Annotated in this window: 51 protein-coding genes, 3 tRNA genes and 1 pseudogene (2 of these 55 running past the window's edge); 19 read left to right on the forward strand and 36 right to left on the reverse strand. The window is 43.7% G+C overall.

The window, feature by feature from the left end:
- From EYO12_02260 to EYO12_02280, 5 genes and pseudogenes are all read left to right on the forward strand, one after another.
- A pseudogene (locus EYO12_02260) lies at window positions 1-534 on the forward strand (hypothetical protein) (it extends 777 nt beyond the left edge of the window).
- Between the two features lie 7 nt (window positions 535-541).
- Window positions 542-2308: a hypothetical protein gene (locus EYO12_02265; GenBank protein HIA91920.1), complete on the forward strand. Its 1767-nt coding sequence runs from the start codon at window positions 542-544 to the stop codon at window positions 2306-2308.
- A gap of 563 nt (window positions 2309-2871) precedes the next feature.
- Complete coding sequence (locus EYO12_02270) at window positions 2872-3306, forward strand: hypothetical protein (protein ID HIA91921.1); 435 nt, start codon at window positions 2872-2874, stop codon at window positions 3304-3306.
- A 163-nt stretch (window positions 3307-3469) separates the two neighbouring features.
- Window positions 3470-3724, forward strand: coding sequence for a rhodanese-like domain-containing protein (locus tag EYO12_02275; protein ID HIA91922.1), 255 nt, complete (start codon window positions 3470-3472; stop codon window positions 3722-3724).
- Complete coding sequence (locus EYO12_02280; GenBank protein ID HIA91923.1) at window positions 3699-4760, forward strand: class A beta-lactamase-related serine hydrolase; 1062 nt, start codon at window positions 3699-3701, stop codon at window positions 4758-4760. The genes EYO12_02275 and EYO12_02280 overlap by 26 nt, the downstream gene beginning before the upstream one ends.
- Before the next feature lie 196 nt (window positions 4761-4956).
- Here the strand turns inward: EYO12_02280 and EYO12_02285 are convergent.
- From EYO12_02285 to EYO12_02300, 4 genes are all read right to left on the reverse strand, one after another.
- A tRNA-Phe gene (locus EYO12_02285) sits at window positions 4957-5032 on the reverse strand.
- Window positions 5033-5426: 394 nt separating this feature from the next.
- Window positions 5427-5795, reverse strand: a complete 369-nt coding sequence (locus EYO12_02290; GenBank protein ID HIA91924.1) for a hypothetical protein — start codon at window positions 5793-5795, stop codon at window positions 5427-5429.
- Between the two features lie 19 nt (window positions 5796-5814).
- Window positions 5815-6234 carry a hypothetical protein gene (locus tag EYO12_02295; protein HIA91925.1) on the reverse strand — a complete coding sequence of 140 codons (420 nt, stop codon included), beginning with the start codon at window positions 6232-6234 and terminating at the stop codon, window positions 5815-5817.
- A 5-nt stretch (window positions 6235-6239) separates the two neighbouring features.
- Window positions 6240-6995: a slipin family protein gene (locus tag EYO12_02300; protein HIA91926.1), complete on the reverse strand. Its 756-nt coding sequence runs from the start codon at window positions 6993-6995 to the stop codon at window positions 6240-6242.
- 218 nt (window positions 6996-7213) lie between these two features.
- Between EYO12_02300 and EYO12_02305 the strand changes: the two genes are divergently transcribed.
- From EYO12_02305 to EYO12_02340, 8 genes are all read left to right on the forward strand, one after another.
- A tRNA-Val gene (locus EYO12_02305) sits at window positions 7214-7290 on the forward strand.
- Window positions 7291-7515: 225 nt separating this feature from the next.
- Window positions 7516-8214 carry a GGDEF domain-containing protein gene (locus EYO12_02310; protein ID HIA91927.1) on the forward strand — a complete coding sequence of 233 codons (699 nt, stop codon included), beginning with the start codon at window positions 7516-7518 and terminating at the stop codon, window positions 8212-8214.
- A gap of 458 nt (window positions 8215-8672) precedes the next feature.
- Complete coding sequence (locus EYO12_02315) at window positions 8673-9185, forward strand: hypothetical protein (GenBank protein ID HIA91928.1); 513 nt, start codon at window positions 8673-8675, stop codon at window positions 9183-9185.
- A 64-nt stretch (window positions 9186-9249) separates the two neighbouring features.
- Window positions 9250-10452, forward strand: a complete 1203-nt coding sequence (locus tag EYO12_02320; protein ID HIA91929.1) for an MFS transporter — start codon at window positions 9250-9252, stop codon at window positions 10450-10452.
- Window positions 10453-10705: 253 nt separating this feature from the next.
- Window positions 10706-13252, forward strand: a complete 2547-nt coding sequence (locus EYO12_02325) for a hypothetical protein (protein HIA91930.1) — start codon at window positions 10706-10708, stop codon at window positions 13250-13252.
- Window positions 13245-14162 (forward strand): hypothetical protein, encoded by a 918-nt coding sequence (locus tag EYO12_02330; protein HIA91931.1) that lies wholly within the window; start codon window positions 13245-13247, stop codon window positions 14160-14162. Before EYO12_02325 ends, EYO12_02330 begins: the two co-directional genes overlap by 8 nt.
- Before the next feature lie 8 nt (window positions 14163-14170).
- Window positions 14171-14662: a hypothetical protein gene (locus EYO12_02335; GenBank protein HIA91932.1), complete on the forward strand. Its 492-nt coding sequence runs from the start codon at window positions 14171-14173 to the stop codon at window positions 14660-14662.
- Between the two features lie 229 nt (window positions 14663-14891).
- Window positions 14892-16475 carry a hypothetical protein gene (locus tag EYO12_02340; GenBank protein ID HIA91933.1) on the forward strand — a complete coding sequence of 528 codons (1584 nt, stop codon included), beginning with the start codon at window positions 14892-14894 and terminating at the stop codon, window positions 16473-16475.
- On the opposite strand, the gene EYO12_02345 is transcribed toward EYO12_02340, so the two are convergent.
- The 10 genes from EYO12_02345 to EYO12_02390 form a co-directional block, all read right to left on the reverse strand.
- Window positions 16454-16540, reverse strand: a tRNA-Leu gene (locus tag EYO12_02345). The genes EYO12_02340 and EYO12_02345 overlap by 22 nt on opposite strands.
- A gap of 143 nt (window positions 16541-16683) precedes the next feature.
- The gene (locus EYO12_02350; protein ID HIA91934.1) at window positions 16684-17994 is read right to left on the reverse strand and encodes an inositol-3-phosphate synthase; all 1311 of its coding nucleotides are present in this window, start codon (window positions 17992-17994) and stop codon (window positions 16684-16686) included.
- A 66-nt stretch (window positions 17995-18060) separates the two neighbouring features.
- Complete coding sequence (locus EYO12_02355; GenBank protein ID HIA91935.1) at window positions 18061-19692, reverse strand: FAD-binding oxidoreductase; 1632 nt, start codon at window positions 19690-19692, stop codon at window positions 18061-18063.
- An 84-nt stretch (window positions 19693-19776) separates the two neighbouring features.
- Entirely contained in the window at window positions 19777-21528 is a 1752-nt protein-coding gene (locus EYO12_02360) for a peptide ABC transporter substrate-binding protein (protein ID HIA91936.1), read from the reverse strand.
- The gene (gene secG / locus EYO12_02365; GenBank protein HIA91937.1) at window positions 21528-21746 is read right to left on the reverse strand and encodes a preprotein translocase subunit SecG; all 219 of its coding nucleotides are present in this window, start codon (window positions 21744-21746) and stop codon (window positions 21528-21530) included. The genes EYO12_02360 and secG overlap by 1 nt, the downstream gene beginning before the upstream one ends.
- Window positions 21747-21755: 9 nt before the next feature.
- On the reverse strand, window positions 21756-22154 hold the full coding sequence (locus tag EYO12_02370; protein HIA91938.1) for a phage holin family protein: 399 nt from the start codon (window positions 22152-22154) through the stop codon (window positions 21756-21758).
- Between the two features lie 5 nt (window positions 22155-22159).
- Complete coding sequence (locus EYO12_02375) at window positions 22160-23356, reverse strand: aminopeptidase P family protein (GenBank protein HIA91939.1); 1197 nt, start codon at window positions 23354-23356, stop codon at window positions 22160-22162.
- A 20-nt stretch (window positions 23357-23376) separates the two neighbouring features.
- Complete coding sequence (locus EYO12_02380; GenBank protein HIA91940.1) at window positions 23377-24063, reverse strand: hypothetical protein; 687 nt, start codon at window positions 24061-24063, stop codon at window positions 23377-23379.
- Window positions 24064-24096: 33 nt separating this feature from the next.
- Entirely contained in the window at window positions 24097-25545 is a 1449-nt protein-coding gene (locus EYO12_02385) for an excinuclease ABC subunit UvrC (protein HIA91941.1), read from the reverse strand.
- A gap of 18 nt (window positions 25546-25563) precedes the next feature.
- Window positions 25564-26487: a rhodanese domain-containing protein gene (locus tag EYO12_02390; GenBank protein HIA91942.1), complete on the reverse strand. Its 924-nt coding sequence runs from the start codon at window positions 26485-26487 to the stop codon at window positions 25564-25566.
- Between the two features lie 223 nt (window positions 26488-26710).
- Here EYO12_02390 and EYO12_02395 point away from each other — a divergent pair, with 223 nt between their 5' ends.
- Both EYO12_02395 and EYO12_02400 read left to right on the forward strand, forming a co-directional pair.
- Window positions 26711-27220 carry a hypothetical protein gene (locus tag EYO12_02395; GenBank protein ID HIA91943.1) on the forward strand — a complete coding sequence of 170 codons (510 nt, stop codon included), beginning with the start codon at window positions 26711-26713 and terminating at the stop codon, window positions 27218-27220.
- Window positions 27221-27251: 31 nt separating this feature from the next.
- On the forward strand, window positions 27252-27851 hold the full coding sequence (locus EYO12_02400) for a DedA family protein (protein HIA91944.1): 600 nt from the start codon (window positions 27252-27254) through the stop codon (window positions 27849-27851).
- Here EYO12_02400 and EYO12_02405 read toward each other — a convergent pair.
- The 4 genes from EYO12_02405 to EYO12_02420 form a co-directional block, all read right to left on the reverse strand.
- Window positions 27819-28166, reverse strand: coding sequence for a hypothetical protein (locus EYO12_02405; GenBank protein HIA91945.1), 348 nt, complete (start codon window positions 28164-28166; stop codon window positions 27819-27821). The two genes, EYO12_02400 and EYO12_02405, sit on opposite strands and share 33 nt — an antisense overlap.
- Before the next feature lie 196 nt (window positions 28167-28362).
- Entirely contained in the window at window positions 28363-28620 is a 258-nt protein-coding gene (locus EYO12_02410) for a hypothetical protein (GenBank protein ID HIA91946.1), read from the reverse strand.
- A gap of 349 nt (window positions 28621-28969) precedes the next feature.
- Complete coding sequence (uvrA, locus tag EYO12_02415; GenBank protein HIA91947.1) at window positions 28970-31780, reverse strand: excinuclease ABC subunit UvrA; 2811 nt, start codon at window positions 31778-31780, stop codon at window positions 28970-28972.
- A gap of 44 nt (window positions 31781-31824) precedes the next feature.
- Complete coding sequence (locus EYO12_02420) at window positions 31825-32118, reverse strand: hypothetical protein (GenBank protein ID HIA91948.1); 294 nt, start codon at window positions 32116-32118, stop codon at window positions 31825-31827.
- Window positions 32119-32181: 63 nt separating this feature from the next.
- On the opposite strand from EYO12_02420, the gene EYO12_02425 reads away from it, so the two are divergent.
- Window positions 32182-32997, forward strand: a complete 816-nt coding sequence (locus tag EYO12_02425) for an ACT domain-containing protein (protein HIA91949.1) — start codon at window positions 32182-32184, stop codon at window positions 32995-32997.
- Window positions 32998-33720: 723 nt separating this feature from the next.
- Here the strand turns inward: EYO12_02425 and EYO12_02430 are convergent.
- The 8 genes from EYO12_02430 to sbcB form a co-directional block, all read right to left on the reverse strand.
- The gene (locus tag EYO12_02430; GenBank protein HIA91950.1) at window positions 33721-34323 is read right to left on the reverse strand and encodes a hypothetical protein; all 603 of its coding nucleotides are present in this window, start codon (window positions 34321-34323) and stop codon (window positions 33721-33723) included.
- Window positions 34324-36813 (reverse strand): phenylalanine--tRNA ligase subunit beta, encoded by a 2490-nt coding sequence (pheT, locus tag EYO12_02435; protein ID HIA91951.1) that lies wholly within the window; start codon window positions 36811-36813, stop codon window positions 34324-34326.
- A complete protein-coding gene (locus EYO12_02440) occupies window positions 36810-37313 on the reverse strand; it encodes an NUDIX domain-containing protein (GenBank protein HIA91952.1) in 504 nt (167 codons plus the stop codon). Before EYO12_02440 ends, pheT begins: the two co-directional genes overlap by 4 nt.
- The gene (locus tag EYO12_02445; protein ID HIA91953.1) at window positions 37310-37630 is read right to left on the reverse strand and encodes a nucleotide pyrophosphohydrolase; all 321 of its coding nucleotides are present in this window, start codon (window positions 37628-37630) and stop codon (window positions 37310-37312) included. The genes EYO12_02440 and EYO12_02445 overlap by 4 nt, the downstream gene beginning before the upstream one ends.
- Complete coding sequence (locus tag EYO12_02450; protein HIA91954.1) at window positions 37627-38151, reverse strand: alpha/beta hydrolase; 525 nt, start codon at window positions 38149-38151, stop codon at window positions 37627-37629. Before EYO12_02450 ends, EYO12_02445 begins: the two co-directional genes overlap by 4 nt.
- Window positions 38152-38208: 57 nt before the next feature.
- Window positions 38209-39234 carry a phenylalanine--tRNA ligase subunit alpha gene (gene pheS / locus EYO12_02455; protein ID HIA91955.1) on the reverse strand — a complete coding sequence of 342 codons (1026 nt, stop codon included), beginning with the start codon at window positions 39232-39234 and terminating at the stop codon, window positions 38209-38211.
- A gap of 247 nt (window positions 39235-39481) precedes the next feature.
- A complete protein-coding gene (locus EYO12_02460; GenBank protein ID HIA91956.1) occupies window positions 39482-40906 on the reverse strand; it encodes a deoxyribodipyrimidine photolyase in 1425 nt (474 codons plus the stop codon).
- Between the two features lie 4 nt (window positions 40907-40910).
- A complete protein-coding gene (sbcB, locus tag EYO12_02465; GenBank protein ID HIA91957.1) occupies window positions 40911-42323 on the reverse strand; it encodes an exodeoxyribonuclease I in 1413 nt (470 codons plus the stop codon).
- Window positions 42324-42398: 75 nt separating this feature from the next.
- Here sbcB and EYO12_02470 point away from each other — a divergent pair, with 75 nt between their 5' ends.
- Together EYO12_02470 and EYO12_02475 are read left to right on the forward strand one after the other, a co-directional pair.
- Window positions 42399-42860: a hypothetical protein gene (locus EYO12_02470; GenBank protein HIA91958.1), complete on the forward strand. Its 462-nt coding sequence runs from the start codon at window positions 42399-42401 to the stop codon at window positions 42858-42860.
- Between the two features lie 37 nt (window positions 42861-42897).
- On the forward strand, window positions 42898-43284 hold the full coding sequence (locus tag EYO12_02475) for a hypothetical protein (protein HIA91959.1): 387 nt from the start codon (window positions 42898-42900) through the stop codon (window positions 43282-43284).
- Here EYO12_02475 and obgE read toward each other — a convergent pair.
- The 6 genes from obgE to EYO12_02505 all read right to left on the reverse strand — a co-directional run bounded on the left by obgE (window position 43281) and on the right by EYO12_02505 (window position 51018).
- The gene (gene obgE, locus EYO12_02480) at window positions 43281-44540 is read right to left on the reverse strand and encodes a GTPase ObgE (GenBank protein ID HIA91960.1); all 1260 of its coding nucleotides are present in this window, start codon (window positions 44538-44540) and stop codon (window positions 43281-43283) included. The genes EYO12_02475 and obgE overlap by 4 nt on opposite strands.
- A 315-nt stretch (window positions 44541-44855) precedes the next feature.
- Window positions 44856-45896: a LysM peptidoglycan-binding domain-containing protein gene (locus EYO12_02485; protein HIA91961.1), complete on the reverse strand. Its 1041-nt coding sequence runs from the start codon at window positions 45894-45896 to the stop codon at window positions 44856-44858.
- A gap of 572 nt (window positions 45897-46468) precedes the next feature.
- Window positions 46469-47551: an endolytic transglycosylase MltG gene (mltG, locus tag EYO12_02490; GenBank protein ID HIA91962.1), complete on the reverse strand. Its 1083-nt coding sequence runs from the start codon at window positions 47549-47551 to the stop codon at window positions 46469-46471.
- 9 nt (window positions 47552-47560) lie between these two features.
- Window positions 47561-47935: a Holliday junction resolvase RuvX gene (gene ruvX, locus EYO12_02495; protein HIA91963.1), complete on the reverse strand. Its 375-nt coding sequence runs from the start codon at window positions 47933-47935 to the stop codon at window positions 47561-47563.
- Window positions 47932-49749 carry a hypothetical protein gene (locus EYO12_02500; protein ID HIA91964.1) on the reverse strand — a complete coding sequence of 606 codons (1818 nt, stop codon included), beginning with the start codon at window positions 49747-49749 and terminating at the stop codon, window positions 47932-47934. Before EYO12_02500 ends, ruvX begins: the two co-directional genes overlap by 4 nt.
- Entirely contained in the window at window positions 49750-51018 is a 1269-nt protein-coding gene (locus EYO12_02505; protein HIA91965.1) for a hypothetical protein, read from the reverse strand.
- Between the two features lie 108 nt (window positions 51019-51126).
- Here EYO12_02505 and EYO12_02510 point away from each other — a divergent pair, with 108 nt between their 5' ends.
- Window positions 51127-53736 (forward strand): hypothetical protein, encoded by a 2610-nt coding sequence (locus EYO12_02510; protein ID HIA91966.1) that lies wholly within the window; start codon window positions 51127-51129, stop codon window positions 53734-53736.
- Here EYO12_02510 and EYO12_02515 read toward each other — a convergent pair.
- The 4 genes in view from EYO12_02515 to EYO12_02530 are tightly spaced (at most 53 nt apart) and all read right to left on the reverse strand, a layout consistent with a single transcriptional unit that may run on beyond the window.
- Window positions 53723-54151 (reverse strand): hypothetical protein, encoded by a 429-nt coding sequence (locus EYO12_02515; GenBank protein HIA91967.1) that lies wholly within the window; start codon window positions 54149-54151, stop codon window positions 53723-53725. The genes EYO12_02510 and EYO12_02515 overlap by 14 nt on opposite strands.
- Window positions 54148-56028 (reverse strand): alanine--tRNA ligase, encoded by a 1881-nt coding sequence (locus EYO12_02520; GenBank protein ID HIA91968.1) that lies wholly within the window; start codon window positions 56026-56028, stop codon window positions 54148-54150. The genes EYO12_02515 and EYO12_02520 overlap by 4 nt, the downstream gene beginning before the upstream one ends.
- Window positions 56029-56081: 53 nt before the next feature.
- On the reverse strand, window positions 56082-57266 hold the full coding sequence (locus tag EYO12_02525; protein ID HIA91969.1) for a PQQ-dependent sugar dehydrogenase: 1185 nt from the start codon (window positions 57264-57266) through the stop codon (window positions 56082-56084).
- A gap of 21 nt (window positions 57267-57287) precedes the next feature.
- Window positions 57288-57671, reverse strand: the 3' portion of a protein-coding gene (locus EYO12_02530) for a tRNA-specific 2-thiouridylase (GenBank protein HIA91970.1). The gene runs 867 nt beyond the window's last position; only the last 384 of its 1251 coding nucleotides appear in the window; its start codon lies off the right edge, out of view; its stop codon occupies window positions 57288-57290.

The raw sequence follows: 57671 nt of genomic DNA on the forward strand, positions 1-57671 counted from the left end.
CTTACGCTGCCGTCCCCAAAGCGCATAGCAAGTGCACTTGCTGCATTAGTCCTTGCCGTCACGGGGGCGACACTTGCGTATAACGTTGTCTTCAACTTGCAGGGTCAGGCACCAGCCGGAATTTCTGCACCAGCAGAAGTTGCGCAACCTGAGCTACAATTCACGGACCAGCAAGCCGTCTACCAAGACTTCGGTCCATGGCAAATGAGCCAAATAGTCGCTGGTAGCGAGCAGTCTAGCAATGCAGAAACGCTTGCATGGCTTCACGGTGACGGTTCTATCGAAAGCAGCACGTGGTCTATGCCACAAGATGCTGCCTGGAACCGCACAACGGCTCCTTTTGTTACTAGCCTTTCCAGTTTTGGAGAGGTTGTTCAACTCGAGGTAAACGCAGACGAGACCTATGTGGTCTTTGTTGGGCAGCCCTTCATTCTTGATGGGTTTAGTGAGAGTGTTTTTATGATCGACGGCCACGGCGACATGCTACGGCTGGATACTCAAACCGCAATGGACCTTCGGGTTCAGGAAGGCTAGGTAAAAAATGCTTTGGTTAATTGGTGCAGGCATTGCACTTGCGATCAGTCTGATCGTAGGTATGCTCGACAGCGTCCTGGGAGACAACGACCACCCCGAGTGGCACGTACCCGGATTCTTCGTCAACTGGTTGATCGTCGGTGGAATCCTCTACTGGCTAAATCCGCCGTTGACAGGAATCCTTGGAGGACTATGGTGGTTAATGTTCCCTCTCATCGTCGTTGCGGCGATCAGCTTCGGGGGTTCCTACCACGATTACGGCTCTAACGACTCCAACCCGGGCGGATATTTAGCTGCTGGGCTTGTCGTCCTGATCATGATATGGGGTGGATTGGCAGCGGTTAATCACCCGTGGACGCAGGAAGGTGCAGACGAGCTGGTTGAACTTATCGACGTACAAAACGCCGAAGTTGACGAGTATCCTGCAACCGACCCAACCCACGTGGTGTTGGTGAATGCCGACATCGCTACGTTCAAGGCAAATCAGTCGATGGCTAGTGGCCCGCAAGTAGCAGGCCGCAACCTCGAAACAGTACTTGCTCCAGGCGAGCCGGTTCTGCAGCAGGTTAACGGCCACCTCTACTGGATTGTAGAGCTACAGTTCACTGGCTTCCGCACTGCCAGCCAGATCGATCACACGATCCCTGGCTACATTGTCGTGGATGCCGAGGACCCCAACGCAGCTGTCCAGTTTAGGGATGAGTTCGAGATGACCTTCGTTCCCTACACTCCGCAGTTCCTTTCTTCACAAAGAATCGAACGGCAGCTGTTTACTAATGGGTATGCCACATATAACCTCGACGACCTCACCATTGAGGTTGACGACGAGTGGAACCCATACTACACCTTGGCTATCAGCCGCCCGCTTCACAGCGGTACCGGGAAGGGAAACCGGCCGGTTGGCTTCTTGGTGATCGACCCGCAGGATGGTGACGTCACCCGGTACGATCTGGACGAGGTCCCCGAGTGGGTTGATCGTGTCTACAGTAGCGAGACAGTTTCCGAACTTCTCGGTTACTGGGGCGCCTGGGCTAATGCCCCTCGCCAGCTTATTGAAACACCAAGTAATCGCTTTGACGTCTCTGGAGAGCCCGGCCTGGTGTACACCCAAGATGGGCGAGCTGTATGGCAGGTTCTTATGACCAGTCAAAACAGCGATACCAGCGCCAGCTCTGTCATTCTTGTGGATGCCCGCACTGGTGAAGCCACCAAGTACACCACCAGCAGCGGCATTACCATCGAAGAGAACGTCATCGACGTAATGCGTGCCACCGACAACAACAGGCAACGCCACAATCCGGTTAACCCGCAGCTGTACTCCATCTACGGAGAGCTCAGCTGGGTAGCGAGTTTCGTTCCTTCCACCGAGGAAGGCAACAGCAACGACTCGTTCGCCGCCGTGGCGATCATGCCCGCTACACGAGCCGACACGGCTAGTGTGGTGTATTCAACCTCCTATCGAGAAGCTTTGTCTGAGTACCGTCAGGTCCTGGCAAGCAATTTCTCTAGTGACGACCCTAACACCGAAGCTACATCTGTGGCTGCTGAAGGCACTGTTGAAGCAATTGCTTCTTCGGTTGTCGAAGGCAACACGCTGTACTACATACGGCTAGCAGATGACGAGCGCACATTTATTGGGCCGGTTGGCGAAAGCCTAGACCTGCCCTTTGTCGCAGTTGGCGACGAAGTTCGCATCCGCTTCTTCGACGTTGGCTCACCCTTCGGCGAGGTCGACATCTCGAGTTTCGACATCCTAGTCGAGGCTTCAAGGTAGCAACAACTAAAACGGCACGAGGCCGGTAAAAACTCACTTGGCGCCGAGGGGATTGACCTCTCGAGCACTTGTGCTGAACCGTATGGTTCGCGCCAAGTCCACCGACTCAGCAATCGCAGTTCCTAACGGAACACCAAAAGCGATAGCTGAGTCATAAACCTTAGGTCAAACATTGTTTGGGTTGAGGTTTAGTATTGGGAACGCGAAGAATATTTTGCTGTAATTTTAAGACACACGAAACTTTTTGATATGTTTTAGTATTATATAAACAATATAAAACTTATTTAAAACACTATTTAGAAAATCTTTTTACAATTGACAATTTATATATATTATTATATATTTTTAAAGTAATTACACGACAGTGTGGTTAAGCAGTAAAGTGAGCGTAGACAGCTCGCTTTTTATTTTGACAGGTATTGTTCGTGTGATCTGGTTTAAGTTTAAGGGGTCTTAGATTTTAACCAGATCGCACACCATAGTGCTTTTTGGTAGGTTAATAACCTTGGGAGTAGGTCCCTAGACACAAGATATGGCAACTACTGAATACGAGAGGGATATTCATGGACACGTCAGACTGCATGGGTGACTGCATCGACTGCCCCTTCGCCGAGCCGACAGACGCCGTCATCGACCAGATCTTGGTCGAACTCGACGTTCTCGAAGCTGACATCAAGAGCCTCGAGTCACTTTCGGCGAGCCTCGCGCCCGCCGCCATCGCCTCGCCCACCTGGGCCTGGTACATCGTTGACCTGAACCGCTCCATCCAGAACTCCGTCAACCGCTATGACGAACTCGTCGGTCTGCTCCACTACTACATGAACGTCATGTTGGTCGGTGAGATCTCCGTGGTCGTCGTGCTCGAACCGGTCGATGAGACAACCGAAGCGGTTGCGCCCAACAACAACCCGACCGGCCAAGCGGAAACCTCTCCGATCGATTTCGACAAGTACGTCGCGGAGTCCATCGAGAACTCCTGGAGCTTCATCCCAAGCTAAGTGCCGGCGGCTCGGGCAACTCACGTGCATCGTGCACACGCCCGAGCCGCCGCTCCCTTTTTAATCCATCCACAAAAGCACCCATAAACAATACCTGTCTTCTCAATCCTAGAAACTATCCTGAGTGCTGCAACTATTAGCTTTAAATTGATACACTAAGAGTGTGCAAATCATAGACGTCCGCGAACCAGAAGAATTTAACATGAGCCATGTAGAGGGCTCGATTAACCTGCCCTTAAGTAGAATTATGGCTGACCCAAGCGTGGTTACCGACTTACCAAAAGACGAAACACTCGTTATATATTGCAATTCTGGCAACCGGTCTGGCCAAGCCCAGCAAATACTTAACTCGTACGGGATAATCAACGTAGAAAACGGAATCAACCAGGACTATGTCGAATCTCACTACACAAATTAAAAATGTTTTAGACGACACGATTGCTCAACATATAACCCCCGGCGCTGTTGTTGGGGTTTTTAAAAACGGTCAAAAAACCATAATTCCAGCTGGAAGTTTTACTTATGAGCCGGATTCACCAAGTGTTACCAATAAAACTATTTATGACGTAGCCTCTATAACCAAATCGGTAGCAGCAGGCTTGCTTGCCCTAAAGGCTATTGAAGAACAAAAAATCAGCCCAAACACAAAGCTTACGAGCGTATTGCCAGATTTTACTGGTACGCATCACGATGAAGTTACTGTCCACCACCTACTTACATACACTGTAATATCCGATATACAAACATCTACAGCTGAGCTATCAAAGCAAGGTGGCGAGGCTTTAATTGAGACTTTAAAAAAGACCGCGCTGAAGTCCCCGCCTGGCACAGAGTTTGCCTATATAAATACACCAGTAATTATGCTAACCCTGTTGCTAGAAACAGTTTACGAGAGTAATTTTTATGACTTAGTTCAGCAAAAAATTTTTAAGCCTTTGCATATGAACAGCTCGACGTTTTTTACTTCAAAACTCAGCGACGAGCACATTCCACCAACAGAGAATGTTGACGGACAAAATATTCATAAAATTGTCCATGACGAAAGCGCCCGCGCTATGCAACAAGACGGATACCAGACTGGTCATGCTGGCATGTTTTCAACTGTAGATGATCTACTTAATGTATGTGAAATGATTGTCAACAACGGCACATTTAATAACTCACAATTCCTCCAGCCCGAACTGATTAAAAAAATGACGACAAACCAGCTTGATGCTATTGGCAGACGCAGTGGCTTAGGCTGGGAAATGGACGACTCGTTTTTTAGAGGCTTGTACAAAAATCCAAACATTATTGGCAAAACTGGCTTTACTGGCTGCTCGATTACGATCAATCCAACCAATCAATCCAGCTTGGTAATTCTAAGCAATGCAAAATATCCAGACAGATCAACTACAAGAGATCAAATTATTAAATTTAGACTAAAACTGCTCAAGACCTGTGGCGTAATTTAAACGCCACCCTGTATTGTGGCTCCGCCCAGACATCGGTCTCGTTCCTCGACCTCCTCCGCTCAAAATGCGCTCGAAGCTAAGAGGTAGCTTCTGTGCGCTTTTGCGCTTCGCCGACTGGCACTTCGTCCTTTCCATTTCGAGTCTTTTGAGTAGTACTCAATCCAAATAAAAAACTGCCAAAAGGCAGTTCTTTATTTGGTGGCTCCGCCCAGACTCGAACTGGGGACACAGGGCTCTTCAAGCCCCTGCTCTACCAACTGAGCTACAGAGCCGATCGGTAGATATCTAGAATAACAGTTTTTTAAGTTTTGTTGTTGAAATGAAGAGCAGCCTGCTCTGTCACCTGTTCTGCTTCGCAGCCAGTCGACCCCGCCTCAACTTGGGCGATAATTCGCACCAGGTTTCCGGCCTTGCAAAATGCATTAGAGCATTTCTCACAACTGAGCTACAGAGCCGCGTCGAAATTACTATCGACTTACATATTAAAATAAGTTTTAATATTTTCCGTCTACCGAAATTTCTCCTCGTTTCGATTCTCAAACAGTCATCTGCATAATAACCTTAGATGAATTCCTTGATTTTAGAATCCATAAAATCACAAAGAAACACTGTTGAATCTAGGGGTTGATTATACAGCACTCTACCATATTTAAAAAAGGTAGTTTTTTATATTCTCCCCTTACGTATATCTTCTAGAAACTCAGCTCTAGATCGGCTTATACCATCTGTTTCTGTGCGTACTTCTGGTTCACCACTTGGTTGTCGTGGCTGTTTTTTCGCATATGTACTACGTGACCTAGGTCGTCGAATATAAGAAGCGTCATGTATTGTAGGCTCTGAGTCTGCATGACTCACTCTGGTAGGTTGGCCAGATTGCCGTGGTTGTTGAACTGGAAAAATCTCTGCACTACCTACAAAATTACCAAGACCGTCCAATGGAATACCTTGCTTAATTGCAATCTCTCCCATGTCAGGATTTATAGGCTCTGAAGGCGATTGCTCTGGGTTTGCTGGTGATGGTGTAAATTCGGACATATTGCTTATACTCCTGTTATTAATTGATTGATTCTAGTTTACGAGGTACTACAAAATAAATACATAGCGCTGATAAAACAGCTGCACCGAGTACATAGTATCGAGAAAAGTCACTAATAATGTATGCAACAAACGCAAACATTGTAATCGCTTCGAACATAGCCATTGGAACCGGAAGCGTTGAAGCGTATTTGTTTGGATCTGCTCGAAGGTTAGCTACGTATTTCATGCCAACAGAAAAAACCGCAATTGCTAGCAGGCCAATCACTCCTAGTAGTATTGGGTCATTGCCTGTGCTTGTTGCGGGATCACTTGCGGTAGATTCAACTAGCGCAAGGATATAGGTAAGTCCAAAAAACATAAAACACGCAGCTATCATGGCCAAACGAACTGGCATGGTTTTTCTTACTGACTCTTCTAAAGATTCTTGGTGATTCATATCAACTATTTACGCTGCGTATATTGTTTGATTGTTTCAAATAGGTCAGCAGGTAGGACAAACATTGTTTTTTGTGATGCTTCTGGAGCTATTTTTTCGATTGTCTCTAAAGTTCGAATATTCATTGCACCAGGTGCTTTGTTAAGCATTGCTGCTGCTTCTGCTAATGTTTGGGCAGCTTGTTTTTCACCTTGAGCGTTAATGATAACGGCCCGTCGCTCACGCTCGGCCTCAGCTTGTTTAGCCATAGATCGTTTCATGTTTTGTGGTAATTCAATATTTTGAATCTTGATGGTGTCGACATCAATCCCCCATTTGTCGGTTTCGACATCGACCTGCTTTTTTATTTCGTTCCCAAGACGTTCGCGTTCACTCAATAGAGTGTCGAGCTCCTCGTTACCAACCACGTCACGCATAACTGCTTGAGCATACAGCGTAGTTGCAGCGCGGAAATTTTGGATTTCTAGGACAGCTCGTTTTTCGTCCTTGACTCTAAAAAACACCACAGCATCTACACCAATGGTGACGTTGTCCTTGGTTATAACTTCTTGACGAGGCACATCAACGGTGGCAATACGCATGTCAACTTTTATCATTCGGTCAATGCCATATGGCAAAATAAATCGCAGTCCAGGGCCTTTAATACCGTTTAATTTACCAAAGCGCAAAACCACACCTTGTTCATACTGGTCGACAACTCGTAACCCAGAAACAACCGCAATCACCAATAAAACTGCTACAAACACCACAAATCCTCCCATAAATACTCCTTATACTCTTGATTATTATAGATCAAAACCCTTATAATTTGCGAGCGTACTTCTCTTTGTTTAGGAGTGTGCAAAAATTTTAAACCAAGATTGTCGTTTGATAATTATTGTGCAGCAATCTGTTTGAAATTTTTAGAAGGAAAAAATTTGTGTAAGGAATGAAGATTTAAAACTTGTTTTAAATCAAAGCATAAACACAAATTTTTGACGGGCGGTTAGCTCAGTTGGCTAGAGCACCTCGTTTACACCGAGGGGGTCATAGGTTCGAGTCCTATACCGCCCACCAAACTACTTAAGCATTAATTGATGATTGAGTAGTTGGGTGAATATAGTTACTTGAACCTATTCATAGGTGAGACATCCTGGGAGCATGTTGCAAGGCAACTTTCTGATACGAACTTGTTCGTAATCATGAAATTGCGGGGCTGCTGGAAGTAGCCGAGTCCTATACCGCCCACCAAAAAAAGTAATATATATTATTAAACCAACCGAGTGAGGAGTTGGTTTTTTTATGTCATTAGAAAATTTACCGCAACAATCAGAAGAAGAGCAATGGTTAGTTCGAGCAATCTCTGACTCTATTATAATTGCAAGTTTAGAAACGGCACATATAGCACAATACAAGCTGTTCCAAGATCAATTAGAGCTGATTAAAGCCCAAACCTCAGAGATCGCTGCTCTCGAACGCTTAACGATTAAACTTCTGCTCGAAAAACAAGAACTTGAAAAAGCAATGACATACGATAAGCTAACAGGTTTATTACGAGAAGAAAGCATAGAGCGAGAGGTTTTTCCTCAGGTAGACCGAAAATTGAAAGATAGTGCTTTGTACCATTTAGTATATGCAGATGTCGACGATTTTAGTGCAGTCAATAATATCGAAGGGCACGACCGTGGCGATGAAGCTTTGGCGCTTATTGCTGAAAAAATGAAAGAATCGACAAAGTCTGGGATTGACTTCCTTATTCGATCAAATGATGCAGGCGATGAATTTATTCTAATAATAGAAGGTGATTTGAAAACAGCCAAGCAGGTTGGAAAAAGAATTAATTTAACCCTAGCTGAAGAAGAGCACTTTGCCGGAACTCCACTTAGTTTGTCAGTCGGTTGTGCGCCTTTGCGCGGCACTACCCCAGAGCTTTATAGCGCGTCAAAAATTTTGGCAGAAACAAGAATGCGAATCGCAAAAGAAATCAAAAAAGACACTTAATCATGATTTGTTAGTCTTACATTCTTTGAAGGACAGGCGGTAGTTAGTTTGGCGTGCGAGAGAGGACTTGGCTACTTTCAGCAGCCCCGAACTTTCACTCCTGAAAGCATAGCTTTCAGAGGAAAGTTTCCTTGCGACATGCTCCCAGCATGTCGCACCTCCACGGAGGTTCAAGACTATGCGTACCATACCAAACTAAAAACAGCCCTTCGGGCTATCTTTAGTTTGGTGCAACAAACGCACAAACGTTTGAACTTATTAACAGAATAGCAGAGTGGCTCTATAAAAACCCAGATGAAAGTATCTTTAAGCTTCCGAAACTAACCCTATCAGAGAAACAAAATCAGAGGCTTCAACAGGTGTATGCGTACTAGAATAATACTAACCAGTAGCTATTTGAACAGTACCAAGCAATAAGATAGCTTGATAATAAAATTATAAAAACTACAATAAGCTATATGGACTATAAGCAACAAAGTAACCAAGGCTGTTTAGTAGTAGACTTGATGTACCTATTTGAGATCACACCTACTCGAGATAAAGAAAAAGCTATATTGAGTGAGGGGCTCTTTAAACTTAGAGAAAACTATACGTTAGGCTGTTTGATGGCATTTCTTAAAGAGTATCCTGAGAATAAAATTAAAATCTACGTTGATAACAATTACTATCTAGAAGTGTTGAATGGGTGGGTTAATCACTCTCAAATTGAAATGCTTCACAAAAAGAATGACGCTAAACTGCTAAGTGAACTAGAGCCTCCTTTCATAGTGTATGTCGATAACAATATTACTGATGGCTGGACACACCTCCCTCACTTTATGATGATTACACGCAGTACTGATAAGTTTTTTGATGTCTTTGACCCTTGGACGGGAGCCACGTCAAAAATGTCTAAACAGAAGATACTCGAGGGCATCGAGTTGCTAAGAAGCCACGTAAAAGTTTGTCCATTCGTTATAACCAGGGGCTAGGCAAAGTTAATCCGCTTAAAGAATGGTCTATTATATCTAATACCTTACAGATATAATTGCAGTAATGACAAACGAGCATAAACTGCTATCAAGGCGGTATCTTACATACAAATTTCTAACAAGCCTTTGGTTTGTTGGTGCTGTTTGGCTATATTTTTACAGAATTTTCATAACTGACCAACAAGTTGGCGTTCTAGACGGAATGGCTTTTGCGATTGGTTTATTAGCTGAAGTGCCGTCTGGTGCATTAGCAGATAAGTTTGGTAGAGATAGGATCGTTAAACTGGGTCAGGTTCTAGCAGGTAGCGGTTTACTAATCCAAGCTACGGGTAGTAGTTTTATGCCCTTTTTTGTTGGTCAGGCAATAATGATGATTGGTGTTGCTTTTGTGTCTGGAGCTGACGAGGCTTTGTTCTTTGAGAGGTTGAAGTTCAGCAGAAAGTCTGTGGACTGGAGAAAGCTAGTTACAAGAGGCTCGCAAGTTGCCTTAATGGCTACCCTACTGGCTACAGTTGTAGGTGGATTACTCCACACTATAAACCCTCGTCTACCGTGGTATTTGAACGGATTAGCTTTCATCGTTTCGATAGGGGCTATTTGGTCAGTCAAAGACACTAGGCCTAGAGCTAAGCGTGAGAAGTTTATGCCTGAGCTAAAAAGCTACTTTGTAGATATAAAAATGGGCTTCGCTGAGTTTAGTAGACCAAAGCTACGTCTTTACGTTCCTTATATACTTGCAGTACAAGGGCTATTTTATACAACTGGCTACGGTTTACTAAGGCTTATTCTGTTAGATCGGTTTACTTTCTCTCCATTCTGGGGATCCGTTGCTATAGCTAGCAGTAGCTTAATTACAGTAGGGCTTCTAGCTTATATGCACAAAAATGCCGAGGATCTAAGCGAGCGTAACGTACTTGTAATAATTGGCTTAATCGCTTCATCGAGCCTATTGCTGTCTTTGGCAAACATCGGTTTATTCGGTTATATAGTCATTCTTGCTCTATATGCTGGTGAACACGTTCTGCAACCGTTCCTTAGCGAAGTGTTAAATCATCGAGCATCTGACGACAGAAGAGCTACAGTGCTATCCGTTGCTTCATTCCTGAAGTCATTGCCATATGTGTTACTTGCTCCAATAATTGGCTACCTTAGCTCTAACGATAAAATAGAGTACTTCTTCATTGCTTGGGCTGGAATAATTTTCTTCGCAGTGTTGCTGTATATCAGCCAGAAGAAGCAAGATACACACATTAGCCTAACTGACTGACCACCCCCCTATGCTTTTGGCCTGACTTTTCGAAAAGTCCGTAAACGCACCCATCAGCTAAAAACACGTCTACTTCAATTTTTGGTTTGATTTGGAATATACCCAACAAAAACGGGATTTTCTAAAACAGGGGTAGCGTTAAAAATTTACACCCAACAAATCTAATAGCTTAACAGAGGAAAAATTGTTGGGTAGAAACTGTTAGTTATTTGCTAGTTTATATAGTCTCAACACATCGGTATAATAAAGTTAGATGAGACGCAAGTTAATTAGTAAGAGCTACCTTTTCTCCCGCCTAGGCACTTCTAGGTATTTTTGGCGTGCTCGGCATAAAATTGCAAAAATTAACTTTAGACGGTTACGGACTAGTCTTGTGCTCAAAAATACCACCGCTACTGCAAAGACAGAAGTTCAGTATTGGCAAGCGATGTCCAAAGGCTCTACTGCTCCAATAGTGTTGGCGGTCGTGGTCGCACTTGCTTTGTATGCTCTTGAGCGAAATATCGCCGTCATAGCAGACCTAGGTTTGATACAAAACACCTTTATTGGCAGGTACTTAAGTCGAGGCCTCGATCAAAACACATATGTGCAATTGCTAACTGCTATCGCAAGCGTAACGGGCGTATTCTTGGGTTTATACTTTACTGCCGTCAGTACCGTGATCTCTAACACATACTCTTCTGTTTCAGGGAATGTAAGAGAGCTTCTTCTCAAGGATAAGATTGGGAATAATTACGTTAAGTTGGTGTCATTCTTGACTGCGCTATCAGTCATTCTTTTGTCGGTTAGTGTAGCTGGAGTTGCACCCCTTCATATAGCGGTTCCGCTATTGGCAGTCGTTTCGTGTTTAGCCATTTTTGCTTTTGTTAATCTCGGTAAGCGTGCTTTTTTCTTATCTGACCCAACTCTTTTCTTCAACACGTTGTCGAGCGAACTACTTAAGTGGGTAAGGCAGGCAACTCATCGCGGTCATCACTGGAGAAATTCTAATTTTCAAGAGCATTATCGTAGACAGGCTCTAAAATCTGTTACGACTGTGGCGACGCTCGCCGAAATATCTAGCGAAAAGCCTGAGTTGCAAGGTCAGGCACATCCAGAACTGTTAAGAAAAATGCTATTACTTGTAAATGTCTACCAAGAAGAAAAGCTTTCTATACCCTCTACGAGTAACTGGTTCAGCAAAAAGGCTCAACATAAGCAATGGTATCTGACAGAAAGTACTGAACTCGAGAGTGCTACGCAGACATACACGTCCCTAAAACCAAACGAAATGCCAGACACCACTTGGCTAGAGGACGCTATGCTAGATGTCATATTCAAGGCAAATAAGGCAGATTTAGAGCAAGGTAACTATCAAGCTCTTTATAATAAAATACTAAGTTTGGATGATTTTTTTAAGGAAACTAGCAATAAATGGCTTAGCGAGAGCGGTATCGAATGGCAGACAAAGCTTTCTAAAGATATAGTCAGTCAGTTGGCTAGCGATGCTGAGATTGATGAGCAACAGGAGCAGTACTCTCTTGCTGTTGCCGACATAGTAGCAAGCCTACCAATGTCTTTGGAGCTTGGGTTTGCGAAAGCTGTGGGTGAACTTAACGCGGATAAACTACGCACAGATCTACTCAATACGAACTGGCTTAAAAACAGCTCACCTTATGGCTTTAAATTACCACCAAACACAATTAAGACACTAGAGAAGATGCACGAGGGATTTGTATTTGAGAAGCTAGCTAATGCTTCACACAGAACCCAGAATTGGTACGTTACCGAATTAATACTCCACGACCTTGATATGGCACTCTATGGCCAATGGCAGGCACTTATATCGATGCTCGAGACTTGGTACAAAGACGCTGGGGTAGCTTTAAGCAAAGCTAAGAAATATAAGCACTCTGCAATTATATACAGTAGAGCTATTGAACAAGCCTGGAAACTCGATAGTCACATCGAAACATTAAAGGAGCTTTCAAAGAAACTGGGCGAAGATAGCAAAATTAACTTTGAAAAAAACGCTGAATGGAATTGGGAAAAAGAGCACGACAGGGTTACCAAGTTCAGGGATATGGCTATAGAGGGTCAATCAAAACTCATACCCAAATTGTGGAACACAGAGAAACCAGACCCTGAAATGCCTGATTTATTTGGGGGTGCAGTTCACTTCACAGGAGAAGCTTGTTACCGTTCGCTGGAGGCAGGCGATGCTGAGAAGTTCAAGGCACTGTTCCGAACCTACTTCTTTGGGATAATAGGTATATTTGATAGCGTGAGACCTCAAGTTCTCGACTGGGAGCAGGCGTCGGCAATATCTTGGATGTCTGAGCCAATTCTAGATTTATTTGATATTAGTGGCTATGCATATGTATTTGCGGAATACCACGATATGCCCGAGATATGGAACGAATGTAAAACTGTATGGGACACATACATAGAGGAACTTCCTGCTCAACTACCTATATATGCAACTATCTCCAAATATCATCAAACCCCAAGAATGATGATTACGCCTCGTGCAACGCTCCGAAGTAGGTGGCAGATTGCTTTAGGAAAGCTACTCAGCGACCTGCATAAGCAGACAAATTCTTCTGGCTACTACTCTCAACCACGAGTTGAACATTCTAGTGAACTGATAAGAAATATAGCCCCCTTGAGCGACAGTGTACCCTCTATGTTCGTGGATGCTATAGATATATTTACCGTAAAGTATCTTATTACATTACAAGCTAGTAACGAATTAGATTTCGGTATGATCGAAGATAAGATATCAAACATTAACGGTAGTGAAGAGGTGGATAATGAGTAGACTATCTCGACGATATTTTCCAAGAAAGAGACGCCCAAAGGATGAGCCAGCACATTATGCATTTATGTTCATACGAGATATACATACGGGGATAATGCCCTTTCGAACTGGTAGGGAGTACCCCTTTACAGTTAAATTAAAGCGAGTAAACGAAAGCTTAGAGGTACAATTAAAGGACTTTTTAAGTATCGGTAAAGGTACAGGCTGGTCGATAACAGAAGAGTTAAGCAATATAGTTGGAACACTTTCTCATTACTTAGTGGCTCTTGGTGAAATCTATATAGAAATTGTGCAAGATGATGAAGGCGACAAGAAGAGCTTGGCAGGGAAACAACTCGTCATCTTGCCCAGAGGTAGGGTTTTAAGAGTATATAAGTATTACATTCAAGTTGTGCCTATTGAAAGCTGGAAGCGTGGTGAGAAAAAGTTTCATCTTATACCTTCTAAGAACATTTGGCACCTCAAGTTGCCTAAAAAGCTAGGCTCTCCAAGCAGACACCGTAGAACCCTAAAGAAACTTAATCTACTATCCAATACGACGCCGGCATTTGTATTTGAAGACGGAAAACTAGGAGGGTCGGTATATTATGATTTCGCTAAGCATCGTTTCAATAGCGAAGTAGCTGTTGAGAACGTTACTTCAGAATGGGGCAGTATATGGAGCTTGGGGCAGATTAAGGGCACTACAGAGTACTACTATATCGTTAACAGGCTCAGGTCGTGTCGTTCGCAAGCCCTACTTCGCGAACATATTATTTCTGAAATCAATAGACTGATTTCAAGAATTGGCGTCAAGAACTCTATTCAGGTTAAAGGCTTAGCAATTTCTTCAGATATAAGCGAAGCTATATCTAAACTCGAGAAGGGTGAAATTGGCTTTCAAGAGGCAATGAAAGCTACTAAGAGCTAAAATATCGTATGAGTACTCACAAAATATCCAAAAAAGGGCTAGAAAGGCTGAAAGAGGAGTTTCCAGAAGGCTTTGACCCAGAAAGGAGTTACGGCATTATTCCAAAGCAACCGAGACCAGAAGACACAGTTTATTGGCTCGATTACGATCCAGACAAACGCTATTTGAAGCTCAATAGTTTTGTAATACAGTCCTTTCAAATGGGTAGCAATGCCGACACTTACTTCACTAAGCTGTTTGCCAAAAAAGGCTGGATTAAGAAAGTTACTGTAAAAAAGCCTGCTAGGGCTGGTGTACTAGTAAACAATATCAAGATGCCCCTTAAGCTACGTAATGCTATCTTCGATTTCGGAGCCAAAGGAACAATACTTGAAGTCCATACTGTTATTAGACGTGAGCGAGCTAGAAACTTCAGTGTCATAGACAAAGAAGTGCAGGATTATTTGGTCAAATGCCGAGATAAGCACTACTCCCTGGTAGACGCTGGAAAACGAAAATAAACTACACAGGATTTGCGACGATGGCTAGTTTTCTTGAGAGGATCGGCGTATGGAAACGCCATCAACGCAAAAGAAAGATAAGCAATCGGACACTCTGATTGAGTTTGTCGAGTTGTTGGCTAAAATTGAAACTACTCCCGAGAAAATAAAGAAAAATAGCGATAAGATGACCGTGGGTACGCAAGTTATCACTTACTGACCATCTACAACTACGCTAAAATGGTGTTATATGGCGAGCTTATTAGGAGATACAGACTTTACTAAATTTAGGTATGTTTTGTATGCTCGCAAGTCTACTGAAGATGAGGGCAGTCAAATGCGTTCAATCAAAGATCAGATTAAAGTATGTAAAGAGTACGCTGAACGTAATAATCTAAACGTAGTCGCCATCATTAAAGAAGACAAGTCGGCGAAAGTAGCAAACAAGCGGTCAGGCTTTAACGAGGTTGTAAGCGAGCTAGAGACTAAGGACGGTAAATATGACGCCATACTCTCCTACGCACCAGATAGACTGGCTCGCAATATGCTCGAAGGTGGACTGCTAATAAACCTGGTAGATGATGAAAAAATAAAAGACCTCAAGTTTCCAACACACCACTTCACAAACGACCCATCGGGGAAGCTAACGCTAGGAATTATGTTCTCTATCTCTAAGCACTTCTCTGACGCCCTCTCAAGAGGCGTTAAGCGAGGTAATCAAGGCAACCTAGAAGAAGGTATCTCTGCTGGTGTAGCTAGGTGGGGTTACGACAGAGACGCCAACGGGCACGATAGACCCAACGAGATGTTCGATCTGATCAAAGAGGGCTGGGAAATGCGAGCTAGCGGAGAGACGATTGCTAGCGTAGTCAAATTCTGGAAGAGAAATAACGTTCATAGAATGACGAAAATAAACCGCAAGAACAAAGTATCTAAAAGAAAAGAAATGACTTACAGTACCGCAACGAAGCTGTTTAAGAGCCCTTTTTACTACGGAATACTGGTGCAGTCAGAGCAAGAAGTAGACTTACGGCTCTTACCTATCAACTTTGAGCCAATGATAAGTGAGGAGTTATACAATCAAGTTCAATCGCTAAGTGAAAACAGATCAAAACTTAAACCAAAGACCAGTAAAAAAGGTATATTTTACCCTTTCAGAAATATGGTTTTTTGTGGTGTTTGTAGGGGCGATATACCGATGCGACCTGGCAAAAATAAAAGCTCAAGCGGTAGTTACGGCTTAACCTATCGTTGCGACAATAAGCCTTGCGATAGAAAAGTAAAATCTGTTAGAGCTAAGTACATTCTAGATGACTTATATAAGGTACTCGATACACTGAAATTCACTGAAAAAGAATACAACCAGTACAGTAAGCGTATGGAGGAATTTACTGCTGAAAAGATTGTTGAACTACGAACTGAAAAGCGAAGTCTAACTGGTAGAAAATCAAACCTCGAAAGTAGTTTCAAAACTAAGTCTCGGCAACTAGCAGAGCTTGGCAAAAGTTCGCCAGCTTTCACAACCTTAGAGACAGACTTAGAAGTGATGCAAGATGAACTGCTTGACCTAGAAGATGAAATAGCAAAGATTGAAGCAAAGCTAGTAAATCCGACCAAAATCAAGATGACCAAAGATAAGTTTTTGAACCTAGCAAATACTGCTTCTGACAAGATGAGAGCGGGCACTCCGCTAGAAAAAGACGTACTGGCACGAATAATGCTTTTGAACTTCACTATAGACGACGAAAGGGCGCCTTCCTACCTCTGGAAAGAGCCCTTTGATAGCTTATTAAAAGCTAAGAATATTCGTTCTGGTGCGCGAGAGAGGACTTGAACCTCCACGGGATTACTCCCACTACCCCCTCAAGGTAGCGCGTCTACCAATTCCGCCACTCGCGCATATAGACACTATCGAATAGTTTAGAACAGATATTAAATATAGGCTAGTTACTCCAAATATATTCATAAACCAGAATTTAAATATACCCCGACCTACAACCATCCAACGCATCTACAGGAACCAGTGATCTGTATGATTACCTTTACAACTGCTCTTCTATTTCTTCTACATGAGTGATGGCATCGTCACCCATAAGACGGCGGAGCGTGTTTTTAAGCATGGTGTGCTGAATAAACAGGTCGTGTTCAGACGGGGAGCCGTCACTTGTTTGTGGGCCCTTGAAATAAAAGCTCAGCCAATCTTGTACTCCACCTAACCCAGCTCGGGCAGCAAGGTCTGTAAACAAAACAAGATCAAGGACAATTGGTGCAGCCAAAATTGAGTCTCTGCACAAAAAGTTGACTTTAATCTGCATTGGATACCCCATCCATCCAAAGATATCGATATTATCCCAGCCTTCTTTTTCGTCGCCGCGTGGTGGGTAATAGTTAATTCGAACTTTGTGGTAATAGTCTTTATACAGTTCTGGGTATACATCTGGCTGTAGCACGGTGTCGAGCACCCCAGCTTTGGTAACCTCTTTGGACTTAAAGTTTTCTGGGCTGTCTAAAACTTCACCATCGCGGTTGCCTAAAATGTTAGTCGAAAACCAACCATTCAAGCCCAGCATGCGAGCCTTTAGCCCTGGTGCAATAATCGTTTTTATTAAAGTTTGACCTGTTTTAAAGTCGCGACCAGCAATTGGAATATTACTACTTTGTGCAAGATTCGAAAGTGCTGGTACATTTACAGTGTTATGTGGAGCGCCGTTAATATATGGCACGCCTTCTTTTAAAGCAGCGTAAGCGTACAGCTGAGATGGTGACAAATCGTCGGAATCGTCAGCTATCGCCTTCTCGAACTGCTCAATGTCCTCGTGCACTAAACTTGGCTCGCTGTGAGCCTCGGTTGAGCCACACCATATCATCACTAAACGCTCACAGTTATTTTCAGTTTTAAACGATTTAATTTCTTGCCGTAATTCTGCGACTTTGTCAGCCAGCGACCCAGTTTTTATATTTGGGCCTTCAATGTTTTTTATAAATTTGCTTGAAAACACCGCTTTCATAGGCTTTATTGCAGAAAGATCATCTTTAACTTGCTCTAAATGGTGCGGGCTTAATACGCCGGCGTTAACAGCTGCTTCGTACATGTTTTCTTCGAAAATATCCCAACCACCAAAAACAAGGTCTTCCATATTTGCCAATGGTACATAGTCTTTTATTTTTGGAAACGACCGGTCATTGCCAGACCCTACCCGTATGGTTTGCATTTGTGACACCGAACCAAATGGTTGAGCTTGGTCTTTTCGCGCTGCGAAAACCCCAGCCATAAATGTTGTTGCCACCGCTCCCATGCCTGGCATTAAAATACCCAATTTACCTTGTGCAGGCTTAATATCTTTAGATTGCATGAATCTCCCTCCAGGCAGTTTGCTGCCTTCTCGTATTTAAGCTGATTTATGTCTAATTATAGCAGCTTAGCGATGCGAGCGTGGCAGGTGGTCTGAAAGGTGTTCCATAGAATATTCTTTACGCAAAATTGGTACGAGATCTTTTTTACTAACACCAATTTTTACACCTGGGTTAAGAATTCCGTAGGGGTCAAAAATCTTTTTTACTTTTGCAAATACATCATACATTTTTTCACCGTAAAGCTCTTTCAGGTACGGTGCACGCAAACGACCGTCGTTGTGCTCTCCAGCGGTGGATCCGCCCATACTCATTACTAATCCGTAATAATCGTCCATTAACCTAAATACTTTTTGTCGATCAGCGGTTTTGGTTAAGTCTAGGAATGGCTGCATGTGAATATTGCTATTTCCGGCATGACCCCATAGTGCAACGTCAAGGCCGTATTTTTCGTACAAGGCATAGACTTTTGGAATAAATTCGGTCAGTTTTTCTTGCGGCACAACACCGTCTTCTATAATTGGCAGAGCTTTTGCGTTTCCTTTGGTGTGCCACATCACAGCAGCAGCTGACCGCCGTAGTTTCCAAAGCATTTCTTGCTCATGCGGGTCTTCGGTAACCTGAAACTCAAGAGCGATTCCCTCAAGTATTTTTTTAGCTTTCTTAGTTAGCCGTTTGCGCTTACTTTCATTGTTGTCGTCAAATTCAATTAATAAAACAATCTTCGGGAATGGCTTCTCGACCAAACCTTCAAGTTGCTTAGAGTTATGCTCATCAACAAGTTCTAGCAGGAATTTATCTACAAACTCTAACGCAGCTGGGCCTAATGGCAGCAATTGGGCAACAGCTTGCCCAGCAGATTCCAGACTGTCGAAATGTGCCGCAATCAACGTATTCTGCGCGGTATAAGCTTCGGTGCGAAGTGTAATCTCGGTCACCACACCAAGCGTACCTTGAGATCCAACAATAAGCGGAGTTAAATCAAACGAGCCATCTTTGCGTTTGACATCTGTTAAGTCGTAGCCCGTAGAATTTTTACTAACATTTCGTTTGCTGTCGTGAATCAATTCCCAGTTATCCATGATCAGCGAGTCAAGCTGACGATATATTTCTGACTCAAAGCTGGTACCACCCATTTTTTTATTAAGTTCACGTTTTGTGATTCGTCGTGTGTCGATTACCTCACCATTGGCAAGTACCACCTGGCACGTTTTCACAAAGTTTTTAGTAGCACCATATTTTAGGGTCATTTCACCAGCGGCATTGTTAGCAACGGCGCCGCCAATAGTTGAAAATTCGATACTTGACGGATATGGCGGCATAAACCGACCGTGGCTTTTAAGTACTTTCTGCATGGCTGCATAGTTTTCGCCTGGCTGTACAATAATAGATTCGCGGTCGAGTTGAATAATTTTGTTCATGTGGGCAGGAAAGACCATCATTATGCCGTCGCCTAGCGCTCCACCAGCCTGGTCAGTACCACGACCACGGGCAGTTATGGGTAGCACTTTGCCTTTTTCGGCCAGCTGCCAACTAAAACGAACAGTCTTGCGTACATCTGTTGTATTGAGTGGATAGACCACCATTTTTGGCGTAACTTCAAACACAGAACCATCTGTCGAAAAGTAGTCTCTAACTTTTTTAGAAACTATTACGTCTCCGCTAATGTGTTGTTGCAAATATTCAGCTAGCTTGCTCATGTCGCAGACAGGCTCCTTGTTGTTTTTTTACGCTTATGTTTCTTCTTAGACCATGGTACCAAAAAGCTGGTATTTTATACAGCGTTATTCGACTTGGCTGATTGATTCTGTCCGAACATACCACTCGTGAATATTAGTAAAGCGGTCAGCAGTCCGCGATAAAACGTCCCAACTATAGCCTTTTATCCGATCAGTTTGCTGATAGTCATAGAGTGATTGGTGCAGGGCTACAGCTGGGCTTAGATCTCGCCACTGTTCAAGAAATGCTTCGTATTTAGCAATACGTAAGTTTCTGTCTGTTCGAGTTCGGCCAGCTTCTAATGCCGAATCGATAATAGAATTTTCTAATCGCGAAAAGTTTAAACCGCCTAAACCTGCCTGTGAACTGTGCCAGAACACAAAGTTGTCTAGATCGAGACCATTTTGAATTGTAGCTAATACAACTTGGTAATTTTTAGACGCTACACTTCTGCTTTGGAAATCAGCCACGCTTACAAACTCCGCATATACATCGATTCCTTCAGGCTGCCAGCTCTTTTGCAAGCCTTCAACTATCAGCCGATTTTCGAGTGTATCGGCAGCTAAAATTGTTAACGATAACACCTGCCCGTCTTTTATACGAAGCCCTTCGTCAGAACGGACAAAACCAGCAGCATCAAGTTGCTGACGGCCTTTTTCAGCATTATGAGGTAGCTGCACATGACTAGGATTATCAACCGCTAACTGTTGCGGTAAGAACGGATTGTTAATTAACGGCGCCTGAAACGTTTGAGCGGTGTATATTTGCGATTTATCAACAAGCTGCGTTAGTGCTTGCCGCACAGCTTTAGTTTTTAAAATGTCGTTTTTAGTGTTAAAAAACAAATACGATCCAGCTGCCAGCTTGGTTGGCGTTGCGGCGGTGTCAGTTGCGGTGCTCGAAATATTGTCTTGTTTACCGAAGCCATCAACTAAGCCTTTGTCGAACGCGTTTTGGGCAGTTGCCGAATCTTCAAATAACTCGATCTCAATAGTTCTAATGTAGGGTTCTCCGCGATAATAATTTTCATTTCTGGTTAATGTGATAAGCCCAGAGTCGCCGTCGATTTTTGCCACCTCGTAAGCACCGGTACCAACAGGATTAATAGAAAACTCACTGGACCGAATACTTGCCGGATCAACCGCATGTAACTTGTGCTCAGGCAGAATTAACTGCCTCAGAAGGTGCGGGAATGGAGCGAATGAATTAGGCAGCTTAAAAATGACGCTATTTGGGTCTGGCGTTTCGACAATAACACCCTCCCAGGTGTCGGAAAAAATCGACCCCACCTGTTTATTTTGCAGCAGATCAACGGTAAAGCGAACGTCTGACGAGTCAAACTGCTCACCGTCATGCCACACCACATCGTCGCGTAACTGTAATGTAAATTCATCGGCAGCTTCGTTGGCAATAATTTTAGTAGCTAGCGATGGGCTTAAATTACCGGCTGCGTCGTAGACCAAAAGACTATCAAACACAATACCGGCAATATCGGCATTTGCTCCGTCCAGCGCGAATAACGGATTAAGGTTGTTTACCTTGCCGACAACTGCCTCACGGTAAACACCTCCTTGGGTCGGTATTTGTTTTAACGACGTCTGCCGAGACTGACTAATTTGGACAAGACTTGCTGCTATTAGCGCCGTGCAGAGCACTAACCAACCAGTTGCAAATCGCCGGATTTTTCTGAACTTTTTCCACCGCTTAACAACTGTTTTATCAATATTTTCAAGCGAATCAACCCATGACTTAGCCGGAAGCTTTTTTAGTCTTCGTATAAATCGCTTTGTCTTAAATTTGATATATGGTCTAAACATTAGCCAAGAATAAGATTAAGCAAGATGCTTAAACTAAATGCCACCGCTAGAACAATTGTTATTTGGTGAATCGTTTTGTCCACGCCGCGTCGCTCAGTATGAATTTCGTTGCTGCCACCAAAGCCGGCGCCTAGACTCGCCCCTCGTCCTTGTACCAAAATAAATACTGTCATTAGTACACCAGAAATAACTGTTACCGCACGTAAAATATCTTCCATTTATACTCCCTATTTAACTTCGAGCTTTGAGCTTGCAAAGAACATGCTCAAACCATAGTTAACTATCCATACAATTATAGCAGTCATTATGGCTGCTCCGAAGGTTTTTACTTCGAAGCTGTCATATAACGCAGACGTTAAGTAAACCATAAAACCATTAATTATCAGCATAAAAAAGCCGAGACTAAGAATTACTGCAGGTAACGTCAGCAGCACTAGCACTGGTCGAATGACGGCATTAACAGCGGTGAATATTAAAGCTGCAACCGCAATGACTACTAAACTATTTTGGTAATCAATGTTTTCACTTAAACGCGCAGCAATCCATAATCCGAGTGCGTTAAACCCCAGCCGTACTACTAATTTCGGGGCTGAACCTTTTGAAAACGTGACCGTTTTATTTTCCATCACTGCTATTCTAGCACCTCTGTTAATTTAATGCAGCCTTGTTTTGTTATTAAATAGGCATCTTCTAAACGAACCGCAACACCCCACTCCGCTACATACAGACCAGGCTCCGCCATAAACACCATGTTTTCTTTTAATGGCTGCGAATAATCACCAGCATCGTGTACGTCTAAGCCTAAAAAGTGGCCAAAGCCGTGCGGACAATATTCATAGGTATCTTTGAGCTCGGCCGAATCATCAAGCAGCTTAAGAATTTTTAACGCTTTTAGTAGTTCCTGTCGAAACGCTTTTGCTATCTCCATCGGAGTGGTGCCCGGCTTAAGATAACTAATAATGAACTTTTGTAATTCAGCCACAAGTTGCTTAACGTGCTGGTACTCTTCGCTCATGGTGCCAAATTCCAACATTCTAGTAACATCGGCGGAATAATAGTCCTGCTCTGCTCCAACATCTACTAGAACAGCAGTATTCTTAGCGATAGTCTGGTTATTGGCAGTGTAGTGAAGCATGAATGCGTTGTTGCCTCCGGCTACAATTGGGTCATAACCATGCGTAAATTGGTGACGGATAAATTCTGCCGTTATATACGCTTCAACATCTTGTTCAGACTTAAAGTTTGCAATGTGCTCCATTGAGCTTTCAAGCGTAGCCTCGGTAAAAGCTGTTACGGTTGCTAGTTGTTTTATTTCTGGCTCTGTTTTGATTACGCGAAGTTCGTCGAGTATAGGCGTAGCGTCATTAATTTTTTTTACACCATAGCGTTTCAAGGCTCGCTTGAACTTGCTGTGGGCAGGGTTAAGCGCGTGGGTAAAAAATGAATCTTTTCTGTTTTGAGGCATCAATACTTCAGTGGTGTTGCCAAGTATGTTTTTTATAATTGCAGCCTTTTGGGTCAGATAATGGACATGTTGTATTCCGCTTTTTTGCTGAGCCTCTGTAATACTCAGGCCGCCATCAAGCCACGTGGTGTGAGCCTTCGTAACCTGTGGTATAAACAAATGTTCTTGGCCGCCGCTATCGATTACCAAAATACAGTTTGGCTCATTGATACCTGTTAGGTACCAAAAATTACTGTCCTGTCGAAATGGGTAGTTTGTGTCTTTAGTTTTTTGGATAACTGTGTGAGCAGTACTGGCAAATACTGATCCATGGAGTTTTTGAATAAGCCTACGACGGTTATTTATATGAAATTCTGGCAACATGGCCTTTAGTGTACGTTCTTTTACTGCTTACGCTCAACAAAAGGTGCAATTTCGTGCGCTTTAGACAGTAGTTTTTTTCTTGGCAGCGACTTAGCAGCATCGCGCGAAATAAAACTCACAGCAGTCGTTGCGACTGTCAAAACAGCTGCCCCACAGCGTTTAATTCTTTCTTTTACTTTAGCTTTTGCGGACAAATCTTCATTGCTATGCGCAAAAACCTTGGGTGATTCAAAAGACAGTGCAGTTAATGCTATGCGGCTTGCTGCAATACTAGCTTTTAACCTGTCGCCGTATGTTGCTTCTGCGAACGACTCTGTTACCCACAAGTGACCTTCTGTTTGATCCGGCTTTACTGAATTTCGTGACATCCGCGCCAAAAAGAACTCAACTTTAGAGCGACGTATTAACCCCAACGCCTTTTTAGACAATACTTCCTCTTCAAAACTTTCGTTAGAGGCTAGTGCTTGGGTTAAATTAATTTTCCCTGCAACATGATCATGCGCAGCTCTGCTTCGATGTAAAGAATCCCAGCTAAAAACTCCCAAAGTCTGCGCAAAATCAGTCGTAGTGTTTGCTTCGTCAATAATAGCCATCGCTTCTGTAATGTCGCCATTTTCGGCATACGTAAACTGAGCAGTATCTCTCAATAATCGAGCTTCCTCTAAAGGATTCTTTTCGTAGTGATGTGGATTCTCATAGTCGGTCATATTTTATATATTCTACAATTAATTTGAGATGATTCAAATTTTCTTATCTGAACGTTTCTGTCCGCCAATATACATTTTTAGAACTTCAGCCTTTTTAGCACCAATAGTTTTAGCTAGCTCAAAATCACGAGCTTGCATTACGCCGCGAATACTTCCGAAGGTACGTATAAGTTTTTTTCGCGTCGCAGGGCCAATACCAGGAATATCTTCAAGCAAACTGGCGGTGTTTTTTTTACGCTTAAGTGTAGTGTGGTAGCTGACAGCAAATCTATGCGATTCGTCTCGTACACGCATCAGTAGTTTTGTAACATGGCTGTCTTTTCCTAGATTGACTACTTTCATCGATCCATCTTCTTGAGGAACAATTATTTCCTCGTGTCGCTTGGCTAAGCCAATAATTGGTATTTCAAAGCCCCTCGACTTCATAGCCTCTAGCGCAGAGCTTACCTGCCCCTTGCCACCATCAATCAAAATTAAATCTGGCTTTGGCCATTGTTCTATATTTTTACCACTAAACCTGCGAGATATGACTTCGCTCATGTGCCCAAAGTCGTTATTGCCAGGTAGGCGCATTTTGAATTTACGGTACTGCCCTTTATCGCTTACGCCGTTTGTGAACACCACCATGCTTGCAACGTTATTGGTTCCACTTTGGTGAGATATGTCATACCCCTCAATTCGCCGTGGTGCACCCTTTAGACTTAGTAGCTCTTGCAACCCGTTGAGTGCTTGGTCTTTACTGATATCAAACAGTTCTTTGTCGCTAAATATTACCTGTTTTTTGAGGTTTTTTAGTGCCCGCACTTGGTCTCGTAACCGTGCGGCCTTTTCAAACTGTTTGTTTTTGGCAGCTTGCTCCATTTGAACTTTTAAAGACTTTTCAAGCTTTATGCGGTCGCCCTTCAAATACATCTTTAAATTGCGTAAATTTGCCTTGTAATCTTTTAGAGTCGTTTTACCAACTTCTAAGCCAGGGCTTAAACTCAGATGATAATCAAGGCTAGCTCGTTTTTTATCATTTGGCACTTTGTAGTCAAAAGGGAAAATCCGACGCAAGTATTTTAAAGCTGGCCGTGCTCCACCACCAATATACGGGCCAAAATACTCTGCCCCATCATCCATTGGCCGCCGCACCACACTGACTGTTGGATGTTTAGACTTAAAATCGATCCGTACATATTGATTGCTTTTGTCATCGCGCAAATCAATATTGTATTTGGGCATGTAGCGCTTGATCATTTCGGCCTCTAAAAACAACGCCTCGATCTCGCTTTCCACCGTGATCCACTCTAAATCGGCGATGTCTTGGACTAACAGATCAGTTTTAACATCGCGGGCTCTCGACTTTTGAAAATACTGTCGTACCCGATTGCGTAAATTAATAGCCTTACCTACATAAATAACTTTTTTATCTAGATCTTTATAAAAATACACACCTGGCTGGCGCGGTAAATCTTGTAACTTGTCTTGCAGATTTTTCATTCTGCCTCTAAGTATAGGTTATTTCTTTACTGGCGCTTTTACGCAGTCAATACACAATGGCTGTTTTTGCAGACAATCCTTACATTTAAGCACCAGACTATTGCAGAGTTTGTTGCTGCAGTTGGTATGCTCGCTGGTTGGTTCGCTACAGTCACTGCACTCCCCAATGTCTTTAGACTTCTCAGAAAACTCCAGTTTCATGCGCTTATCAAACACGAAGCATTTCCCGTCCCAATACCCTTGGTCGCCAAATTCTTCTCCGTATTTAACAATACCGCCGTCAAGATGGTACACCTCTTTAAAGCCTTTGTGTTTCATATACGCACTTAGGTATTCGCAGCGAATGTCACCGGTGCAATAGGTTAGTAGTGGTTTGTCTTTATCAAGTTTTTCAAGCTCTGGCTTAAGCTCTTTAAAGGCTTTAATTTTAGGCGCAACCGCACCTTTAAACTTACCTATGTCTGACTCGTAATCGTTGCGGGCGTCTAAAATTGTCACATCTGGATTATTCTTTATATACTCATGCCATTCTTTTGGCCGCAAGCCAACTGACTTATTAAACGGATTAAAGTCGTCTTCTGCCCCGAGCGTGACGAGTTCGTCACGGTGTTTTACAGACAAACGGGGAAACACCGTGTAGTCTCCATCGCTCCACTTGTACTCAATGCCGCTAAAGTCCGGCCAATTCACTAAGGTATCAAACTCTTTATGTTCTGCTTTAAATGAAGTGTCTAATGATTTATTGTCGACAGTAGCGTTCATCTGTTCGATATAGCTTTCGAGTGCCTCTTTGTCGCCAGCAAGCGTTCCGTTTATGCCGTGTTTGCTAACAATAATACGACCATTTAAGCCGCGCTGCGCGCACACAACGGTTTGCCACTTTCGAATAGCTTCTGGGTCTGTAACTTCCGTAAATTTGTAATATAAAATTACTTTTTGCATAAAGTTCATACTAACAAACAGATGTAAAATCGTAAACTACACAATTTTTTTATATATTTATCAAACAATGATTTGACATATATGGCAAATTTGCTAGTATTGATGAGGTATGAAAAGTAAATTTCCACAAATGATCACACTCGTCTGCAACCGCAGATAAGTGTCTGTTTGCCGAAATTTTATCCAAATCAATCAAGCAAACAGGCCCAGGAGGCCTTTTTTTATGAAAGAATCAGTAGATTCATTACATCCAGCTAGTGCAAAACGCTTAACAGAAGAGCAAGAACAAAGATTATTTGCTGCTTCGTTAAATGCGCCAAGAATAAATTGTGATCTAGTTCCACGCAATTTTGCTGGAGATTGTTTGCGTCGTGCTGTATTTGAGGAGTCTCAGACCCTTTTTAATAACCTGGTCTACAAAACACAAGACGGAACGAAAGAATTAAAAACCGGAATTACACTCAACAGGGACGCATTAGCCTTTGCATTGAAGTTTGGCGATGATTCACCAAAAAAATTCTTTGAACTCGGCCGAGAGAATGGTTTGGCTTTAGATGAAATCTGTGCTGGATATGATGAAGTTCTTGCCGCTTTAGATGTAATGCCTAAAGATCCAGAGGAAGACGTTGCTCAAGCAGTTGAACGTATTCAAAAAGAACTAGGGGTGACTGTTTTAGAGCCTTTAATTGACGTAACTGACCATACGCAACCCAGAGAAATGTTATTGCTTTAGCTATTAGCTTGCATCAACTATAATTAAACGCATGCAAAAAATTAGAAATTGGATTAAGTCCATGTACGCGTGGACTACTAAATGGGCGTCACACCCGCGAGCCGAAAAATACTTAGCTGGTATTACCGCTGCAGAGGGCGTGTTCTTCCCTATACCCCCCGACCCGCTGCTAATGGCAATGATATTCTCAAAGCCTAATAAATGGCTGCGATACAGCTTAATAACGATTGTAGCGTCAATACTCGGTGGCATAATTGGCTACTTAATTGGTTTTGCCTTTTTTGAAAGCATTGGTGACTGGATTATTTCTAGCTTGCACCTTGAAGAAGGCTATATATCGCTTAGTCAAAGCTTTCAAGAAAACGCTACGCTAGCTGTATTTACAGCAGCCCTTACTCCTATTCCGTACAAACTTATAACGCTTACGTCTGGAGCGCTGCAGGTTAATTTTGGCGTGTTTTTAATAGCCTCTATTTTAGGTAGAGGAACGCGATTTATTGTTGTTGGCTTTTTAGCAAAATTACTAGGCAAAAAGTACAAAGAACAGATCGAAAAATATATAGATATTATTTCAATTTGTTTGGTACTTATACTTATACTAATACTCTGGCTGAGGAATATTACTCACTAAGCCGGTCATGTCGCTGCCGAGCTTGTGCAGAAATTGAGCAGTTAATGGTGGTAGCGTTATTTGCCGCGCGTCTTCGTTGGCTTCGTTAACTCTAATCGATGTTTGATATATAGATTCTTCTAAAACCTGTTGTTTTTGCGTGCGGCCCCCTATAACACGTTTCAGCGAGGCGAACACCACGCCTTCTTTAACTGCCTCTCCGGAAAATTCTATTCCTTCTTGGTGTGTTAGAAGACATGCCGTAATCCTTCGAACATAGGGCTCGTTTGCGGATTGAATTCTGTTACTGGTAAGGACCGATATTGCTTCTGACATACAAATTTGAGATGGGCGGGATGTGGTATAGGTGTGATAGCATGCGCCATCAGTATCTTCATCCCGCCGGTGTTCCGGTGTGCGCTATCGAATTATCGACTTATATCTGCTCTGCCAAGCACAGAATTTCGTCGTTGCACTTCCAGCTTAGGGGTCGCCCTAAACGGTATATGACCGGTGATTTATATTGTCTCTACTAGGTGGCGTAAACGAGCGCCGGAAACACTAGCAGCAACCATGTTATGCCGAAGATTCGCATGGTGCGATTCTTCGAAGCATAGCCAACTGCAACCATCCAGGCGCAAGCATAGCCAAAAGTGACCAGCAATGCTACCTCTGGTACCCCGTCGATGTTTTTCAAAACAACGTATGGTACCCCTAGCAGCACTATTCCCAGTGCTAAACCAGCTAGAATCGAGTTGATTGCCTCCTCTTTGCTGATTGACTCAGTCATTTTCACCTCCTACTATACGGCTCGCAATAAACAAGGGATTTCCTTGAGTGATCTTTTCGATCGCGAGATGGCAGAAAAGTCCGTTACTTCTTGTCTCGTTTGAGGTGGGGGTGAGAAGGATATTCTTCTCTCTTAGTGGTTTCTTTCGGCAAGGACACCTTCTTGAGACCATTTTCTATTGAATAGAGCATGGTGTGAACGCGCCCTAGTACGGCACTTACTTTTTGCAAGCCTTTATAAAGGATATTCAAATGAACACTTCCCATTGGTTGTGTAGACAATAAATCAAATGACCCTTCGCGGTGAGCAAAGAATCTCGACATTCTCTTGATGAGAAAGCAGAATTATATTATAACATTTTCTTCAAATACGTACCAGTATATGAGCCTGATACTTTGGCCACTTCTTCAGGGGTACCGATTGCCACAATCTCGCCTCCACCATCGCCGCCTTCTGGACCGAGGTCGATAATATGATCAGCCGACTTAACTACGTCAAGATTGTGTTCTATCACCACAATCGAATTACCGCTGTCAACCAGCGCATTAAGCACTTCTAGGAGTTTTTTAACATCGGCAAAGTGCAAGCCAGTTGTTGGCTCGTCAAGGATATACATAGTTTTGCCGGTTGAGCGTTTAGCAAGTTCGGTCGCCAGTTTTACACGCTGCGCCTCACCGCCACTTAAAGTGGTAGCTTGCTGACCGAGCGTAATGTAGCCCAAACCAACACTGTTTAGGGTGTTGAGTTTTTTAGCAATAGTTGGCACATTAGAAAAGAACTCTAGAGCATCTTCAACCGTCATACTTAGTACGTCGGCAATGGTTTTGTCTTTATAGTGAATCTCAAGCGCTTCGCGGTTATAGCGCTTACCGCCACATTCGTCACACTTAACATACACATCTGGTAAAAAGTGCATTTCGATTTTTAAAATTCCATCACCACTACAGGTTTCACAGCGGCCGCCTTTTACGTTAAAGCTAAACCGCCCCGGTTTGTAGCCGCGGATTTTGCTTTCGGGCGTTTTTGCAAAAAGCTCGCGAATTGCCGTAAACATACCGGTGTAAGTTGCCGGGTTAGACCGTGGGGTTCTACCAATTGGCGACTGGTCAATTACTATTGCTTTGTCTAAGTTGTCGATTCCTTCGATAGTGTCATGTTTGCCAGCAACAGTATTCGCCCGCTGCAACTGATGGCTTAATGATTTAGCTAGAATGTCATTGACAAGACTGGACTTTCCCGACCCGCTAACACCGCTAACAACTACCATTTGGCCAAGCGGAATGTCGACACTAATATTTTGCAGGTTGTGCTCTCTAGCTCCTTTAATTGTAAGTTTTTTACCATTGCCTTTGCGTCGTTTTTTAGGCGTCGGTATGGACTGTTTGCCGCTTAAATACTGCCCTGTAACACTTGCTTTAACCTTAGCTACTTGGGCAGGTGTACCTTGGGCGATTATCTCACCACCGTGAATACCTGCACCGGGACCAATGTCTAGCAGTTCATCGGCCTCTCGAATAGTTTCTTCGTCATGTTCTACCACAATCACGGTGTTACCAAGATCGCGCAGCCGAACTAAAGTTTTAATAAGCCGAGTGTTGTCACGCTGGTGTAAGCCAATTGATGGTTCGTCCAGCACATACAAAACACCAGTTAGTCCAGACCCGATCTGGGTTGCCAGACGAATACGCTGAGCCTCGCCGCCACTAAGAGTGTTAGCACTTCGCAGCATTGTTAGATAATTAAGGCCAACATCGCGTAAAAATCCAAGCCGAGCTTTAATTTCTTTAAAAATTTGCTTGGCGATCATCTGCTCTTTTTCATTAAGTTTCATGGTTTCGAATAACTGGTAGGCATCGTCAATCGACAGGTCGCAGATGTCCATAATCGACATGTCTTTAACAGTTACACCGAGTGCCTCTGGCCGTAGGCGGCGACCCTCACAGGCATTACACGGCTTTTCGACCATGTATTTTTCAATGTCTTTACGCATAAATTCGCTGTCGGTTTCGGTGTGGCGGCGTTGTAAATTAGGAATAACTCCTTCGTAGGTTGTTTCGTAGCCGCGGCCGCTGTTAAGTTCTACCCAATACTTGTCATTGCCAGTACCGTATAAAATCTTCTCTAAATCTTCTGACTTTAATTGACTAGCAGGCACATGAATCGAAAAACCGTGTTTGTCGGCGACTGCTTCGACTTTTTTCATATACCAAGTGTCGACTTTGGCTCGGTTCCACGGACGAATAGCACCTTCGGCGATGGTAAGTTTTTTATTAGGTACAACCAGCTCTGGGTCAACTTCTAGCTTATTACCTAAGCCAGAACACGTCATACATGCGCCGTGAGGGCTGTTAAAACTAAAGGTCCGCGGTTCTAATTCTGGAATATACACGTCTGGGTGATCAGCACAGGCAAATTTTTCGCTAAAAATAGATTCGTGATCATCATCAACGTTATGAATTTTCAATACACCGTCAGCAACCTCAAGCGCCTGTTCTATTGATTCGGTTAGCCGTTGCCGTTGGCTTTCATCATTAACTAGCCGGTCTACCACAATCTCTATTGTGTGCTTGTAGTTTTTATCTAGGTTCGGCCATTCGTCTAAGTTGTACACAACACCGTCGACGCGAGCACGCACAAAGCCAAGCTTTTTAAATTCTGCTGGTATGTGTGCAAACTCACCTTTTTTATCAGCCACAACCGGTGCAAGCACCAGTAAGCGAGCGTCTTTGGGTAGGCGCAAAACTGCATCAACAATTTGCTTGGCTGACTGCTTAGACACTTGATTGCCACATATTGGACAGTGAGGAATCCCAATTCGAGCAAACAACAAACGCAAATAATCATATATTTCAGTAACAGTTGCGACTGTCGAACGTGGGTTGCGGCTTGCCGACTTCTGGTCGATCGAAATAGCTGGTGATAGGCCATCAATTTGGTCAACATCTGGTTTTTCCATTAGGCCTAAAAACTGGCGTGCATAACTGCTTAAACTTTCGACATAGCGCCGTTGACCTTCGGCATATATCGTGTCGAAAGCCAAAGATGACTTACCAGAACCACTGAGCCCAGTGATTACGATAAGCTTATTGCGAGGCAGCTCAAGACTAATATCTTTGAGGTTATGCTCCCGTGCTCCTTGGATTTTTATGACGTCATTCACAAGCTTCTACGCTAGCACATTACCCCTGTTTTTTCAATCCTATACTATCGGTATACAAAGATACCAGCGATAACTAATCCGTACATAATAAGCCACACTGACTGGCTAATGATCAGTTGCCTAATGTTGTCTGCGATCGCCCACAGCAACACCAAAAATGACATGACTGCATACAAAATCCAGGTGACTTCCGAAACACCTTCAGCCGATTTGTTGGTAAAAATCTCGATAACTTGCGGAATAGTTAGCAATGGAAAAATAATATTAACTGGATAGGACATTTTATCGAGTAGCTTTTTTTCTTTTTCGGTACTACGTTTAATACGGATAATGTTCATGGTTAAGATCTTACCACAGTTATTGTCACTTATTTACTTCTTAGGTTACACTAGGCAAAGTTTATGAAAGTTGCAATCCAGGGCCAGGCTGGCTCGTACCACGATACTGCTCAGCGTCAGTTTTTTGCTGACGCAACAATTGTTCCAGCTATGTCATTTAGCGGAGTATTTGACGCAGTTACAAATGACCGGGCTGAATATGGCTTGATTGCAATTGAAAATTCTTTATACGGTTCGATCAATAGGGTATACGACTTATTGCTGCAACATAAACCATGGGTTTGCGGCGAGGTTTATCTACGGATAGAGCATTGTTTAATATCTAAAAGCAAGCAGGACTTAAAAAACATTACTGCAGTGTATTCGCAGCATGAGGCCCTAGAACAGTGTCGTGAATTTTTTAGAGAGCACATGCCCACAGTTCAGCTTGTAGAAACCAATGATACTGCTGGGTCTGTGGCGATGCTCAAAGACCTCCCGCCAACCGCTGCAGCGGTTGCTAGCCAAGCTGCAGCAACGCTACACAATGCGCATATTATTCATAAAGGCATTGAAACAAATAAGCAAAACTACACTCGATTTATTGTGTTTCAAAAACAAAAAAACTATGACCTTAGTGGACAGAATAAAACCTCTGTAGTTATCGAACTACCAGAAAAAGCTGGTGTGCTACACGAAGTTCTTGGACTATTTGCGAAGGCCCAAATAAATCTTAGTAAAATCGAATCCCGTCCCATTGTTGGCAAGGCTTGGCACTACATGTTTTATTTAGACTTTGACGCAGGTGTAGACGAACCAACTAGTCGCGATGTGTTAGCAAAACTGCAAACACTAACGACGAAGTGCATTATTTTAGGTAGCTATAAAAATTCAAGATAATAATCACGACATAGGTTTCAAGCTGGGTTTTTTGTGCTAGCTTTCGCTAACGCCAGCTCGGTGGTACGGTCTCGCCCAAGTGTATAGCATGGCTAATGCCCTTGTGCTTGGATCCCCGTTCATGCTGCCACCCCAACATTAAAAATCTGCTGTCCTTCAGCTATGCTGGATTTTTGTCCGAATCTCATCGATCCGACCTTGCAGCTCGTGGCACCTCTTGCAAGACACTTCATACCTGGCAAACAGCCACCTGACCGACTTAAGTCGATCAAACATTGCGTGCCCATGATACAAAGGCTTCAGTGCCAAGATCTGTGACAACAACCGCAGGTTGTAGAGCAACCGAGAGGTTACGAATGGCGTGATTACCAAAGCAAAGACAAAACCAAAGCCTATCTTTGTTTTGTTGAGAAGATCCACAGTACTCCTTACGTAACTAGGCTTGTGTATGCAAAAAAGCGCAAAAAGCGAGTGCTTTGCTGTCATTTTTGCCAAGCGCCCTATTGGACTTACTCAAATGAGCTTTAGCCAGAAGTTGAGTTAAGTTTTAACAATTAAAAATTAGCTCAACTTCTGGCACCTATGTCGTGATGTGTAACGTTCAACCAATCCTACGATTAGTCAAAAATACTTAACCATTAAAAATACAATAAATCAATGCTAGAGGTTTTTCGTGATAGTTTTCGTATAGCGTTATTTGGAGGGGCTTAACCGCATAAAGCTCTAGGTAGCGTGCTTTTCTGCATCAACCGTACCTGCCACAGACACAGTTTCCGGCAAGTCTTCGTCTACAAACTCTAGAATCATATCCAGTTGCTCCCCTTGTTTTTTTGTTTCTGGGTGTAGCGCAATTGTTCCAAGAAAAATAGTTGCAACAGGTCTCACAATTCTTAGCCCCTCAGGCTCCATAGCTAACTCAGCTGCTGCATAAAATTGGTCAGGGATATTTTCTGCTTCAGCACGGAGAACGTAGCTGCCTGGGATGTGTTTTCGTGGTCGAACGGCTACCCATTCCAGCTCAATAGCTTCTTCCCCAATATACATATCATCTTGGTCAACTAATTTCTGATATCGTGCAGTAATGCGTCTTTTAGAATTAGGTTCCATTTTTTTGTCGTCATCCATAAACCCTAAAACCATACGAATGTTTGGAGTGTTTGAAGCTCCTTCAGCTGTTCTGACATAATTGAACATAGCCGGTAAAAGATCAACATTGCTTATGCCGGGTAATAATTCCGCGACAGATGAAACGCTTAGTGCGCGGTCGTATGCTACGAATGTTTCATCTCTTACATAAAATCTGCCTGTTTCAGCTCCCGCTGCCATTTAAACCTCCTCGAATTTTAGTTCTAAGCTTTCTAGTAGTTGGTCTTTGATAGCAACCGACTGGTCGGTAGTTAATGTCGCCTCATACGGCGTTATAGTTATCTTGAAGGTATAATTTACTGTCTGGCTATCATCCTGTTGATAGGCTTCTGTCGCCGTTATAGCAATGCCAATCTTGTGAGCTTGTGCTATCTCAGTTTGCTTGGTTGCGATTTGGCTTTTGAGCTGACCAAAGCTTATAGAATTAGCGACTTTTAGGGTTACATCCAACTCTGTTGACGGAAACTTAGACAGTGGCTTGTAGGCTGGGATGGAATCCGCAGCCTTCAATATATCTAATACCGAGATTTCAAATCCGGCGCTATGCTCTGGTAACTTGAGTTTTTTAGTAACCGAATTTTTATATTCACCAACCATGCCTATCCAGTTATCTGACCCTACAATCATCACAACAGCGCTACGGCGTAAGTCAAATGGTGCTGTAATGCTAAGTTCAGGGTCTTTCTTTATCGACTTATATTCAAACTGTAATCCTAGCCTATCGGCAAGCGTGTTCAAATACGCCTTAGCCGCATAGAACGCCGCGCCACTGCTTGCTGGCTTTTGGTTGGCGTACGTTAGTGCAAGTGTTTCGATTTCTAGCGGTAAATCACCTTCAACTAAATGGTTTTTGTTATGTGTTTTAGCTATCTCAAATAATGCGAATTCTTTGTGCCCAGCCTTAATATTTTGGTGTACATGAGTTAGCAAACTTGGTGTCAGGCTTAGTCGATACTTTTGTAAATCAGGGCTTAGCGCATTATTCAAAGTGTAGGCTTGGTCAGGGTCTTGGCCGACTATTTCGAGCAGATTTTTGTGAACAAAACTATAGGTTAACACTTCGTTAGCACCGGCTTTAGCTAACGCCTCGCGTAGTCGCTTTTTGAAACTAAAAAGCTCAGACCGTTTTTGCGGCTTAGTAGTGCGGGTTGGCAGTTCTTTGGGTAGATTGTCGTACCCGTATAGCCTACCAACTTCTTCAACAATATCCTCTGGAATATGTATATCGGTTCGCCAGAATGGAGCGGTAAATTTCATCATTGAGTCCTCTGTATGAACACTAAATTCTACTGCCTCTAACATTTTTTTAACATGATCTACTTCCAGATTAGAGCCAAGCCGAGAATTGATAAAATCGACCGAGACTTCGATTTCTGGATTTTGCGATAAATCGGCTTTATTATCTATTACTTTACTTGCAATACTGCCGCTTGCTTCTTTTGAAATGGCTTCTATGGTCATGTTTAATACTCGGTCATTTTGCCATGGTGACTGACCCTTGCTGTAACGCGTAACGGCATCGGTAAATAGTCCGTGCTCCATGGAGGTTCGGCGAATAGAATACATATCAAATGTAGCGCATTCTAAAATGATATTTTTGGTATCATCGTCAACTTCAGTATCTGCTCCGCCCATAACACCACCAACGCCAATCAGTTGATTTGGAGTAGCTATCATAATTGCTTCAGCTCGGGGTTTAATAATTTTGCCGTTTAGTAAAAGAATTTCTTCGTTCGGTTTTGGATGTCGAACTTCTATAACTGCTTCTCCGCCGCTAGCTTTAGCGACTTTATCGTAATCAAAAGCGTGCATTGGTTGGCCTGTTAAGTACATGTAGTAATTAGTTACGTCGACAATATTGTTTACTGGCTTCAAGCCAACTCTGGCCAAGTAGGTTTGTGTTAAAAAGTTACTCGGCTTGATTTCTACATCGCTCATCGCCACTGCCATAAAACGTGGGACTAGCTCCAGCAATGTGTTCGTCACAGTAAGCGGCAGTTCGCTCCCTTGTATATCCCAGCTTCCCTCGATCTGCTTGGCATAATCATCTGGGCTAGTAAATTGATTTCCTAAAATACCGGCTATTTCTCTGGCGACCCCCAACAATCCAAAACAGTCAGGGCGGTGGGTGAACATTTTGTTCTCAATATCAATTATTACTTCGTCCTTAAGATCAAATAGCTCTGCAAAACTATCACCTGGTTGTGCTTCTTCGGTAATTTCTAAGATTCCATTATGCTCATCACCAATACCGAGTTCTTTTGCACTCGCTATCATGCCGTTACTTACAACTCCGCGCAATTCTCGTGCCGACAGCACAAACGGTTCCTCGTCAAAATATGTTTGTGGCACGGTCGCTTTTGGCGGGATCCAGGCAATAGACATGCCTGCTTTAACGTTAGGCGCCCCGCACACCACCTCGACTAAGCCGTCTTTTCGCTCAACGTCTTCAACTTTGCCACCATCATCGAGCAAGCACACGCTTAGCTTGTCGGCATTAGGATGCTTTTCGCAGCTTTTTACTTTGGCAATTACGACATTTTCGTACGCGTTGCCAAGGTGAATAACTTCCTCTACTTCGCCAAGCTGACTGCCAATTTTTGCAACTAGTTCATCAACCGAAACATTAATTTCTGTGAATTGCTTAACCCAATTTAAACTGATCTTCATGTGTACTCCTTCAAAAAAGTATCTAAAACTCTAGGCATGGAAGGAACATAGTTTTGTGGATTTTCTTGTATGTCTTTTGCTAGTTCTTTAGCATCAATCCATTTAACTTGTTCGACTTCATCTTCTTGAACTGTAAAGTAGTCAATCGGTTTGTCTAAAACCAATGAGAACCACTGCAGAAAGTACTTCCGTGGACTTTCAACATACTCTTTTTGTTCTTTTGTAAGAGTTTCATTTTTAAGGCCAATTTCTTCGTCGACCTCTTTATAGGCATTTTCGTCATACGTCTCTCCCTCATCAAGCGTGCCTGCCATAGCGGGCCCCCAAAGACCTGGGTCTTTCTCTTTTGTGTGCTTTCTTTGAGCCAACAACACCTGATTGCTGCTATTCGTAAGCCAGAGTGCAGTGATTCTATAGATGTCTTTTGAATAATCAACCTCAGACCGCTCTTTATGGCCAATCAGATTATCATTTTCATCAACTATTTGAATCAAACTCATGCCGCAAGCTCCTTCTCTACGCGCTCTTTTAGAGTTTTCATGTTGTTCTTGTAGGTTTTGTCTAGGTCAACGTCGAGCTTACTTGCAAGTACTAGTAGCGACCACAAACAGTCAGCCAATTCATGCTCTAATTTCGCTTTTACGTCATCCTTTTTGCGCATACCTTGCTGTGCCATTACAAGCTTAGAAAGGTCACCAACATCACCAAGAAATCCCATTAAATAGTCTTTAACTTCCCACTGTTTATTGCCTTGCTTTGCATTAAAGCACGCATATAAATTAGCTATTTCTTGTGCGACCTGCTGCTGGCTACTCATCGCATAATCTCCTCGAGCAGTTCTGGGAATTTACCGTTTAGAGTTTCGCCTAGGTGGCCCTGCTCTTTAATGACTAACTTTCCGCCAAATGCACTTTGTAATTCTTGACCTTTTTTGTCGTCGCATCCGTAGGGGTCATTTGTAGAGTTATAAATATAAAATTCTTTGCAATTTTCTTTAATCTTCTCAGTGTCGTAACTATCCTGTAAGACCACGCTGAATTCTGGGTCAATAACCGACATAAAACCCGCTACTAAAAACGACTTCGCGACTTGAACATTAGATCTTTCTAGAATAGACAGAATCAAAGGAACCCCCGCGGAATGGCCAATAAGAACAGTGTCTTGGTCTAACTCGATATCTAGTAATTTAAGAGTCTGCTCTACGGGTTCTTTGTTAATGCTGGGCATTGATGGGCTCGCGACTTTCCACCCCTGGTCGATAAGTTGATCAGCAAGCCAGCCATACCAATGACTTCTTGGATTTAAGCCAGTTCCATGAAAAATAATCGCATTCTTCATGCTTTTCGCCTCGTGGTACTGTCTTCTCTATCTTCCATCTTCAATCTATCCATCTATCTAATTCCCAAATTGTTTCAAGAAATCTAATTTACCACTATGGAAATGTCGCACATCTTCTATGTCATGCTTCATCATTACAAGTCGGTCGATGCCGCCGCCCCAAGCAAAACCAGTGTATTTTTCTGGGTCGATATCGGCCATTTTGAGCACATTGGGGTGAATCATGCCACAACCTAAAATTTCCACCCAACCTTGGCCGCACACCTTGCAGCCGGCTTTGTCGCAAAACGGGCAACTCATTGCAAATTCAAAACTTGGTTCGGTGAATGGAAAATAAAATGGCTGAGTTTTTACTTCAAGCTCTTTTTCATAGTACGTTTCTAAAAAAGTTTGTAGCGTGGCAATTAAATGACCAGTGTTGATTCCTTCGCCCACAACCACGCCTTCAAGCTGGTAAAAGGTGTGCTCGTGACGGGCGTCTAGGTCTTCGTTTCTAAATACTCGACCAGGAATAACAACTTGGATTGTTTCGCCTGATTCGATTCGTTCTTTGCGAGCTTTTAAGACCCGATTTTGCATAGTGCTGGTGTGGGCTGGGGCGATCAAACCTTCCTCTGTCATAAAGGTGTCGTAATCGTCGCGGGCTGGGTGGCCTTCAGGGAAGTTTAGGGCTTCAAACATATGATAGTCGTCATCGATCGCCCTTGATTCTTCGGCCTCAAACCCCATACGTTCAAAAATAGAAAGCAAATTGTCCATTTCGCTCATAAGCGGGTGGATGCTGCCGTTGCTTGCTGGCAAAACCTGTGGTTGATCTGTAAGTTTTACATTTACATCAAACGGGGCCGTTACGTCGATTGCCGGCTTTGTTGAAGTTGAGTCCTGTAAACTTGCAAGCTTTTGCTCAAATTCTTGCTTTAAGCCGTTAACTGCTTGGCCAAACTCCCCCCGTTGTTCTGGCGGCAATGCAGGGATCTGGCTGTAAAGTTTTTTAAATTCTACAGAGCGTAAAATCTTGGTTTTATCGTCTAGTTTTTCGTACTCCGCCAATAAATTTTGTCGGGCGTTTTCAATCTGTTCCATTGGTTATTTAGTATACACGCTCGTCTATACAGATTGCTAACAGTTTGCTCACAGCAACTAAACAGTCGTAAACATATACTAACTATGTCAGTAAGTAATTAGGGAGGGTCACTATGGGATTTTTAACAAAATCTAAAAAAATAAAAACTTCCAACATTACATTCGAAATGCCCGACGACGACGATTTTGATCAGTCGGTCGATAGGTTTATAAAAAACGACTTCAAAAACCGAACTGTATCAGCTATTTAAGAGAATTTTCGTATATATTTGTCGATATCAAATTTACGCCTAAGCCCCTTTTGGTTCATGTAGCGAATTTGTCCAAACACCTCACGCTCCATCCATGGCCTATCGTGTATACCAGCAATCGACCACATCACACCTGTATAACCATTAGGGTCGCCACCATCTAAGCTATATGTGTCATTAAATTGGTTCGTCCAATCGAGAGCGGTTTGTGGGTCTTTGGTCCATTCAAGTATTTTCTTTGCCCAGTACATTCGCATGTAGCCATGAATTTTGCCGGTTTGTAGCAGTTGGTTTTGCGCCGCATTCCATGCCTGGTCATGAGTTTGAGCTTTTTCAAGCTGTGTGTATGGGTATATGTGTTCCCGTGGATCATCTTGGTGTTTTTGCAGAGTGATCAAGGCCCACTTTTTTGCCCCGTCCAACTGGTCGTAGTCACTGTTGTAGTAGCAAAAATTATCAGCCAATTCTTTTCGAACTACCAGTTCTTCAAACAGGGCATCGGCTCCTGATCTTAACGGTTGGCTAAGGTCAGCCTTTGGCATTTTCTTCGAACTGTAAGCATGTAAGTCTAGATTAGATTGATCAAGGAGTTTTTTTAGCTCCAATACAACTCGCAAACTAGAAATTTGGCCGAAATGTAAATACGGACTAAGGTTAGTGAGTTTATTTAATGTTGGGTCGTTTCTTTTTGTCGCATAATCTTTAAGTTTCTTTTTTAAAAATATCTGTAGGGTTTCATGAGCAGCCGTTTCACCAGATGCAAACGGTGGACTGTACTGGTCGCCCAGCGATTTAGCTGTTATCGATTTCATGGCAGCATCTAGCGAATCGTTATGAAATTCTTCACTAGACTCCTCTTGTGTGGTAACTAGATCTGGCTCTTCAATAAATTCACCAAATTTAGAATGAATTTTGCCACGAATGGTGTGAGCAGCAAATTCTTGCTGGTCGCTTGTAATCCAAACTGGCACGACGTTATGAGTGTCGACTTCATAGCATGCTGCGTCGACGCTGTTCGCAACTTTTTTTCGGAGTGCTTGTGGCCCGCGCAAAGGATTAAAGTCAAAGTAAATAGCACCTGGTTTTATGTCTGATACAAGCTCTTCAATAGCCTGGCTTGGTTTACTTGCCATCCGTACAATAAATGGAATATTTAAAGCTTCGAGCTCGTCTTTAATGTGCGTTAAGCCTTCAAACATGAATTCATACTGCTGCAGTACGCGGTAGCCGGTTTTTGGATATACCATAAACGCAACAATTACAGATTGATCATTAGCCTGAGCATGTTTTTGAGCAGCGATAAGCGCATGGTTGTCTTGTACGCGCTGGTCGCGACTCATTATGTACAAGACTGGCTTTGCGGCATCTTGCTTTATTTCATTTAGTTTTCGGATTCGCCTAGTAAGTGCATCTTGAACCATAGCTTTATTCTACCGACGGATATAGCGACTGAGCGTATAGTTTTAATTCCTCTAGTAGATATTGCTGCTGATCAGTCGACTCTTTTTGTGCAAGTTCTAGTAGTTGTTTTTCAAGTTGCGGAAAGGTTTGCCAGGCGGCTCCGTCCTGCAGGAGTCGCTGTGCTCTAAATTGCTCCCATTGCTGGTGCTGAGCTTCGTTTAATTGATTTGGAAAGTTCCTGAACAAATACCGTTTTGCCAAGCTGGCGTATTTTTTATTTTCAAACAGCAGTTCACCCCACTGAGCTGGCTCTGTTGAGCGAACTCGCTCCAGCTCTCGCTTGTCGGCAGGGCTCGGAAAGCCGTCATACAACTGAGCGTCAACATCGGGCTCTGGCTGAAAGTCGTTGGCCGTAAATAAACTAATGACCTTTTTCTTAAAGTCATTTGTAAGCAATGCTGCATGTTTTTGAGCCACTGACTCGTCTAATTGAATTCTGGCTGCGACAGCAGTATTGAACCAGTCCATACTAGCAATAAACGGCGATTTATTGGTACCGATTTCTTTAATAGGCAGGCGTGTGTTTGCGTCGTCGAGGCTAATAAACCGCCTGTCTGCCAAATCTTGCTTGCTTAACTGTAAAAATTCCTGGGGGTTTACGCGCAGGTCATACACAATGTACTTATTGTTTTGTACTGGGTGCTTGCCAAGTACCGCCACTAAACTAGTGTTTAAAAACTTGTTCGCAAAACGACCAGTTGAGTGAACCAATATGCTATTTTTTTCAAGCGCCTCTTGTAGGACGCTGTTAGTCTTTTTTTTGTCTATTAGGCTGAATGCATAGCTATACAGTTCGGGCTGGCTTTGTTTGATTATTTTAGCCAAAGAAATGGTGGCGCGAACATCCACCAAGGCGTCGTGTGCTCCTTCGTGTTCGATATTGTTAATTTTAGTAATTTCTTCGAGCCGATTACTTGGCTCGCTGTCTACAAACGGCCAATCTAAGCCGTCTGGTCGCAGCGCTCGCATAGCGCGAACTAAATCAAGAATGTCCCAACGATTATTGCCGTTCGCATACTCACGTTCATAGGGGTCGTAAAGGTTGCGGTACAACATATAGCGCAGCATTTCATCGTCGAACCGAATTGTATTATAGCCACTGGTTATGGTGCCTGGTTTTATCAGTTCGCTGTAAATGCGTGCAATAAAGTCTTTTTCAATAAGACCGTCTTGTTGGGCTTTTTGGGGCGTTATGCCAGTAGTCAATATTGCACCTGGTTCCGGCAGCATGTCATTACGTGGCTTGGCGTAAATCATTAACGATTCGCCGATTTCGTTTAAATCTAAGTCGGTGCGGATGCCAGCAAACTGCGCAGCAGAAGAATATTTTGGGCTCAAACCCCATGTTTCTAAGTCGTACCAATACAATGTGTTCATATTCCAAAAGTATACCGCATGCACTAAAAAGCTAGTGCTTGTAGTAATGCAGTTAGTAGGTGTACATTTTAAAACATGGCAATGAGCAGACAATCTAGAGACGTGCTTCCATTAACCGACGGGCTAAATTTTGCCGAAATCGGATTAAAAGACCGTGCTGCAAATATTGCTCGAGAAGCTATAAAGCACACCCTTGTCCATTACTACGAAGCACAAGAATCAATCGACTTATTGGATTTGTGTATAAGAAAAGAACTTTTTCTTGGGGAGACCGAAGATTTTAGTTTAGCAGTCAGCGCTCGAGCGATCGAGAGCGACGAACTAGATGAATGTGCGACCGTTTTAAAAGCACTTGCACGATATCAAGCAGATTTGCTGGAACCTCGGTATGCCGGCATGGTAGCTATGACACATCTAGATATAACCGAACACTACCAGCAGATGTTAGCGCCTGCTGGTCGCAGCCCAGAGTCTCAGGCGACGGCTGTGAATAGAGCCGAAAAACTCCAAGCTCTACTTGCAAGCCCAGTTACGTAATTTGGTTAATTAACAATTTTCTTTTAAAGTAGCTCTGATGAAACTAATCGGAAATGTCACAACTGTAGTAGAAACTGGAAACGTAATATTAAGCGGCGAGTACGCTGATTTGGTTGCAGCTGCAGTTGAACGTACGCAACCGCCAACACTAGAAGAAATAACCGAAGACCGAAGAAATACTATACAGCAACTAGGGCGGGTCGCAGAGGAAAGCTGTGCTGTCTTAACCCCTGAAAGCATGTTAGTAGCAACTGACGCTGTACATGACTATAATGCCAACCTGCAAAGACTCCTCGATAATGTTCCGTGGCATCAAATCATAAAACACTTTCAAATAGGTCAACTATCGAGAAAACTCCAACAAGTTGGCAACGTAATGGAACGCTATACCAACAGAGATGTCACAGACAGCGAGCCAGCCTAAGCTGTTTCGTCGAAGTTAAAAACCTTGTCAGCCACATGAATATCTTGCGAGCCGTCGTAACCTAATTTTTCAAGTTCTTTAATTATGCCTTTTCGTTCAAAAATGTTGTATAGCCGCGTACGACCAAAATAGTCGTCTGCATTTGTCTTTAAAGCAAATCGCTCCATAGCTTTACCTTCGACAATAAATTTTTTGCGGTGTTTACGCACAAACCAGTCGTCCTTGGTTTCTTCGACTGTATACACTGGCATGTCCGGTTTTTCTGATTCTTCTTGTAGTTTAGTTTTTTCAAAATGCGCGGTTGCTGTTTGCTTCGCTAGCCGAAGAAGTTCCAACGTTCCCTTTTTAGCCACCGACGAAATTGCCAAGGTTTCACTGCTAAATTGTTTTTTAAGCTCAATTAATCTGTCGGGTTCAATTAAATCAATTTTAGTTAATACACTAACCACGGGCTTATCTTTAAGCAAATCACGCTTTGAAACTTCTTTTAAAATAGTTGCTTGGTCAGCTTTGGGGTCTTCGGCGCTGGCATCAATTAAGTGCACCAACACCCCAGTACGCTCAACATGGCGCAAAAACTCGTCGCCAAGCCCTTTGCCTTCGCTCGCACCTTCAATTAAACCGGGGATGTCTGCAATAACTAAACTGGTTTCGTCAAACTCTGCCACGCCTAGGTTGGGTACCAGAGTTGTAAACGGATAATCTGCAACTTTTGGCCGCGCAGCGCTCACGGTTTTCAGTAGCGTCGACTTACCTGCATTTGGTAGGCCTATCAAGCCGACATCGGCAACTAGTTTTAACTCTAGGGTGAGTTCTTTTTCTTCCCCTGGTGTTCCGAGCTCTGCAACCTGCGGGGCTTGCCGGGTGGAGCTTTTAAAGTGAGCGTTACCAAAACCACCTTCACCGCCTTTTGCAACAACTAGTTGTTGACCTTCTTCATATAGGTCGCCTAGAACCGTGTCGTCCTCTGTGACAACTGTTCCTACAGGTACGACTACAATCTTATCTTCGCCGCTTTTTCCGCGCTGTCGACGCTTTGCGCCGCTCTTACCGTGGTCGGCTTTAATTTTAGGGTCGTGCCTAAAATTAGCCAAGGTGTTGGTATTTTTTTGTGCTACAAAAACTACATTGCCACCATCTCCGCCGTCACCGCCATCAGGGCCACCACGATCCACATAAATCTCACGCCGAAAACTTTTGGCGCCATTCCCACCGTTACCGGCTTTTACAAATACTGTTGCTGTGTCTACAAACATGTTTAACAGTATAACTGTTAAACCCTAATAACTTTAGTGAATTTAAGAAAATAATTATTACCATTTTGTCTTGTTAAAACACCTAACCCAAAAACCGCTCGGCATATTGCTACTCCTTTATGCCTCTTTTCATAAATAACAATTGGTTGAGGGAGTAAACTGCGAGTGCTCGCTTCCGTGGTCCCTGCCTTACGACAGGTAAACTCACCGAGTGCAGGCTGTGGCCAATAAGATAAGTATTCTGTGGTTTTGCAAACCTTAAAAGAAGCCGATTTCTCGGCTTCTTTCTATATTCTATCTTCAATATTCAAGCTTCTAACGCAGGAAGTTCCAGTGACTCTGCACAGCAACCCAGTCATTAGTTACAGCTGCAACACCACGACCAGCGATACCGTTCATGTCTGAATATTTGATCATGCTGCCGTCTGAACTAACTGCCTCTACAACACCAACGTGTCCGGCACCATAGTTTTTGGTTTGAACAACTGCACCAACAGTAGGGGTTTTACTTACTGATACACCGGCACGGTTATCCCATGCTGATGCGTTACCACGGATCTTGTTAGCAACAGGGTTACCAAGATCAGCAGCACGTACGTCAGCCCACCATGTACATTGACCACCGTAGAACTTGTTAGGGCTCATACTCCACACGCTTCTACCGTTATATGTACCAGATGCAAGAACTGTGTAGTTACCGAAGTAGCCATAGCCAGTTCGTCCAACACCTGAATCAGTAGTGCTGGCGTTGTTAACAGCTGCGAAGTATCGTCGTACAGGTACAACAGGAGCTGGTTTTTCGCCGTCAGGAATAATAATAGTTTCACCAGCAACAAGGCCAGTTAACTCAGCGTCGTTAAAGGTAATAATTTCGTCAGCTTCAGCTTTGTATGTTTCGGCTAGCTTTTCAGCAGTATCGCCTTCTTTAACTTCGTACACAACACCGTTAACTGGGGGAATGGTAAGTTCTTTACCACTTGCAACAACATTACTTGTCATGTCGTTTGCCCACTTAATTGTGTCGGTTGAAACACCGTATTGTTCGGCAATATCGTCTAATGACTCACCGTTAGCAACAGTGTGCTTAGAAATGTCTTCGGTAGTTACGGCGTCGGTTTGTACAACCTGAGACTTAACAATGTGTGCAGTTTGGGCTTCATAACCAATTGACTCTTCGGTTTTAGCTTGTAGCTCTTCTGAGTCAGTACCAACAACATCGGCTAGTTCTGCAACCATTGCTGTAACGTATTGTTCGGTTATACCGTCAACAATCTCAACATTGGCGCTTTGAACGTCGGCGTTGAAAACAACCGGTTGTTCAGGAGTAGATGTGTTAGCAACAAGAAGACCAATCATACCACCAGCCAGCGTAAGCTTAGTGGCAACAGGAAGGGCTTTTTTACCAGCAGAAACAAGTCCAGAAATATACTTACTGGTTACTCTGTTTACTGATGTATTTGATTTCTTAGCTTTTGAGGTCTTTGATAATAATGTAATCTTATTATCTTTTGAATTGAATACGCGAAAATTTTTCGCAAGTACTTTGGTACTAATACCTCTGCTCCTTGGCCCGGTATCTCTACTGAGCCTACTACTTTGTCGCGTTATACGATTGCACGAGTCTTCGACCTTGTGATTAATTTCTTTGACTCTTATGCGACCTAGTAGGTCATCTAAGTAACTCTGCGTTAACTGCTAAGGGACAAATCTGAAACGTTCTTAGCCAGTTAGCTCCACCCGAGCACACTTGATGAACGAATAAATCTTACCATTACGCTCACCCCGGGTCAATAGGTTTTCACCCCTGTTATTGATCTGTTAAATGCGTTATTATGCAATACTTAAGCGTTTTGTGTCAAATATACAATTTAACAGATGTAGAATGAGCCTTTATTGCTACTTTTAAAAGTGTTGTAAAATTGTAGTTTTTACAGCTTACACAGTTCAATACAGTACTGATCAACGTCAGCTTGGTGCTCTTGGAAGGTGCGATTGAAGTAGGTATTACCGTCGTCTCCAGCTACAAAGTACAGAAAATCACCTTCTGCCGGGTCGGCTATAGCCTGTAGTGAACTGCGGCTAATTGCACCGATTGGCCCCGGAGGGAGCCCTGCATAAATTCGGGTGTTATATGGTGAATCGATCGAAACGCTGTCAGCAACACCCGCAAGCTGTGAGGCGTACCTAAATGTAGGGTCGGCCCCTAGCGGCATGCCAATTTCGAGCCGTCTTAAAAATACCTGTGCAACCTGTGGTCGATCACCACTAGCTGATGACACCTCTTGCTCGATAATAGACGCCAATATAATTGCTTCGTGTAGAGTTAACCCCTGTGACTCTATTCCAGCCCGTATAGCAGGGTCTTGTAAAACTTTAGCGGTTTCATCCAGTGCTAATCCCAATAACGCCTGTGGTGGCTGTAAATGGCCTGCAAGATAGGTGTCTGGGTATAAATAGCCTTCGAGCGTTGCGTCTTCTGGAGCATCTGCAAAAGCTGGGTGATCACTGTAATCAAGAGCCAGGGCTTGCTGAGCCTCGGCCTCGCTATAGCCAGCTGCAACAATTGCCGCTTCAACATCAAATATAGTAGAGGCCGGCACAATAGTTAGTTTTTTCTGTAACACCTTGCCTTCTACAAGACTAGAAAGTATCTCTTCCACAGATTGGCCGGAATTTAGCTCAAAAGCTCCCACTTGTAGCTTTAAATCGTTTTCAGCTTCAAAACGCAGATACCAGCGCATGGCATCGGCGCTGCGGATCAACCCCTGATCCTCCAGTTTAGTTGCCACTGCCGAAAACGTATCACCCTTTTCAACGATAAATATCTCGGTCTGGGGATTGTTATGGTCGACAGGCTCGAGGTCCGTTTTGTACGATGAGTACTGTGAATAGCCTACTACAGCCCCAATAATCGCCACTACAACAAACACCATTAGGGTAATTTTTAACCATTTACGTGGTTTTTTTGCTGGTTGGTCCGCTACAAATAGAGGTTTTTTCGATGAAAACACTGTGGCCTCCTAGGCTCTTTCTAAATAATCTTGCAGTATTATAGCCGCTGCCCACGCGTCTTTGTCGGCTTTTGTCGCGCCCTTGGCGTAAGCTCTTTCGGTCGAGCTGGTTTCGTCCTGGAAAACGGTCTGAATTGAATGCTTTTCCAATACTCGCTGAAAGTCACGCACAACCTTAGTTTGATCGGTGTCTTCAGCGCTTAAATTCCGCGGCAACCCCAAGACAACTGTCGAGATTTTTTCCTCATCAATAATTTTTTGTAGTTTTGTGACCGTTTCATCGTCATTGTCGATCGTACTCAGTGGATAGGCGATTTTTACTCCACTGCGAGCAATAGCCAGCCCAATATGTTTTAGCCCGTGGTCAATCCCTAATATGTTCACTCGGTGGGGTTCTCGGTTTCTGCGTCAGAAGAGGATTCATCCTGCTCAGCCTCATCTGTATCTGTTTGATCATCCTCTAAGCCAACTATTTCAATAGCTATGTTTATTTTGTCAGCACGTTTTGGCATGCCTGACGCCCAGAACGGTGACAACTCAATTTCGGCTTTTAAAATTCCGTCCAAGCCTTCGGCATAGCTAATTGCCTCGGTGTAGCCCAGTCCTTTAAGTTGTTCTTGAAGGGACGGAATGTCTATATTTGGCCCAGCAGTGGCCGTAACTTTTATTTGCATACTTGCGACCTCTGTAGAGACATCAAGGAGTGCGTAAATAACAGAATCAATTCCAGTATCAACCACTGTTTGTTGCTCGCTTAACTTAACCGTGACTTTATTGCTTAAAAATTCTTCGTACACCGACCGTTCAACGGCATACACCGAATAAACTGCCGTTCGCTTAATTGTGACGTTGTCGGCCTCGTCGCCAGGATTATGCGATACAACATCGTTTTCATTATCGGTAGAGATCGTTTTTTCCAGCAGCACAACATCACCTTCAAACTGAGTTGAAAGTTCATTGGTAAGTTCGCTTATGTCGTCATCTGTTAATTTGTCGCGGGCTGTTTGTATGTCGTCTTCGGTGACGGTGCGAATAATATCGTTAGTTCCACCGCTCATAGCGTCACCATTTATAAGGAGATTGTCGTTTTGGTCGGTGGAGAAATTGACAATTGTGTACGGGTCACCATCAAAATCATTGCTAGAAGTTCCGGCGATGTTGTAGTTGTCGCCGGCTTGTTCGGCAATAACCTCGACAGAAGCTGTTCCTGGCTCGTCGCAGGTAGCACTAAAAAAGACTACGTCAAAATCACCACCAGGCACCGTTACTTTTTTAGTAGTTTTATATATTAAGCCAGATGAATGTTGAATGCGTGTACCTGCAGACAAAGTGAACGAATTAGACTGCATGCAGTTTTCGATAGTGATTTCACCGGTAGCCTGCTCGCCTATGTTTTTTTCTCCAGTTGTTGGTGCGCTTACTTCTTGAGTGGCTTCTACCGACTTACGCTGAGCTGGAATTATGTTTGAGGTTAGATCAATTTCACTAACACTAGTAGAAAAGCGAACTTCTTCGTCCAAGATTATTGAGCTGGTTTGACCGCGAAGGCTAACCTGCGCTTCAGGTACGTTATTTACAGCCCACGCGCCGCCGCCAAAAATCAATACAATCGCCAATAATCCTAAAATCACTCGTTTTCTGAATTGCTCAAAATTAGGCAGTTGTTTCTCTTTTTTAATTGGCTTGAGTTTTTTAAATTTCTCTTTCAAAGACAGTTTTTCAGTTGTTTCTGTGTCGGCTTCGTCTATTTGTTCAACCTCTTCGTCATCTTGTTGGTCAGTTGCTCTGTTTTTCGCTGTTTTCTTAGGTGCTGCAGTACTGGCTTTTTCGCTAGTTGAAACAGTTTTTTCTTGTATCACTTCTTTTGACACTTCAACTTCACTGGCCTCAATCACATCACTTGGAAGGTCAACGCTATTTGTAGTCGCCGGAACCTCTGGTTGAGTTGTTAGATTTTTAGCAACATATACGCCCAAGCCACCCGCTAGATTACGCAATGTTTCATCGGTAGTTATAAGTACAAGTTGCTTCTTATTAGTTTCACTGGCTTTTTTAAGGAGCTTTAAGTTAACGACACTGGCCAGCATACTGGAACGTTTAGGTGGCACAAGGGCAACAATCTTACTCTTTGACTTCTTAAACTTAGAAATCGCAGAAGTAATGTCGTCTTCAATATCGAGATAAATTACATCTTTCATTTAAACCCTTAACAGTGCATTTAATTTGTCGCGCCACGTCTGATTAGTGTCTGTGGTCTGCAAAGTATCATACCCGATTTTCAGTAATCCCATAGCCGTAATCATGGTGTGGTCTTTTACTTGCCCAGTTGCATCAACAACATCAGTAACTTCATCTGGATTAATAAGCTTTACCACAGGTTGGCGCGTAAACGGCAGGTCATTGTGCCAATCTTGGCTATTGAGCCGCTTCAACAGAGGTTTGAGCCCGGCTCCACCACCACAAAGCAGTACTCGCGGTGGTAAATGATCTAAACTATCAAATTCACTTAATGCCAGCACCACGCCGTCAATCCACACATCCAACACTTGTTCGAGCGCTTCGTTGACTCTGTTAGCGGTTTTAGATTTTTCTTCTACCTGGTTACTGCGCAGCTTCATGGCTTCGGCTTTTTCAAAATCTATGTCAAATTCGTGGGCGATGGCATTAGTAAAGCTCCGTCCACCGATCCCAAACATTTTTGTACCCTCAACGCCGCCGTCGTTTACCACGGCAATGTCTGTAGTGCCGCCACCGACATCAATTAAAATCGCGCTAAAGTTGTTGTCTGCTTCGGACTTAGTTACTGATCGGGCCACAGCATACGGCTCAGCACTGAGCGACAATAATGCAAGATCAAGCTCGTCAGACACTCGTTCTAAAGCCCCAATATGAACCATCGGGGCAAAGGCCGTGAACAACTGAATGGCAACATCGCCGCCTTGAAACCCAATCGGGTTGGTCACTTTATAACCATCGACGTTTACATTTACCAACGCACTGTTGACTAAACGGATTTCTAACTCTTTATTGCCAGATTCCCACGCGAGTTGGGCCCGAGTCCGCGCTGCTGCTCGGTCACGGATTTTTTGCATTATGCCTTCAAGTTCTTCAATTTCTAGGGCAGTCTTAGCATCTTTTCGCCGGTATTTAATAGTAGTGGTGCCACCTTTAACAAGCTCACCAGCAAGACCCAGCACCGCACTACGCGGACTAGCCTCGGCCATATCTTCGGCTTTTTGTAGGGCTTTTTCGCAGTTTTCTACAACTCCAGCAATATCGGCAATCGCTCCACTATGCATGTCGCTAAGTTTTTGGTGCTGTCGACCAACACCAACTACCTCAATGCGGTCGTCTTCGACTTTACCAATAAGAGCTTTCACAAACTCAGTACCGACGTCTAAGGCAACGATGTATTCGTGTGTATCTTCGGTTTTTTTACCAACAACAGATTTAACTTTATTAAGCATATACGGATTTAATTGTAACGCTTATTTCGTTTAGGAGCTAGCAACAAAAAACCTTTTACGTACCCCAACAAGCAATGCTAGAATAAGCCTGTTACTAAAAAACAAAAAATGCCAAACATTAAAACACTTTTTTTTACATCTGCGTTTATTGCTGTGTCTGTACTGGGCCTAGCTCACACCTTTAATAACACCGGTCATTCGGTGGTTAGTTGTGACGTCGTTGTTACTACCAGTGATGATTTAGATGCCTTGGCAGATGCAAACCCAGAGAATACGGTGTTTTGTATCGAAGCCGGCATCCACTACGAGACTTCTGTTACTCCTAAAAGTGGCCAACAATTTATTGGAGACTATGGGGCTGTACTGTCCGGGGCGCGGGTATTAGACCCTGTTGCTGCCATAGATACCTCCGGTGTGGGTTCTGGCCCATGGTATTGGACGGGTCAAACCCAAGCTGGCATGCAGCATGGAAGCATAAAAAGCGGCGGTAATCCCATGGACCGCTATCCTGAAGACGTTTTTGTCGACAACACTACGTGGCTGACCCAAGTCGACTCGCTTGCTAATTTAGACCAAAGCGGTGAATGGTACTTTGATTATGCCGCTGACCGAATATACCTTTATGATGATCCTTCTAGCTTTAGCCTGATTGAAACCAGCGTTGAAGATACTGCAATCGCCCCTGTTTGGTGGGAGTACGCCGATGCTTCAGAGTTCCCAGATGACGTGGTTGTTGACAACCTAGTTATCGAAAAATACGCCAACCCAGCGCAATTCGGTGCTATTGGAGCTCAGTCGTATGGACCAGCCGGAAACGGAAGTGATAGCTGGCAAATTCGTAATGTTGAAAGCCGCTATAACCACGGCTGCGGTATTCGAATTGTTAACGGCGGCTTGTTAGAAAATAGCTCTATTCACAATAATGGACAAATTGGAGTCTGTGGCAGCGGTGAAAGTGACGAAGGTGCCATGCCGATGACAATGCGTAATAATAACGTGTTCGAAAACCTCGTGCTTGATTTTAGCTGGGGCTGGGAGGGTGGCGCTATGAAATTTAGCCTTACCGACGGCATGACAGTTGAAAACAACTGGGTGCACGACAACGCTGGCCCTGGCATTTGGTATGACATCAATAACTACAATGCAGTCATCGAATCGAACCTGGTTGAAGACAACGAAGAACAAGGCATATTCTACGAAATCTCTTATGGCCCAGCTTTAATAACCTGTAACCAGTCCCTTAATAACGGTGTCGGTGCTATAGGCGACAACGGAGCTGGAGTATTTATTAGTAGCTCCGACGGTGACAGCGGTGAAATTGTTATTAGGGACAACCTTATTGATGGCAATAAGTGGGGCATTCTTATGCACAGCGAATTGCTTAATAACGGTCGCTACGACGATTTAAATGGCAACGGCTCAAGAGACCCTGGTGAACCATATTACGAAGTTGATAAGCTCAATATTCAGAACAACGAAATTGGCGCAGTTAATGACTACTGGTTGATTCACCTGCGGACTAATCAAACCTCTATAGCTACCGGACAACCAACAACCTACACCATAGATAATAATGTTTATTACACCGACGAGGGCGGGGCTGGGGCAGGCTCTAGTGATGACGACTGGCTGTTTAGATACAACACCGAGCCAGATTCTTCCAACCCCCTAAATTTTTATAATTTTGTCGAATGGCAAACGAACACCGAAGAATACGGTGGCTTTGATGCTAATAGCACCAACCTAGACTCAGACCTTCAAAGCCCAAGTTTACCGGCTAGCTGCCTAAGTCCATTTACGCCGTCTACCTATGGACCTGTAAACACTAATCCAACTGTTGCCATTAGTTCACCTGCAAATGGCTCAACCGTAACAGACACTGTTACGGTTAGTGCAACTGCCGATGACGATTTTCAAATCGACCGAGTAGAGTTCACTTTCGACGGCAGCTTGATTGCTACAGACACCGCGGCGCCATACTCATTCGACCTAAACACCACGTTGTATGCAGACGGCAGCTACCCACTCCAGGCCGAAGTCTTTGACAGTTTAGGTAACAGTACGACCGACTCTATATCTATGACGATTGCGAATGCCGACACTACCGATCCGACCGTCAGCATCACCAGCCCCAACAATAACGCCAAACTAACCACGACTACGTCTATAACAGCTAATGCCAGTGACGATGTGGCTGTAGACCGGGTTGAGTTTACAATAAATGGTTCGCTTCTAGCCTCAGACACGACTGCTCCGTATTCTGCCAGCTTGAATCCAGCTAACTACAACAACATCAATTACACCCTAACTGCTACGGCTTATGACAGTTCTGGCAATTCAAGCGTTGACGCAATTACTGTACAAATCGCCAACGTAACTGCAGGCGACGACGAGGAACAAGATTCTAATAACAACAGTGGCGACACAAGCAGTGACCAGCCAACCAATAGCGATGACGAATCAGAAAATACAGACGAAACAGAAGCCGACCAATCTGATGCCAGCGAACTCCAAGACGAAACCACGCCAGCTACACCTGTGGACCAACCATTCAATAACAGTCCGTCACCATCACCTAATCAACAAAATGTAGAACCAGAAGAACCAGCCACCTTTCTTGGTATAGAGCTAACCCCACCGATTATTATTAGCTTCACAGCTGTACCAATAACACTCGGTGTTGTTGGGCTCTTTATCCGCCGGATTATATTACCCTAGTAGTAGAACTTGTTTTTTCTGGGTAATATCGAGCGGTAGTCTGTGGTCCCAGTACTCTTGTATCAAGACTTTTTGTTGAAGAAACTATATGTAAGTTACTTCTATTTGCATAAGATCCAACATACAACCCTAGTGCTACGACAAATTCTTTAGAGAACGCTGGAAAACACGGGTCAATAACCACGCCATCTTCTGTTTCTGCCCAGACATGTTGATGATCATAAAACGATATATTCCCTATCTCCACAGTACCTCTTTTTTGCACAGCCAATACACCTGCGTTGCCCATGAGTTTAATTACTTCAGGAACTACCGCTCTGGATCTAAACACGCTCAGCCCCCCGTCGCTGAGTTCATGCTCAAGATATTCAGTAACCTCTCGTGGTTGACCAGAAGCTATGGCCTCAACACTCATCGTAGGACTGCTTTTATTCTCCGCACCCCAGCAGACGAACTCTGCTCTTTAGTAATTTTAAATACCTTACCGTCTTCTGCTAGCTGCCCCGTATGTTCTACATGTGGACCGCCGCAAATTTCAAAACTATAGGCTTTTCCTGATTGGTCTTTCATTGAATACACCTTAACAGTGTCGCCATATTTGTCGCCAAATGCTCCGTATGCGCCCTGTGCGATTGCTTCGTCGGTTGGCAGCTCTTCAAAACTAACGTCTAAATCCATGGCAATTTTTTCGTTCACAAAGTCTTCGACTTGTTTAATCTGTTCAGGGGTCATTTTTTCTGGGTGCTCAAAATCAAATCGCATGCGCTCACCGGTGATGTTGCTGCCTCGTTGCAAAACATGATCACCCAATACTTCGCGCAGCGCACGGTATGTTAAGTGCGTAGCGGTGTGATATTTTTTATGAATTACATCATCACCGCCAAGCCCACCTTTGAACTGGCCTTTAGTGGCTGTGCGAGACCGGTCTTTTTGCTCTTTCATTAGTTGCTCAAATTCTTTCTGCCAGTTTTCTGCTACTTCAATTTCCTGATTTTGGGCTTCTTCAAGACTCAACTCCACAGGAAAACCATAGGTGTCATACAACTTAAATGCTACTTCGCCGTTAAAACCATCTGTACTTAGTTTTTTTAGCTCTTTCACACCTTTGCGAAGGGTCTGCCGAAACGTAGTTTCTTCTTTCGTGAGCCCAGCTAGAACCGCGTCTTTTCTATCGGTGAATTCGCTAAAGTCTGCTTCGTAAACCTCAAACACCGTCGGCAGTATGTTCTGCATAAGATCTCGCTCTATGCCAAGCTCCAAGGCAAAGCGAATTGCTCGTCTACACAAACGTCGAACCACATAGCCTTGTTCGTTGTTACTTGGCATGGTTCCATCCACCGCAAGCCAGGTAGCAGCTCGCAAGTGGTCAGCAATAACCCGCATTGGCTGTTTGTTATCGCTATAGGTTCTACCAGACATTTTTTCGATCTGCTCAATAATCGGCTTAAGTAGACTTATTTCAAATACATCAGGATTGTCTAATACCGCTGCAGTAATCCGTTCCAATCCAGAACCATGATCGATATTTTTGTTGGCAAGTGGCTCTACGCCGTCTTTGGTTTTACGGTAAGCCATAAAAACATTATTACCCAGTTCAAAAAACCGTTGGCTATCACTGGCTGGGTGCGGTTTACCCCATACTGATTCGTCGTGATATTGCTCGCCAAAATCAAAAAACATTTCGCTGTCTGGGCCGCATGGGTCACCAATAGGCGTATTTTCTTCGTTGCCACCACGACTCCACCAGTTTTCGTTTCCGTCGTATAAGAATATTCGGCCACCCTGCATGCCAACTTTGTCGCCGTTTTCGGCACTGCCAATCTCTACAACTTTTGCGTCTATGCCGCGTTTGGCAAATTCTGCTTTCCACAACTCTATTGCTTCATCGTCGCGGGGTATACCCAGCTTTTCATTACCTATGTAACAGCTGACGTAAAAGCGATTAATATCAAGGCCAATCTCGTCAAAAAAGAATTCACTTATCCATTCAATCTGCTCTTTTTTAAAGTATTCACCCAACGACCAGTTGCCGAGCATTTCAAAAAAGGTAGTATGGCTGTCGTCGCCAACTTCGTCGATGTCTTCTGCGCGCAAACAGGTTTGGCTGTCTACCAACTTGGTACCACTTGGGTGTTCCTCACCTAATAGGTAGGGAACCAATGGTTGCATGCCGCTGCCAGTAAACAGTGTCGTGGCATCTTCATGTGGCACTAAATTAGCCCGTGGAATCACTGTATGGCCACGTTGCTTAAAAAACTCCAAATATTTTCGTCTAATTTCTTGTGCAGTCATGGAGGGAATTGTAACAGATTACACCCTTTGAAAAAATGACCCTCTGTGTTGTTTTATTTTATGCTTAATCGAATTATTTGATCACTACCACCACCGTTGTCGGTGGTTATGTAAATATCTTGGTTTGGCGCCTGCACAACAGACCGCACCCGACCAATGTCATCAAGGACTTCAAATTCTTGAGCCACACTCCTTGCGTCATCGTTAAATAATAAGGCCCGAACATGCTGGTCTTTTTGAACTGCCAGCAGCACCGCGCCATTCAACAAGCCCCACTGCTCACCTTCAATAAATTCTGCTCCACTTACAGCAATAGTAGGGTCGCCAGACAACCATACAGCCTCAATAGCGTTAGGGTAGCTATCGAGATCAGTCATAGGAGTGCCAGACTCTGTGTAGCCAGGTACCGGGTCCCAGCCAAAATTGCCTGTCGCTAACATGTTTAGTTCGTCGTCAACATCGCTGCCGTGCTCGGCGCTATAACCAAATCCATCGCCGCCAAGGGCAAGTCCTTGAACATTCCGGTGGCCAAAGCTAAAAATTCGCTCATCAAACTCGCCGCCTATATTTCCTTCAATACCGCTGCCGTCTCTGTCGACGCGCAATACCTTTCCGCCTAAACTTCGCGGGTTTTGTGGAGTGGTACCAATAGCGGCATCGCCGGTGCCAACCCACACAACACCACCGGTATCAACCCGAACTCTACAGCCACTATGTCGCCCCGGGAAGGTTGATAAATTATACGGAATCCCAGTAATTATGTCGGTGCGATCAATTAAACTATTTGCGTCTTGAGCTACCTGCCATCGAACAACGCGTACGTCCGGCTGGCTGTCACTGTTTGAAGCAAAGCAGGCATATAAAAATCTGTTAGTCTCAAAGTCTGAGTCAAGCGCCAGTCCCATCATGCCTGCCTCACCTTCAACTCGCGCATCCAGCGGAGCTGCGATTACCTTTCGCTTACCATTCACTAACCGCGATATTGTGCCGCCTTTTTCGGTAAAGAAAACCTCCCCTGCTGCCGACACCGCTACATCCCACGGTTTGGTCAAGTTATCAACCAAGGTTATTCGACTAAATTCCGGCAAGGTGCCATTGGCTAAAACTGAAATATTTTCTTTGGTCGCAAGATTTGGCTCAGGTGCCTCAACCACATTCTCATTTACAAGGTAGGTAAAGCTGGCAACTCCGGCTACAACAGTTGCGGCTACAAAAATATAGGCTATGAGCTTTCTCATAAGCTTAATTATAGCAGTCTGCTATGCGGATATGATTCCACCACCAAGACATACGTCGCCGTCGTACACAACTGCCGATTGTCCTGGGCTCAAGGCTTTAACGTCTTTGTTTAGTGTTATTGAGTCATTTGCATAGCTGCAATCGATCAACTCTCCTTGGTGACGGTAGCGAACTTGGTAGGTTTTATCTGGTTGTGGTTGGTTGTTAATCCAGTGTTGGCTGGTAAGTTGTATTGTATTTGACCATAACTTTTGGTCTGTAATGTCACTGGTCACATAAACGGTATTTGTCGACATGTCTTTATGGGTGACGTAATATGGCAAGCCACCGCCAACTCCAAGGCCAGACCGCTGGCCAATAGTGTAGAAAATTGCACCATCGTGCTGCCCAATTTCGTTTCCGTT

The sequence above is a fragment of the Candidatus Saccharibacteria bacterium genome, assembly GCA_012965045.1.
GTDB lineage: Bacteria > Patescibacteriota > Saccharimonadia > Saccharimonadales > DTSZ01 > DTSZ01.

Excerpts from the sequence above, each read along its gene's own strand:
- EYO12_02265 (HIA91920.1), top strand. The coding sequence starts at position 542 with ATGCTTTGGTTAATTGGTGCAGGCATTGCACTTGCGATCAGTCTGATC.
- EYO12_02270 (HIA91921.1), top strand. The coding sequence starts at position 2,872 with ATGGACACGTCAGACTGCATGGGTGACTGCATCGACTGCCCCTTCGCC.
- EYO12_02280 (HIA91923.1), top strand. The coding sequence starts at position 3,699 with ATGTCGAATCTCACTACACAAATTAAAAATGTTTTAGACGACACGATT.
- EYO12_02290 (HIA91924.1), bottom strand. The coding sequence starts at position 5,795 with ATGTCCGAATTTACACCATCACCAGCAAACCCAGAGCAATCGCCTTCA.
- EYO12_02295 (HIA91925.1), bottom strand. The coding sequence starts at position 6,234 with ATGAATCACCAAGAATCTTTAGAAGAGTCAGTAAGAAAAACCATGCCA.
- EYO12_02300 (HIA91926.1), bottom strand. The coding sequence starts at position 6,995 with ATGGGAGGATTTGTGGTGTTTGTAGCAGTTTTATTGGTGATTGCGGTT.
- EYO12_02310 (HIA91927.1), top strand. The coding sequence starts at position 7,516 with ATGTCATTAGAAAATTTACCGCAACAATCAGAAGAAGAGCAATGGTTA.
- EYO12_02315 (HIA91928.1), top strand. The coding sequence starts at position 8,673 with ATGGACTATAAGCAACAAAGTAACCAAGGCTGTTTAGTAGTAGACTTG.
- EYO12_02320 (HIA91929.1), top strand. The coding sequence starts at position 9,250 with ATGACAAACGAGCATAAACTGCTATCAAGGCGGTATCTTACATACAAA.
- EYO12_02325 (HIA91930.1), top strand. The coding sequence starts at position 10,706 with ATGAGACGCAAGTTAATTAGTAAGAGCTACCTTTTCTCCCGCCTAGGC.
- EYO12_02330 (HIA91931.1), top strand. The coding sequence starts at position 13,245 with ATGAGTAGACTATCTCGACGATATTTTCCAAGAAAGAGACGCCCAAAG.
- EYO12_02335 (HIA91932.1), top strand. The coding sequence starts at position 14,171 with ATGAGTACTCACAAAATATCCAAAAAAGGGCTAGAAAGGCTGAAAGAG.
- EYO12_02340 (HIA91933.1), top strand. The coding sequence starts at position 14,892 with ATGGCGAGCTTATTAGGAGATACAGACTTTACTAAATTTAGGTATGTT.
- EYO12_02350 (HIA91934.1), bottom strand. The coding sequence starts at position 17,994 with ATGCAATCTAAAGATATTAAGCCTGCACAAGGTAAATTGGGTATTTTA.
- EYO12_02355 (HIA91935.1), bottom strand. The coding sequence starts at position 19,692 with ATGAGCAAGCTAGCTGAATATTTGCAACAACACATTAGCGGAGACGTA.
- EYO12_02360 (HIA91936.1), bottom strand. The coding sequence starts at position 21,528 with ATGTTTAGACCATATATCAAATTTAAGACAAAGCGATTTATACGAAGA.
- secG (HIA91937.1), bottom strand. The coding sequence starts at position 21,746 with ATGGAAGATATTTTACGTGCGGTAACAGTTATTTCTGGTGTACTAATG.
- EYO12_02370 (HIA91938.1), bottom strand. The coding sequence starts at position 22,154 with ATGGAAAATAAAACGGTCACGTTTTCAAAAGGTTCAGCCCCGAAATTA.
- EYO12_02375 (HIA91939.1), bottom strand. The coding sequence starts at position 23,356 with ATGTTGCCAGAATTTCATATAAATAACCGTCGTAGGCTTATTCAAAAA.
- EYO12_02380 (HIA91940.1), bottom strand. The coding sequence starts at position 24,063 with ATGACCGACTATGAGAATCCACATCACTACGAAAAGAATCCTTTAGAG.
- EYO12_02385 (HIA91941.1), bottom strand. The coding sequence starts at position 25,545 with ATGAAAAATCTGCAAGACAAGTTACAAGATTTACCGCGCCAGCCAGGT.
- EYO12_02390 (HIA91942.1), bottom strand. The coding sequence starts at position 26,487 with ATGCAAAAAGTAATTTTATATTACAAATTTACGGAAGTTACAGACCCA.
- EYO12_02395 (HIA91943.1), top strand. The coding sequence starts at position 26,711 with ATGAAAGAATCAGTAGATTCATTACATCCAGCTAGTGCAAAACGCTTA.
- EYO12_02400 (HIA91944.1), top strand. The coding sequence starts at position 27,252 with ATGCAAAAAATTAGAAATTGGATTAAGTCCATGTACGCGTGGACTACT.
- EYO12_02405 (HIA91945.1), bottom strand. The coding sequence starts at position 28,166 with ATGTCAGAAGCAATATCGGTCCTTACCAGTAACAGAATTCAATCCGCA.
- EYO12_02410 (HIA91946.1), bottom strand. The coding sequence starts at position 28,620 with ATGACTGAGTCAATCAGCAAAGAGGAGGCAATCAACTCGATTCTAGCT.
- EYO12_02420 (HIA91948.1), bottom strand. The coding sequence starts at position 32,118 with ATGAACATTATCCGTATTAAACGTAGTACCGAAAAAGAAAAAAAGCTA.
- EYO12_02425 (HIA91949.1), top strand. The coding sequence starts at position 32,182 with ATGAAAGTTGCAATCCAGGGCCAGGCTGGCTCGTACCACGATACTGCT.
- EYO12_02430 (HIA91950.1), bottom strand. The coding sequence starts at position 34,323 with ATGGCAGCGGGAGCTGAAACAGGCAGATTTTATGTAAGAGATGAAACA.
- pheT (HIA91951.1), bottom strand. The coding sequence starts at position 36,813 with ATGAAGATCAGTTTAAATTGGGTTAAGCAATTCACAGAAATTAATGTT.
- EYO12_02440 (HIA91952.1), bottom strand. The coding sequence starts at position 37,313 with ATGAGTTTGATTCAAATAGTTGATGAAAATGATAATCTGATTGGCCAT.
- EYO12_02445 (HIA91953.1), bottom strand. The coding sequence starts at position 37,630 with ATGAGTAGCCAGCAGCAGGTCGCACAAGAAATAGCTAATTTATATGCG.
- EYO12_02450 (HIA91954.1), bottom strand. The coding sequence starts at position 38,151 with ATGAAGAATGCGATTATTTTTCATGGAACTGGCTTAAATCCAAGAAGT.
- pheS (HIA91955.1), bottom strand. The coding sequence starts at position 39,234 with ATGGAACAGATTGAAAACGCCCGACAAAATTTATTGGCGGAGTACGAA.
- EYO12_02460 (HIA91956.1), bottom strand. The coding sequence starts at position 40,906 with ATGGTTCAAGATGCACTTACTAGGCGAATCCGAAAACTAAATGAAATA.
- sbcB (HIA91957.1), bottom strand. The coding sequence starts at position 42,323 with ATGAACACATTGTATTGGTACGACTTAGAAACATGGGGTTTGAGCCCA.
- EYO12_02470 (HIA91958.1), top strand. The coding sequence starts at position 42,399 with ATGGCAATGAGCAGACAATCTAGAGACGTGCTTCCATTAACCGACGGG.
- EYO12_02475 (HIA91959.1), top strand. The coding sequence starts at position 42,898 with ATGAAACTAATCGGAAATGTCACAACTGTAGTAGAAACTGGAAACGTA.
- obgE (HIA91960.1), bottom strand. The coding sequence starts at position 44,540 with ATGTTTGTAGACACAGCAACAGTATTTGTAAAAGCCGGTAACGGTGGG.
- EYO12_02485 (HIA91961.1), bottom strand. The coding sequence starts at position 45,896 with ATGATTGGTCTTCTTGTTGCTAACACATCTACTCCTGAACAACCGGTT.
- EYO12_02500 (HIA91964.1), bottom strand. The coding sequence starts at position 49,749 with ATGAAAGATGTAATTTATCTCGATATTGAAGACGACATTACTTCTGCG.
- EYO12_02505 (HIA91965.1), bottom strand. The coding sequence starts at position 51,018 with ATGCTTAATAAAGTTAAATCTGTTGTTGGTAAAAAAACCGAAGATACA.
- EYO12_02510 (HIA91966.1), top strand. The coding sequence starts at position 51,127 with ATGCCAAACATTAAAACACTTTTTTTTACATCTGCGTTTATTGCTGTG.
- EYO12_02515 (HIA91967.1), bottom strand. The coding sequence starts at position 54,151 with ATGAGTGTTGAGGCCATAGCTTCTGGTCAACCACGAGAGGTTACTGAA.
- EYO12_02520 (HIA91968.1), bottom strand. The coding sequence starts at position 56,028 with ATGACTGCACAAGAAATTAGACGAAAATATTTGGAGTTTTTTAAGCAA.
- EYO12_02525 (HIA91969.1), bottom strand. The coding sequence starts at position 57,266 with ATGAGAAAGCTCATAGCCTATATTTTTGTAGCCGCAACTGTTGTAGCC.